Below are 57,481 nucleotides of genomic sequence, written 5' to 3'. Positions count from 1 at the left end.
CACCACCGCGAGTCCCCCGCTCACGCGTCCGAGTCCCACGTTCGGGAGCCCGAGTTCCGCTTTCGCGCGGACGAGTTCCACGGGTCCGGGTTCCCGGCCGGGCCCGGACCGCGGTGGGCCGGGGCCGGTTGCGACAAGGGCGTCCCTGGGTGCGTTGGATGCACCGGGTGCGTCCCTCGGTGCGGTGGATGCGCCTAGGGCGTCCCTCGGATTGTCTCCGGTTCCGGTGGAGTGAGGGCGAAATGCTGAAGGACGCCTTCAGTGCGTTCACCGCACCGAAGGCGTCCTTCATAGCGCCCAGTGCACCGAAGGCGTCCTTCAGCACTCGACGCACCGCAACGCGAACGTTGAACTCGGGCGCCTCAGTGGGGGACCCGCGGAGGTGTCAGGCTTCGGTTTCGGCCCAGGCGGCGAGCATGACGCGGGCGATCGAAGAGTTGCCCGGCAGGATCAGCTGCGCCTTGCCACCCGCGATCGGGGTGGGGACCGCCGCGGCGTTGCGGGTCTGGCTGTTCGCGAACGCGGCGCGGACCTCGGTGCGGGAGACCCACAGGGCCTCCTCGATCTCGCCGTCGGCAGGGGTCAGCGGGGCCGACCTGTCGGCGCGGGCGGTGAAGCCGAGCATGATCGAGCGCGGGAACGGCCACGGCTGGCTGCCGAGATAACGCACATCGGAGACCTCGACGCCGACCTCCTCGCGAATCTCCCGCACGACGCAGTTCTCCAGCGACTCCCCCGCCTCGACGAACCCGGCGAGGATCGAGTACCGGTTCGGCGGCCAGATCGGCTGCCGCGCCAGCAGGACGTGCTCGCCGTTCGTGCCCTCCTGGTCGTGCACCAGGCAGATCACCGCCGCGTCGGTGCGCGGGTACTCCTCGCGCCCGTCCCGCGTGCACCGGCTCGCCCAGCCGAACTGCACCAGATCCGTCGGCGCACCGCACTTCGTGCAGAACCTGGCTTGGCGCCGCCAGTTCCGCAGCGCCTGCGCGGTGGTGAACAGCCCGGCCGAGGTGTCGTCCAGCAGATCGCCGTAGCCCCGCAGATCGACCCAGAACTCGCCGTCGACGCGCAGCACCTCTTCGGTGATCCCCCAGCTGCCCTGCATCTGCACGGTCTCGCCGCCCTCGGCCGGGGCACCGGGCATCGACCAGTAGTCGACGCCCTCCCATTCGCCGAGGAACGCCGCTTCCGGCGGTGGTTCGGTGCCGAACTCCTGGGTCTTGCGGGTCGCGAGGGTCTTGCTGCCTTCGAGCACCGGTGTGCGGCCGGTGTCCTCCAGCAGCACCACCCGGGCGTCCGGCCACCGCTGGACCAGACGCTCCGGGTTGGTACGCAACGACTCCTGACGGTCCACAGTGGACCGGGACAAGGTCGGCAAGGAGCCGAGGCGGAACGGAGCGGTCATTACGCCGACTCGCCCACCGTGATGTCGCCGAGCGCGGTGAGCTTCGGCGCGAGCAGGTCGGCGTCCCCGACGACCACGCCGGTGAACCGCTTGGGCGCGAAGAACTCCAGCGCCGCGGCGGCCACGTCCTCGGCGGTCACGGCGGCCACCCGCGCGGGGTGCTCGGCCAGCCATTCGGCGCTGAGCCCGGTGGTGGCCAGCGCGAGCAGCTGCCCGGCCAGCCCGGTCTGCGAGGACGTCGAGGTCAGCAGCGAGCCGATCGCGTACTGCCGCACCGACTCGAACTCCTCGGCGGTCGGCGGCACCAGGCCGAGCCTGCCCAGTTCGTACCGGGTCTCCAGCAGGGCCGCGGCGGTGACGTCGCTCGCGGTGTCCGCGTCGACGTTGATCACCGCTGTCCCGTCGGTGAACTCGAAGCCGGAGTGCGCACTGTAGGTGTATCCCTTGTCCTCACGGATGTTCTCCACCAGCCGCGAGGAGAAGTAGCCGCCGAACGTGAGGTTCGCCAGCTGCAGCGCCGCGTAGCGCGGATCCGTGCGCGGCAGGCCCTGCGCGGACAGCCGGATCTGCGACTGGACCGCGCCGGGACGCGGCACCAGCAGCACGTCACCGCCGGTCAGGTCGGGCAGCGCCGGGAGCCGGACGGCGGAGCGGTCCGAAGCCCAGCCGCCGAAGGCCCGCTCCAGCTCGCCGATGACACCCTCGGGGTCGATGTCCCCGACGAGCACCAGCACCGAACCCCGCGGGAGCACCGACGCGGCGTGCAGCGCGCGCACCTGCTCGGGCACGACGACCGCGACGTCCTCGGCCTGCGGCACCTCGCGAGTGGCCGGGTGGTCGCCGTAACGATGCTTCTGCAACGCCTCGCGCGCGATCGTGCGCGGCTGGGTCCGCGACACCGCGATGCGCTCGATCAGCCGCTCGCGTTCCCGCTCGACCTGATTGTCCTGATAGGACGCTCCGGTCAGCACGTCGCCCAGCACGTCGAGCAGCGTCGGCAGCCCGGACGACAGCGCGGAACCGGACACCACCAGGCGTTCCGGGTCCACGCCCGCGGACAGGTCGCCGCCGATCAGCGCCAGCTCGGCGTCGATCTCGATGCGGTCGCGCCGCCCGGTGCCGGTCAGCAGGGTCTCGGCCAGCACCTCGGCCGTCGCCGGGTGCAGCCGGTCCTCACCGGCGAACGGGATCCACAGCCGGACCTCCACCAGCGGCACGGTCGCCTTGCGCACGGCCAGTACCCGCAGCCCGTTGGCCAGCGTGGTGTCCACATGGGACAGATCGGCGGCGGCGCGCTGCTCGCCGAGCGCGGGCAGCGGACGCGGCCCGAGCGGGGTGCGGCCGATCTCCTCGGCGCTGCGATGCGTAGCTGAACTCACTGCTGCTCCCCATTCCCGTTAGCCCCATTGCCGTTGGCAGGCTTGATGACCAGCACCGCACGCGCGTCCGGCCGCAGCGCCTTCGCCGCCGCCGACACCGCCTCGCCGGTGACCGCGGACATCTGGTCCGCGAGCCGGTACACCAATGAGGCGTCGCCGTAGAGCAGCTCGAACGCGCCCAGCGCGAGCGTGCGGGACACCAGCCTGTCGTGCTCGGAGTGCAGGCTCGCCGCCCAGCGCGCGGTGACCTTCTTCAGCTCCTGCTCGCCAGGCGGTGTCGCGGCCAGCTTCTCCAGTTCCTCGTCGAGCGCGGCGAGCACCCGCTCCCGGGAGACCTCGTGCGGGTGAATCACCGTGATGGTGAACGTGTCCGGGTCCCGCGCCTCGAACGGCCCGAACAGGCCGGCGCCCGCGCCGATGTCGACGACCAGCGGCTCCCGGTGTACCAGCCGCTGCTGCAGCCGCGATCCGTCGCCGTCGGTGAGCACCCCGGCGAGCACGAGGTGGGCCAGATAACCCTCGACGTCGTTGATCGGATCCGGCATCCGGTAGCCGACCGCGAGCGCGGGCAACGGCGCGTGCGGGTCGAGGTGCTCGCCGTGCAGTTCGCCGGTCGGCAGCGGTTCGGCGAACGAGGGCCGCACCGGTGCCGGCCGGTACGGGACGTCGCCGAAGTGCTTCTCGATCAGCTCGCGGGCGGTGTCGATCTCGAAGTCGCCCGCCACGGTGAGCACCGCGTTCGCCGGGGAGTAGTAGGTGTCGAAGAAGGCCGCGCAGTCCTCGATGGTGGCCTGCTCCAGGTCCTCGAAGCCACCGTATCCGTTGTGCGCGTTGGGGAACGTGGAGTACAGCACCGGCGGGAGGAGGATCCACGGGAACCCGCCGTACGGCCGGTTCAGCACGTTGAGGCGGATCTCCTCCTTCACCACGTCGATCTGGTTGGCCAGGTTCTCCTTGGTCAGCTTCGGCGCGCGCATCCGGTCGGCCTCGAGGAACAGCGCGCGCTCCAGCGCGGCCGAGGGCAGCACCTCGAAGTAGTCGGTGTAGTCCGGATGGGTGGACCCGTTGAAGGTGCCACCGCTGGACTGCACGTGCCGGAAGTGGGCGAGCTTCTCCAGGCTCTCGCTGCCCTGGAACATCAGATGTTCGAACAGGTGCGCGAAGCCGGTGCGCCCCTCCGGTTCGGAGCGGAAGCCCACGTCGTAGTGCACGCTGACGCCGACAACGGGCGCGGTCGCGTCGGGCGCGAGCACTACGCGCAAGCCGTTGTCGATGGTGAAGCGGACGAGCTCGGGATCGGCCATGGCCCCACCCTACGGCCAAGGACCGACAGAAGGCTCGCGGCTATCCCGTCGAACCGGCGTCGGTGAAGAGCCTGCCCCGCCGGGCCGCGGCGAACGCCCCGGCGAGCGCCGCGGCGAACTCCCCCGCTCGCCCGATCGGGACCTCGGCTTCGCACCAGTAGACCGGCGGCGGATGCTTGAGCTCGGCGAAGATCGACGTCCACGCCCCGAGTTCGCCGAGCGCGAGCGCGTACGGCAGGCCGCGCGAGAACACCAGCTCGCGCTCGGGCTTCGCGAGCGACTTCGCCTTCGTCAGCGCGAGCCGTTCGCCCAGCCCACGCAGCCTGCGGCGCAGCAGCCGCCCGCCCGACCGCCGGGCGGGGAGCAGCGCCGACGCCACGACCGCCGCCGCCCCGGCGAGCATGACGATCACGCCGAGCGGCGCGTAACCGACGGTGAACGCGAGCAGCACGGTCAGGAACAGGCCGTAGAAGACGACCCGGATCCCCGCCCGTCCGAGCCGTCCTAACCGCCGCGAAGGAGGCTGGGAGAACCAGCCGTTCCGGACGACGTCGGCGTGAAGCGCGTCCCGCACCTGGCCGATGTCGATGCGGCGGCGGCGCAACTCGGCCAGCGTCACCGAATCCTCGCCGTCCGGCAGCACCACGGCGAACACCGCACGTTCGAAGACGGTCAGATGCTCGTCGGCCGGATTGCGGCGGGTGAGCCGCCAGCCGGTGTCCTCGGCGCTCACCCACAGGTAGTTGCGCACGACGAGGTCGAGCACGGTGGCGGCCAGGTCGACGGGGCTCGCCCGGCCGGTGGTCACGGTGGCGACGTGCCCCGGCAGCACCCCGTCCGGCGAAGCGAACTCGCCGTCCGGGCTGAGCAGCTCGACCGGCAGCGGCTCGCCGGGCCGTGCGTCGCGACGGCGCGTCAGCCACACCAGTACGGCCGCCACGACAAGCACGGCGGCGAAACCCCACCACGCCGCGATCACCGGCGGCGTGCGGACGAACGCGCCGCCGATCGTCGCCGACGGCACGAGCTTCGCGTTCGCGGGCACCGTACCGGGCGGCAGCTCCACCGTCGCGGACATCCGTTGCCCGGCGGGGAGGTTCTGCTGACTGAACCGGGTCAGCCCGGCGTGGTCGATCTGCGCCGCGCCGCAATGCGTGCCGGAACCGTCCGGCCCGGCAACGCAGTCGACGGCGGTCGGGATCCTGGGCGCGGCAAAGGAAGCGCGCACAAGCTTCAGCTCGGTGTCCCACCCGCTGGCGAGAGGCCACGTGACGTGCTCGACGCCGCCCTTGTCCGCGGACACCGCACCGTCCACTGTGTACCGGAGGATCGAGGTGCCCTCGGTCAGGTGCGCGGTGAACACGCCGCCGTCGAGCTGCGCGGATCCGCTGCCCTCCAGGAAGACGTCGCGCAGGCCGTAGACCCGGTCGCGATGGTGCGCGGCGGGCGTTTTCAGGGGTACCCGGCGGTTCATCGTGGCGCCGTTCGGCACCGAGATGGCCTCGGCGACCGACAGCGAACCGTCCCGCTGGAGCTTGAGCTGGATCTCGGCGCTCTGCGGCAGTCCGGGCAGCGGCGGCTGGTCCGGCTGGTCCTGAGCGGACGCGGCGGGGGTGAACGCGAGCAGCAGCGCGGCGACCCCCGCGAGCACGCCGGGCCTGGCGGTCACGGGCTCAGCGCGTCCCCGCGGGGGCGCGGAACTGGCCCGATTCGGCGAGCAGCCCGTCCAGCGCGGTCAGGAACGACGGGAAGTGCGCGCCGAAGCGGCGCAGATCCTGTTCGGATTCCAGGCCACCGAACCAGTACAGCCCGGCCGCGCCGTCCGCGCCGGGGTTGAGCGAGGCGAACGTGCCCAGCCAACGCTCGGTGTCGCCGAGCACCACCGCGTACGGCAGCGAGCGGGAGAAGACCATCTCGCGGTCGGCGGCCGGGATGTCCTCGGCCTTCGCGGTGTGCAGGTAGTCGAGCAGGCCGCGAACCTGGCCCACCAGCGCCCGGCCGCGTGCGGTCCGCGAGGGCAGCAGCCCCGCGCCCGCGGCGATCGCGAGCCCGGCGAGCGCGACCGCGACACCGATCAGTGCCTGGCCGAGGGTGAAGGTGAGCACCGCGGTGGCGACGAGCCCGAGCGCGAAAACGCCCGCACCGAGCCAAGTCAGCCGCGTGCGGCTGAGATCGGGGCGCCGGGAGAACCAGCGCTTGGACACGACGTCGCTGTACATCGCGTCGCTGATCCGGCGCAGATCCAGCCCGCCACGCGAACGCAGCTGGGAGAGCAGCACCGCGTCGGTGCCCTCGGGCAGCAATGTCTCGTACACCGCGCGCTCGAAGTCGTGCAGGTGCTCATCCGGCGGATTGCGCCGGGACAGTTGCCAATCCGGGCCGTTCGGCCCGGGAACTTCGGCCAGCCACAGGTAGTTGCGCACGGCGAGGTCGACGACCGTGGCACTGATGTCGACAACGTCGACGGTCTCGTCCACGACCGTGCCGACCTGGCCGGGCAGCACGCCGTCGGGCGAAGCGAAGAAGACACGGTCGCCGTCGCGCAGCAGGACCTCGACCGGCCCGGTGCCCGCGGCGAGCGCCCCGGCGTCGCGCTTGCGCAGCCGCCAGACGTACAGCGCGCCCGCGATGAGCAGCAGGACGAGGATCGCGAAGACGATGCCGGTGAGCGGGGTCAGCGCGAAGGCGTTGGCGAGCAGGCCGACCTCGGCGAATTTCGCGTTGACCGGCACGGTGCCCGGCGGCAGCCCGACGAGCAGATCGACCCGGTCGCCCGCGCGGATGTCGTTCTGCTCGACCCGAACGACGCCGGTGTGGTCGAGTTCGGCCAGCGTGCAGCGCTGGCTGGAGCCGATCGGGCCGGCGAAGCAGTCGATCGGCGAGAGCCGGGGAACGGGCGCGATGAAGGAGGCGGTGATCCGCGCGACCGGCGCGTCCCAGCCGCTCGCGGCCTGCCAGCGGAACTGCTGCTGGCCGCCGACGTCGGCGATCGCACCGTCCACTGTGTAGCTCACGGTGGACTCGCCGCCGCGGAAGGTCAGCACGAGCTGGTCCCCCTCGACCGCACCGGTCGCGGCGCCCTCGGCCTTGACGTCGCGGACGGCGAACACGCGGTCCTGGTCGTCGCTCGCCGACACCCGCAGCGGCACCCGCGAGGTGACCTGCTGTCCACCTGGGACAGTCACCTTTTCGGTGACCGACACGGCGCCGTCGCGCAGCAGCTTGAGGGCGACCTCGGCGCTCGTGCCCTGGGGCGGTGGCTGCTCCAGACCGGGCACGACACCCCCGGCGAGCTGCGGTTTCTGCAGCTGTTCGGCAGGCAGGTTCGGCAGTGAGGGACCGGCGGACGGGCCGGCCGTGTCGACGTCCGAAAGTCCGTTGCCCGGCGGCTGCGCGGCGGCGGGCAGGGCGCCGAGCAGCGCCACTCCGGCGGCCAGGGCGATCGCCACACCCCAATTCCTCAACACAGCACCACACCCTAGAGCACTCGATCTATGCTGACGCCCGGATCGGCGAGATTTCAGCAGGTCCGCCGCTTTTGACGGAGCATGAGCACTGGGGGTTCCACACGATGACACAGCCACCCGGCCCGCAGGGACCCTGGCGCGGGCCGGTGCCCCCGCCGGGTGGCCGCCCGCCGCTCCCGCCGCCGGGTGCGCGCCCGTTGCCGCCGCCGGGGGCCCGTCCGCTGCCACCCGCCGGTCCTGGGTCCACTGGTCCTGGGTCTGGTGGTCCTGGGTCCGGTGGTCGTGGTCCTGGGTCTGGTGGTCCCGGGTTCGGCGGCGCACCTGGGCCGGGCAGTCCCGGGTCTCGCGGCGGTCCTGGGTCTGGCGGTCCCGGGTCCGGCGGTGGTCCTGGGTACGGCGGACCCGGCCCCGGCGGTGGTCCGGGGGCCCGTCCGGTCCCGCCCCCACCCGGACGTCCGATGCCGCCACCCGCGGCCGGTCCGCTGCCTCCCCCACCGCCTGCCGGTCCGGGTTTCGGACCGGGATACCCTGCGCCGCAACCATTCGGGCAGCGCTTCGCGCCCGCGTACGCGCCGTACCAGCCGAAGAAGTCGAACACCGGCGTGATCGTCGCGATCGCCCTCATCGGCGTCGTCGCCCTGGGCGGTGGGCTCGTCGCCGCGATCGCGCTGCTGGGTGGCAGCACCCGCCACGTCGCCGATGCGGGCTACTCCAGCACGTACCCGTCCTACAGCTACACGTCGACGTACTCCTCTTCGTCGTACTCGACGACGTCGTCGAGTACGACGAGCAGCAGCGGCCGCAGCACCGGGACGCGCAGCTCGCGCACCACCGAAACCCGCTCGACGGCACCGACCCAGACCGGACCGCGATCGGTGGCGAAGCTGGGCGACAACCCGCTTTTCGCACAGGCGAACTACGGGCTGCAGAACGTCCCGTGCTCGCTGAGCCGATGGGCCACCGACCAGGGCAGCGTCCAGAGGTTCTTCCAGTCCGGCATCGGCTGCCTCGACGCGATGTGGTCGAAGATGCTGTCCGCGGTCAACCTCCCGTTCTCGACACCGCACCTTTCGGTGCCCGCGTCGATCTCGGAATCCTCGACCCCGTGCGGGAGCGGCGGAACGTCCACGGGGGTCACCCCGTTCTACTGCCCGACGAACAACACGATCTACATGCCGATGAACCGCATCGAGATCGAGACCTGGGGCAACCATCCCGGGCCGTACCTGTCCATCCTGGCGCACGAATACGGCCACCACGTGCAGGCGCTGTCCGGGATTTCCGAGGCCTACGGCGACAAACGCTATGACGCGGGCGCGGACTCCGCCGCGGGACTGGAACTTTCGCGCCGGATGGAGCTGCAGGCGCAGTGCTTCTCGGGCATGTTCCTCGGCTCGGCCTCGGTATCCGGCGGCTCGGTCGACAAGAACGTCTACAACGAGGCGTGGAACGCGCAAAACCGCGGCGACGACTACTCGCGCAACGGAAAACGTGACCACGGCACCGCGAAACACAACATCGCGTGGTGGCAGCACGGCGCCACGACGAACCGGAACCAGCAGTGCAACACCTGGAACTCCGCCTCCGGCGACGTCTCGTGACCCCTCCGCCGCAGCAGGTCCGTGAATGCCACATTGAGTTCCCTCAACGTGGCATTCACGGTAAGGGGCGGGTCTGGCTTCGCTGGGGTGTTTCCTCGAGGTGGTCGGGTGACGTCGGTGACTGATGGGGCTCGTGGGGCGGGCTCGCGGCGGTGTCGGTGTCGCGAAAGCTCCGTTGGGGACGGTGAACGTCCCGAACGGCGCGTTCGGGACATGGGACCCGGCCCTGGAGTGTCGCGAAGGGGACATCGACGGCGCTGAACGTCCCCAATGGACCATTCACGACGTCGCCGACCAGCGCGAAAGCCGCACCAGCTGTCGCCCATGTCGACCGCAACCGACAAACCTCAATGTGGCATTCACGGACCGCTGAAGGAATGAACGGAAGATTCAGGACAGCCTGAGGCCCCCTACCAAACAGAGTACGGGCGGGGACCGACAGAAAAGCGTCAGCTGGGCGGGGTGAAGGGGTTCTCGACCGGCGGCGGGGCCGATTCGGGCTGGGCGGGCCGTGGCGCGGCGGGTGGTTCGGCACTCGACGCACCCGGCATCGGCGCGGGAGGCGGCGGAGCGGCCGGAGGCCATGAGCCCACCGGTGCGCCATAAGGTTGCGGCGCCGGATACGCCGCGCCATAGCCGGGCTGCGGTGCGAAAGGCTGCGGCGCCGGATACGGCTGCGGGTAGGCCGGACCGTAGCCGGAATGCGGCGCCACGGCCTGCGGCGCAGGCGCGGCGGCCATCGCGCGGACGTGGTCGCGATTCCGGCGTTCGGCGAGCACCGCCGACAGGTACGCCCAGAGCGGCATCCCCGGCGGAACCGGCGTCCCGATGCGTTCGGCGACCTGCTGCGCGAGGCCGTACCCCAGCGCCTCGGCCGCCTCGGGCCGCAGTTCGGTGTACCGGGCCAGATACTGGCGGACCGCCAGCGCGAGCTCGTCCGGCAGCCTGCTCAGGTCCAGCTGCGCCGCCCACGGTTCCAGGCCCGGCGGCATCATGATCCCCGCCTGGCCGCTGTCCGGGACGCGCTCGCGGATCACCACCGTCCCCGCGAGGAAGTCGCCGACCCGGCGCCCGTTGGACGACGTCAACGACACGATCACCGCCACAGCACCCAGGAAACCGAGCGCCCAGAAGTCGACGAAGAACCCGGCGAGCGCGCGGGTGAGCGCGTGCCGGAACCGGATCGGGCCGCCGTCGGTGCGCACCACCCGCAACCCCAGCGCGAGCTTCCCGAGCGACTTGCCCCTGGTCAGCGTCTCGAAGATCACCGGATAGCCGATCATCACGAGCACGAAGAGCACCAGGATCAGGGTGACCCCCAGCGACGCGTCGTCCACCGGCAGGGCGAACACGACCAGCATGATCGCGCCGAACAGCAGCGCGCCCTGCACCAGCACGTCGAGTAGCATGGCCACGCCGCGGCTGGCCAGCTTCGCCACCCGCAGGTCCAGCACCACCGCTTCCCCGGTGACCAGCTCGGACTCTTCTTCCACGACGCCCAGCCTAGTGCAGCCGCGCTCCCGCCCGGCAGATCGTCCGAAGTGGACAGTCACGCCACCTGTGCACACCTCGCGCCGGGCGGCCTAGGCTGGGGCCAGGATTGGGAGGTGCCCGTTGGATGTCGACGTGTTCGTCGCCGCGCACAGCGCCGAATGGACCCGGCTCGGCGAACTCACCCGCCGGCGCGGACGGCTCAGCGGCGCCGAGGCCGACGAGTTGGTGACGCTGTACCAGCGCACGGCCACCCACCTGTCCATCATCCGCTCGTCCGCACCGGACCCGGCGCTGCTCGCCCGGCTCTCCGGCCTCGTCGCCCGCGCCCGATCGGCTGTCGCCGGATCACACAACCCCGCCTGGCGCGAAGTCGCCCTCTTCTTCACCCAGCGGTTCCCCGCCGCCGTGTACCTCAGCCGACGCTGGTGGGTCCCCGCCGCGCTCGTCTGCACGGTGCTCGGCGCCGTGCTCGCCGTGTGGATCGCCGGGGACGCGCAGGTGCGCGCCACGCTGGTCACCCCGGAGGAACTCAAGGCGATGACCGCGCCCGGCGGCCAGTACGAGGCGTACTACTCCACCGGCCCCGCCGCCTCGTTCGCCGCGAAGGTGTGGACCAACAACGCGTGGGTCGCCGCGACCTGCCTCTTCCTCGGCGTCGTGCTCGGCCTGCCGGTCATCGGCGCGCTGTGGGTGAACACCCTCAACGTCGGCGTCGGCGGCGGGCTCATGGCCGCGGCCGGGCGCGGCGACATCTTCCTCGGCCTCATCCTCCCGCACGGCCTGCTCGAACTGACCGCCGTCTTCATCGCCGCCGGAACCGGCCTGAAACTCGGCTGGACCGTCATCGACCCCGGACGCCGCTCCCGTTCCGCCGCGCTCGCCCGGCAAGGACGTTCCGTCGTGGTCATCGCGCTCGGCCTGGCCTGCGTCCTGCTGGTGTCCGGGATCGTCGAGGCCTTCGTGACCCCGTCCGGCCTCCCGACCTGGGCACGTATCGGCATCGGCGCCGTCGTCGAACTCGCCTTCCTGACCTACGTCTTCGTCCTCGGCCGCCGCGCCGCCCGCGCGGGCGAAGCAGGCGACATCGACAGCCGCGACGCCGGAGACGCCCTCCCCGAATCCGCCTGACCCTGCCGCGGCCGGGAGCAGGGGACCTTTACTAACGTTGCTTAGCACGCTAACTGTTGGTGAGCCAACGGACGTTAGCAAAGGTCCCTTGCTGAGTTCCGGCGTGCTGACCTGGTATTTCTACGGAGGCACCTTCTCGCCTGCATGTTTTCGCTGTCAACTGCGCGCGTTGCCGCGCACCAACCTGCTCCCGGGTGCGTGAACGAGTGGCTTGTTCCCACGAGTTCCCCCACGTGGATCAGCCCCCCTGCTCGCAGTTGGCGGTGCATCCTGAATACGACCGCGCTACTGCTCAGCTTTGACCGGTCTCGTCAGGTGCTTCATCCGGCTCCAGCCCGGTCGGGGTCATCGGCTTCCGCCACATGTGCCCGCAGTGACTCAGGCATGCCCAACTCGAACACGGCGTCGCTGAGGTCCGGCTTCCGAACAAAAGTGACATCGGTGAACTGGGTGTCCTTGGTGAAGCTGGCCTTGCTGAACCTGGCGTCCATGGCGAAACTTGCTCTGGCGAAGCTGGTCCAGCTGGTGAAGCTGACCCCGATGAAGCTAGCGTCCGTGCTGAAGCCGGTCTCCCTGGCGGAGTTGTCCCCGTTGAAGCTGGCCCCCTTGAAGCTGGCCCCGCTGAAGGTGGCCCCGTTGAACTGGACGCCTGCGTTGAAGCTGGCCTCTATGAACTGGGCACGCCCCGCGAAGCTGGTCCCGAGGAAAGCGGCATGCTTGGTAAAGCTGGACTCGTTGAAATCGGCATGCTTGGTGAAGCTGGCGTCGCTGAATGTGGTATATCCGGCGAAGCTGGCCCCGTTGAACCGGGCGTCCCCGGTGAAGCGGGCCTTGCGAAACTGGGTGTCCTGGGTGAAGCGTGCGTTGCTGAACCAGGCTTCCTCGGCAAAGCTGGTTCCGTTGAACCAAGCATATCCGGCGAATCTGGCACCGATGAACTCGGCGTCTCCGACGAAGCTGGCGTCAGTAAAGTCGGCCTGTTCCTGGAAGTTCACCGCGAAGAACCAGGTCTCGCCGATAAAGACGGTGTTGGCGAAGGTCCCTGTTCGGAGGTGGGTGTCGTCAAGGTTGAAGTCGATGAGGGTGGCGCCGGTGAGGTCGAGGTCGAGGTTAGCCCAGAACGTGTCCACCGGATGATCACTATCTTTACCAGGCTTGAGATGGGCGGCGATAATGCGTTGGGCTGTAAGTCGGACCTCCCGCTCTTGCCGAGCCTCGTCGTCCAGTTCGGCGACGGTGGGGTTCTCGGTCTGGCCGGTTTGCGGCGTAGAGGAGACGCCGCCACGGGGCGCCGGGGCGAGGGGGCGGCGTATCCCGCGCCGCTGCCGCGGGCGCTGCTCGCCGGGCAGGGTAAACGGGCCGCGGAGGTAGGCGCACAACACGTTGACGACGGTTTGTCGGTGGTCGGGGTTGTCCTGAGCGACCCGTTCCAGTGCGTAGAGGCCGCCGTGCCGGACTGCGGCCTTGTCTGACCCGAGTTGCTCGACGGCCTTGACGTACAGCTCGGTCATCCGACGCTCGGCAGCGTCGTGCTCGGTGGACCACTGCCGCCGTCCGGCCAGCACCAGCGCCACCACGCCGCCGGTCCCGGCACCGACAGTCAGCCCGGTCTTGATCAATTCGATCCGGTTTTTCGGATCACCGGCGTCGACGAGGCTCAGCAACAGCGTCACTGCGGTCCCCGCGACGATCGCGACCGGGACGACGATCACGACGATCGCCCACCACCACGTTCCCCGACGCCCACGCCACCATCGCGCCAGCCTCGGCACACGCCGTTCGATCAGGCTCATGCGGACTACTCTTCCGAACAGTCCGGCACTCCTACTCTCCGACGCGCGGCATGTTCTCACGTAAAGCAGGGCCCAGCGCGCGATCGGCGGTCACATGCGCCCGCAGCGGCTCGGACACGCCTTGTCTCGCCCGCCCCCGTCGGCGGAGAGGCGCACTGATCAGCCGCGCGGCTGCCAGTCGATGGCGACCGGGCGTGCACCGGAGGCCATGAACTCGTGGGCAGCCCGCCGAACATCGGCGAGCGGGAGTTCCGCATTGGCCGGGAACTCGTTGGACGCGCCGCCCATGCTGAAGTAGATCGGTGCCTCCGATGCGGTTTCGGCACTGAGGCTGTAACAGCCCTTGCGGTGTTCACCTCCGGCGTAGTGGAGGACTCCGCGTTCGCGCTCCGCATCCAAACCAACGTCGAGCAGGCCCCGCCGGGGTTCGCCGTGGACATGAAACTGGACGATGCGCGGTCCGCCGATCTCCGCGACCTGGTCCAGCACGGCGTCCAGCTCCGCGGCAGTGTGCACGACTACCGGTCGTTGGGCTGGCGAGTCGAACCAGGCGTCTACTGCTTCCACCACGGGGTGGCTCCTCCTCGGTAGATGTCGGTGGTCTTGGTGCCGTCGGGCAGTGTGCCGTGCACGGTGAGCGTCGAGCCTTTCGGCAGGAGCGCAGGGACGAGGGTGTCACATCCGAACGGCCCTTCGCAGGAGGTGTAGTTGATGGCCACCGCGGCGTCGGGGATGCCGTTCTCCGCCATGTGTGCGGCGAGTTTCGTCTCCACGTGGGTGGTCGTGACGGGAGTGACCGGGATGTCGAGGGCATCGAGCTGGCGTTCGGCGGCCTCGGCCATCCCATCCCAACCGCTGGCGATTGGCTGGGCCTCCCCGCCGGCGGACCAGTTCCCATGTGTCTTCCGACCTCGGTCACCGGGCCGAATCGGTGGCGGCAGCCCGGCGCGGAGCCTGTCCTCGGCGGTGGGTGCCAGCGGGCGAGGCACCGTTTTGGGCGTGCTTGCCGGAGATGCTGGTTCCTTCGTGACGCCGAGGCTGTCTCGATAACTGCTGGCCATCCGGTCGATGCCTTAGACCACGCCGATGAACTGCTCGATCTCTGCGGCGGCCTCGGCGAACCCTCGGAGCGCGAGACCCGGTTCCTCGGCGTCGAAGCCTTGGACTGCCTGACTGAGGGTGGCTTGCGCGTCGGCAAGCTCCTGCGCAGCCTCAGTGAGGTGAGTGATCCCTTCCGTGAGCTTCGCGCGGATGCGATCAACCGCTTCCGCCAGCTCCCTCGGGTTCTCCATCCTGCTCCCCTGCCACGACGAGCATCCGATCGTGACATAAGGGCACCGACAAGCCCGTTACCGCGGAAAGGTGTCAGCAGAGACAGCTGCCGTCGAAGGTGATGGTGTTGCCGTCTTCCAGGCTCGCCGAGCCGGTGAAGCGGATTTCGAACTCGCCGGGCTCGGTCAGGAGCACTTTCGGGGAAGACGCCGAGCCGTCCGCGCCGGTCTTGGCCGAAGCCGTTTCCCCGCCACCCTCGAAGACGAGGACGTTTTTCGGCCGCGCCGCCCGCACGTAGAAGTTCACCGGCACCCCGGCCTCGGGCTGGCCGTTCTCCCCGATCACCCGCACCACGAACGGCTCACCCGGCGTCTTCGACGTCAGCCGCTGTCCGTTCCCCGAAAGGATTCCGAGCGTCCGGCCACCGGCCGCCCAGCGGTTCGCCAGTCCGCTCAGCGAACAGACCTCCTGGTACAGCCGCGCCCCCGCCGTCGCCGACTCCGCGGTCAGGCACCGCCCGGAAGCCACGTTCGCGATCTCCACCAGCCCCGGCGTCCCCGCGATCCGGCGCCACTGCTGCAGGCGATCCTTGTCATCGCACGCCGCGATCTTCACCGCGACCCCGTCCACCGGGCTCTGCGCCGCCAGGCACTGTCCACTCGCGACACTCTTGTAGTGCTGCGTTCCCTTGTCATAGGTCCATTTCGCGTTCGCGGCCTTCGCGTCGGCCAGCAGCGGCTTGCCATCCGTGACCGCCAGCGACAACGTCCCGCCGCCATCGGCCAGGTACACCGGCGCGCCGTCGTCAGCCGCCGAGACAGCCGGAAAAGCGAGAACCCACAAAGCGACCAGAGCCAGCACCCGCCGCACAGCACTCCCTCCGCAGAAACACCTCCTTACGAGGCATAACAGCGCCACGCACCCCAGCACCAGCGGATCCACCCCATCGAGGGGGCCTACAGCCGCCCGGCCGCCTTCAACGCCAGATACCGATCCGCCAGCGCGGGCGGCAACTCCTCCGGGACAGCGTCCACGACGTCGACACCGCGACGCCCCAGTCGCGCCGTGACCTGCTGACGTTCGGCCAGCACCCGCGAAGCCGCCGCAGCGTCGTACACCGCTTCGGCGTCCCCGCGGCCTCGGGCCATCTCGGCCACGCGCGGATCCGAGACCGACGCGATCAGCAGCTGATGCCGCGAAGTCAGCGAACTCAGCACCGGGAACAGGCCCTCCTCCAACGGCGCCGCGTCCAGCCCGGTCAGCAACACCACCAGCGCGCGCCGCCGCGTCCGCAGCAGCACCTCGGCCAGCATCCCCCGCGCGTCCGTCTCCACCAGCGACGGCTCCAGCGGCGCCATCGCGTTCACCAGCGAAGGCAGCAACGACGACGAACTCCGCACCTCGGCACGCACCCGCCGGTCGTAGGCCAGCAGATCGACCCGGTCCCCCGCCCGCGACGCGAGCGCCGCCAGCAGCAAGGCTGCGTCCATCGCGGCGTCCAGCCGCGGCGCGTCCCCGACCCGGCCCGCCGACACCCGCCCGGTGTCCAGCACCAGCACCACGTGCCGGTCCCGCTCCGGACGCCACGTCCGCACCATGACGTCCGCCGCACGCGCCGTCGCCCGCCAGTCGATCGAGCGGACGTCGTCACCGATCACGTACTCCCGCAGCGAATCGAACTCCGTGCCCTGCCCGCGCACCAGTACCGCGTTCCGCCCGTCCAACTGCTGCAACCGAGCCAGCCGCGACGGCAGGTGCTTCCGCGAACCGAACGGCGGCAGCACCCGCACCGTCCACGGCACCGCGTGCGAACCCTGCCGCGCCGCGAGCCCCAGCGGGCCATACGACCGCACGGTCACCCGGAACGCCTGCCGATCGCCTCGCCGAGTCGGCAGCAACGCCGTCGTCAGCCTGCGACGCTCCCCCGCCGGGACGGAAAGCCGATGCCGGTCCTCGGCGCCCGCGCTCGGCGGCCACGCGTCCCGCAGCAGCCCTCGCACCCGGCGACGTCCCGGATTCGCCACGACAAGCTCCACCGACGCCGGTTCCCCGAGCCGCACCGAAGTGTCCCCCGACCGCGTGAACGTCAGCCGCCGCACGCTCCCCGCGAACGCGAGATCGACGAGCACCAGTACGAGCAGCACCCCGCCCACCACGAGCAGCCCCGTGCCGGAGGGCAGCAGCAAGCCGACCACCAGCGCCCCGAACAACGCCAGCGCGCCGAGCCTTCCGGAAACCGCCATGGCCAGAGCCTATGCCCGGGCGGCAGGCCCGCCACCTGGGCCTGCCTGCGGGATACTCCCTGACGCTCCACGCACCGAACTACCGCAAGACATTCACCGGAGGCATGAACCCGTGGTCACGCTAGAGGTCTGGTACGACCAGGAGCCGGAGAACGACTTCGGCCCGGGTGACCCGGCGCTCGTCGTCAGCACCCCGGCCGAGCTGGACGAGTTGATCGACCGCATTCTCGCGGAGACGGCCGAGCACGTTGCTCCACCGATGATTCAGGTCGCCATCGCCGGGGTGAAGCGTTCGCCTGTCCTCGAAGTCGGCCTCGGCCAGGACAAGGGTTTTATCGGGTACATCTCCCGGACGGAAGGCGGCGCGACCCACGGCGACGGCGACCCGAACACCCTGGTCGACTACATCTACATGAGCAATCACAGCCAGGTTCCGGCCAGCACCGAGGTTCCGATGGACACTGTGCGCCGTGGGCTGCACGAGTTCTTGGCCACCGGGAAGCGGCCCAGCGTCGTGCATACCGACGGCGCTTCCTGACCGCAGCCTCGCTCGACCGGTCTGGAACGGCGAGTTCGCGTGCGTGAACGGCGAACTCGCGTGACCAGATGGAGAACTCGCGTGGACCAGACGGACGACTCGCGTGCTTGGAGGGTCGGTTACGTCAGGTCGTCGAATTCGCCGGATTTGACGCCGTTGAGATAGGCGGACATTTCGGCACGGGTGAAGAAGACCGCGCCAGCGTCCGGGTGGTTGCTGTTGCGCATGGCGATCCGGCCGTCGGGCAGGGGGGCGACCTCTACGCATTCACCGTTACCCGCGCTGAAGGTGGACTTGCGCCAGGTGACGTCGGTCAGGTCCACGTCGCTCCACGCAGGCTCGGTCATCACTACTCCTTCGCGATCGCGGCGATCCGCTTCCGTGAGGCAGCCGGGCTCAACGCCAGGCCGCGCAGGTGTTCCAAGTCTATCTGGTGTGCCTTGACCTCCCGAGGTTCCTCCAAATAGACGCTCCCGGTGTGGTACTCGATGTACACCAGGCCCGGATCACCTTCCGTAGGAAAGCCCATGACGGTGAACGGCCCACGGATGCCCGGATGTGCGTCGACATCCTGCGGCAGAACCTGCACGGTGATCCGCGGTCGTCCAGCCATCCGATGCAGGTGCTCCAGTTGCCCGCGCATGGTTTCCCTGCCGCCGAAGTTGGCGCGCAGCGCGGATTCGCCGACCACGAACCACAACCGTGGCGCGTCCTTGGCATCAAGGATTTTCTGACGTGCCAAGCGGACCTCGACGGCCTTGTCCACCTCAGCGTCGGCCAGGTCGGGGCTTCCGCCGCGAACAGCGGCTGCCGCGTAGTCCTCGGTCTGCAACAGGCCATGGACCAGCTGCGGATTCCAGACGTGCAGCTCCGACGCACCCTGTTCCAGCCCTACGAAGAGCGAGAACCAGCTCGGGAGCGCGTCGGCGTGGCTTTCCCACCAGCCCTTCTTGCGCGCGTCCTTCGCCGCCTGGAGGTAGAACGGCCAGCGTTCCTCCGGCACGTGGTACATCGGCAGGAGGATCTCTTCGAGATCGCGGACCTTCGGCGCCACCACGGCGGTTTCCAGATGCCCGATCTTCTGCGGCGAGCACCGGATGGCCTTCGCGACCTCCGCGCGTTCCAGCCCGGCTTCCTTGCGCAGCCTCGACATCTCGTGCGAAAGCCAGCGCAGCCACACCGTGGGACTCGACGTCATCGCGACGACCTCTCATTCACCCGAACTGACGATGGTCTCAGCCTAGCGACTAAGTTTAGTCTCTAGAACCACACACAGTACTCAATCGACCACGATCAGCAGGAGTCGCGATGCTATCCCAGAAGCTCAGCCACGCCGACGACGGACACGCCAACCCGCTGGACGCGCTGATCGAAGACCCCAGCGGCCGCACTCCGCTGTGTGAGGAGGAAACCTTCGCCAGGATCCTGGACTCGCTCGCCGCCAACGAGGCGCCACGGCTGTTCGCGATCGTGCAGGAGTACGGCGAGCGGGTCAACGCCCGCATCGCGGGGTGGGGCATGGCCTTCACCGAGCACGCCGAGGCCGTCAGCGTGGACCATTCGCTTCACCTGGTCCTGAAACAGCCCGAGGACGCCTTGCCCAGCTTCGGCTTTGGCAAACACATCCAGGCCCGGCTGGTGTGGGTCGACCAGACCGAGCCCGAACAGGACTGAACTCAGCGCGGCACGGCGACCGAGGCGAGCACCCGGTCCAGCACGCCGTCGGCGGTCACGCCTTCCAGCTCCGCCTCCGGCCGCACGTCGAGCCGATGCCGCAAAGCCGGGCGCGCCAAGGCTTTCACGTCATCCGGCGTCGCGTAGTCCCGGCCGGCCAGCCACGCCCACGCCCGCGACACCGCGAGCAACGCCGTCGCGCCACGCGGCGAAACCCCGAGCCGCACCGAAGGCAACTCCCGCGTCGCCCGGCACAGATCCACGACGTAACCGATCACCTCCGGCCCTACCGTCACGTTCGCCACCGCGCGCCGGGCGGCCTCCAGTTCCGAAGCGCCCGCCACCGGACGCACCCCGGCTGCCGCCAGATCCCGCGGATCGAACCCCTGCGCGTGCCGCAGCAGGATCCCGATCTCGTCGTCCCGCCCCGGCGCGGGCATCGTCAGCTTCAGCAGGAACCGGTCCAGCTGCGCCTCCGGCAGCGGATACGTCCCCTCGTACTCCACCGGGTTCTGCGTCGCGATCACGATGAACGGGTCCGGCAGCGGCCGCGACCGCCCGTCGATCGAGACCTGCCGCTCCTCCATCGCCTCCAGCAACGACGACTGCGTCTTCGGCGGCGTCCGGTTGATCTCGTCCGCCAGCAACAGGTTCGTGAACACCGGGCCCTCACGGAAGGAGAACTCGCCGCTGTGCGCGTCGTACACAATGGACCCGGTGACGTCGCCGGGCATCAGGTCCGGCGTGAACTGCACCCGCGTCGTCCCCAGGTCCAGCGCCGCCGCCAAAGCCCGCACCAGCAACGTCTTCGCCACCCCGGGAACGCCTTCGAGCAGCACGTGCCCCCGGCACAGCAGCGCGAGGATCAGCCCGGTGACCGCCGCGTCGTTGCCCACCACGGCCTTGCCGACCTCGGCGCGCAACGCGATCAGCGCGTTCCGCGCCTCGACCGGCCCGATCTGCGTTTCCGTACCGCTCACAACCGCTCCACTTCACTCTCGAGCTTGTCCAGTTCATCGGCCAGCCGCACCAGCGCGGGATCGTCCGCGGGCGGCGGCCCGTAGAGCATCGCGCCGACCTCGGCGCCGCTCCGCCCGCTGCGCGCACTCACCGATTCGACCACCGCCGCCGGACCGGCGTCCGGCGGCAACCCCAGTACGGAACGCAGCCGCGTCCGCGACGCCTCCCGCAACGTCTCCGCCGCGTGCCCGGTCGCCCGGCCCCGCCGGTACAGCCGCGCCCGGCCCTCCGCGGCCTCCGCCGCCCGCACGACCACGGGCAACGGCTCCGTGACCACCGGTCCCAGCCGCCGTGCCCGCCACAAAGCCAGCAGCACCACCGCGATCCCGGCCTGAAGCGCCCCGAACCGCCAGCCCACGGGGATCAGCTCGGTGATCGACTTCTTGCCGCCGGCCAGCGCCGGGTCGTCGGCCGAGGGCAGATACCAGACCAGCCGCGGATGCTGCCCCAGCAGCCGCGTCACCAGCGCCGCGTTGCCCTGCTCGGCGATCCGGTCGTTCGTCAACGGCGCCGGGGTGCCCAGTACCGTCACGGTCCCGTGCCCGTCGCCCACCTGCACCAACGTGCCCCCGGCACCGTCGCGATAACACGAGCGGGCGCCAGGATCCGTTGAGCGGTAACGGATTCCGCCCATCGTGGCGTCCCCGGCCGCGACCGCGGCGCCGACCGTGCAGGCCGGCGCGAGCGTGCGGACCTCGCCATCGCCGACAGCGTGGACGCCCGGCAACAGTCCTTTGAGGACTTCCGGGCCGGGCGCCACGAGCACCACGTGGGCGGACCGCTTCCGGAGTTCGGCGAGTTCCCCTGGCGGCACCAGATCCGGCTGGGTGACCAGCAAGGTCGCGTTTTCGAGCGCACCGGAGGCGTCGGCGAGCGTGTGCACCGCGCGGACGTCCACCCTCTCGGACCCGAGCAGCTTCGCCAGCGCGCGGCTGCCTTCCGGCTGGTACGAACCGGGCTCGAGCGCACCGGTCGTCTGATCGCCCCTGCTCAGCAGGAGCACCAGCCCGGTCACGAAAACCAGCAGCAGCAAGGCCAGCGGGACTCGCGCCCCACGCCAGATCCGGCGCAGATCCGGCGAAACCGAAGTACTCACGAAATCGCCACCGGACGGGCCTTCCGGCACCGATCGTCCAAATCGGACAGAAAGCGATAGGAGTCCTCGGTGCCGGGACGCCCGCCGTAGTGGACGTCGTCGAAGCGCCGCGCGCCGTCCCGTAACGCCCCGGCCAGCTCCCGCAGCACCGCGCCCGCCTCGGCGGCGGCTTCGTCCGCGGTCCGTCCCGACCGGACGTCGAGCACCGCGCGTTCCTCCAGATCCCGCACCACAGCACGGAATCGCTCCCGCACGGCGTCGGCGAAGTCCCCGCGCGCAGCGGCCTCGGCGGAGGCGCGCCGGTGGTCGGCGGCATTCCGCCGCGCGCCATGGAACACCGGCTGCGACGCCCGCGACGCGCGAGCCACCTTGCCCACCCGCAGCCGGATCACCACCGCGAGCACGATGAGCAGCACCACGATCAGCAGCAGCCCGAAGATCCCGCCGGGCACCACCTGGGACACCGTCTCCAGGAATTCCTCGATCCGCGCGCCGATCCAGTTCGCCGCCTGCTGCAACAACCCGGGCCGCGCCGCCGCGTACCCCGGATCACGCAGCTCCTCGATCGCGCGCAGCCGCGCGGTGTCCCGGTCGATGTCGACCGGGACGTCGGCGGCGAACGGGCCGATCACCGCGGCGGCGTCATCCCGGCCGCGCGGGCCAGCTCGATGTCCATCCCCTCCCGGCGCATCCGCTGGTCGATGTAGACGAGCACGGTGACCAGCGAGGTGAACGGCGCGACCACGGTCTGCACGATCACCGAACCGACCGAGGACAGCAGCAGATCGCCGGTGCTCGGCACCACGACCTTGCCCGGGTTCGTCAGCTGCGAGAACACCCCGGACCCGATGTTGAACGGCACCTGGATGATCGAGCTGATCATCCAGCCGATCAGCGCCGCGAGCAGCAGGATCCCGAGCACCCGCCAGAACGAGCCCGACACCAGCTTCACCGACCGCGAGAACGCCTGCCGCACGGTGCCGCGTTCCAGAATCAGCGCCGGGCTCGCCAGCGCCCAGAAGATGTACGGGATCACCGCGGGCAGCAGGCAGAACGCCGCGGCCACGATCGTCGCCAGCGTGTACAGCACTGTCAGGCCGAGCAGCGGCAGCAACCGCGGCGCGACCGCCCGCATCGACGTCTTGAAGTCGACCGGGCGGCCCAGCACCGCCTTGCCCGCCACCTCGGTGAGGAATCCACTGAGGAACGTGTGCCCGAGCAGGGTGATCACGAGCGTCGGCAACAGCGTGAGCAGCGCGTCGCCGAGCAGGCCGAACGCGGCGTTCCGCAGTTCCTGCTCGGTCGCGCCCGGCCCCAGCCTGGCGACCGTTTCGAGATCCGGCAGCACCAGCGACGACACCAGCAGCTGCAGCCCGGACGTGATCACCGCGACCACCGCCGAGATCCCCAGGATCATCAGCGGATAGCGGCGGATCGTCGTGATCGAGCCGTCGAGGATGTCGCCCAGGTTCAGCGGACGCAGCGCGATCACGCCCGGCTTGCCCAGCCCGTGCGGGTTCCACTGAGGCTGCTGCGGGTAGGCGGGGTAGCCCGGCGGCGGCTGCGTGCCCGGCGGCGGTCCGCCCGGCGCCTGCCACTGCGTCTGCGGCGGCCCCGGCGGAGGCCCGGCACCCGGCACCGGCGCGCCCTCCGGCGCGGACGTCGCGCCCGGCGCGGAAGACCCCGGCGATTCCGGTGTGGACGCGGCGGGCTGCCCCGGCGTCCCGCCCGGCGCCTGCCACTCCGTCTGCGGCGGCCCCGGCGGAGGCCCAGCGCCCGGCACCGGCGTCCCCTCCGGCGCGGAAGACTCCGGCTTCGCGGCCTCCGGCTGCGCGGGGATGCCCTGCTTGGGTGTTTCGGCCCCTTCCGGCTCTGGCGAGCCTCCGGTCTGCGTCATCGCGCCCCTCGTCTCCGACATCGGTTGACAACACTCTTCCAGAGCCCCGCAAACCGGGCCAGAGCTGGGGGGACGTCCGCGCCCGGCGTGCACCGGCACGGGCGGGAGGAGACGATTGCTGGGGACCGACCCCGTTCCCCCGATATGCTGAACCCGGGCCGGGCTCGTCCTGGCCCTTCTCGACCGCTGTGACCTCTAGAACCGGGACCGCATCGATGACGCAACCGCCCCACGGCAACCTGCCGCCGCGCGGACCCGTCCAGCCGCCGCCCGTACCGGGCCCGCCACCGGCCGCGCCCTGGCCGCCGGGGCAGCACCACCAGTTCCCCTCGCCCCCACCACGCCGCTCACCCGGCGCGATCATCGGCATCTGCCTCGGCGCGGTCGCCGTCCTCGTGCTCGGCCTGGTCGCCATCGTCGCGCTCAACAAGAACGACACCCCGGTCGCGTCCACCGGCTACCAGAACACGCCGTCCCCCTCGGCGCCCAGCGAACTTCCCCCGGCCGGCGCGTCGTCGCCGCAGTCGGCCACCGCCACCGCGCCACCCTCGATGTCGTCCTCCGCGCCCAGCAACGAGGGCCCGCAGAAGATCCTCAAGCTGGCCGATCACCCGATCCTGCTGGACAAGAACGCCGGACTGCAGAACCGCGTCTGCGACCTGCCGCCGTGGCAGAGCACCCAGAGCGGCGCGGAGGCCTTCTTCACCGCGGCCAGCAACTGCCTCAACGCGGCGTGGGGCCCGTTCCTGCAGGCCTACCACCTGCCGTTCACCCCGCCCTCGCTGCACTTCCCGACCGGCGCCAGCTTCGAGACCGAATGCGGCACCATCCAGGTCGGCATCGCGACCGCGGCCTACTACTGCGAGAACAACCTCTACGTGCCCTTCCGCGGGCTGCAGACCGACCAGTACGGCAACAACCCCGGCGTCTACCTCGCGCTGTTCGCCCACGAATACGGCCACCACGTCCAGGAGGTCGCCGGGCTGATGGACGCCGCGTGGCAGAAGATCTACGAGGCCGGCCAGAACAGCCCCGCCGGGCTGGAGATGTCACGGCGCAAGGAACTGCAGGCCCAGTGCTTCTCCGGGATGTTCCTCGGCGCCCACGTCGACCAGGGCGGCACGGTCACCCGCGACATGTACAACAAGGCGTGGAACGACCAGGAAACCCGCGGCGACAACACCTCGCACAGCCGCGACCACGGCACCAACGCGCACTACGCGGCATGGTGGCGGGCGGGCGCGACCAACAACCGGATCGCCGACTGCAACACCTTCGCCGCCCCGGCGTCCGAGGTCAGCTGACCGCTACGCGCGGGCCGCGCACGTAGAGGAAGACGTAGTACGCGCCGGCAAAACAGCTGAACACCAGCAGCGCGAGCCCGAGCGGCATCCGCAGATCGCTCGATCCCTGTGACGTCTTCGCCGTGCGCACCGCGAGAGTGCCTTCGGCGGCCGCGCCGCTGGGCACGCTGACCTCGACACGCTCGCCGGGACCGTGACCGCAGCCGCTCAGCGTTCCTTCACGGGTCTTGCCCTCGAAGGAGAACCGGACGGTCTCCATCGGATCGGGCGTCGAGCACGCGGTGGGCTTGACGATCTCCGCCTGCACCGAGGTCCCGGTGTCGGCCGTGTCGATCCCGAACAGCCCCGGCCCGCTGAACCAGGCGAGGAAAACGACCACGGCGCCGACGACGGCCGGGATCGCCACCGAGGTCCATCGCAGGGCGGGCTGTCTGACAGGGTCCGGGCGCACGTCGCCCATGGTTCCAGATCCCGGCGGCGAAACCCACCGCGGCGTCGGCGGCTCACCCGCCTCAGCGCTCGATCTTCTCCGCGGACGTCACCTTTTTCACATACAGCAGGCGGTCACCCGGCTCGATCGCGTCGGCCTGCGGCGCGTCGACCCGGTACAACGTGCCGTCGCGGACCACGCCCAGCACGATGTCCGGCAGATGCCGCGGCGAACCGCCCTCCTCCGACGGCTCGACCGCGCGTTCCGCGATCGCCAGCCCCGACTCCGGCGTCAGCAGGTCCTCGACCATGTCCACCACCTGCGGTGTCGAGGTCGCCATCCCGAGCAGCCTGCCCGCGGTCTCGCTCGACACCACGACCTGGTTGGCCCCGGACTGTTTGAGCAGGTGGACGTTCTCCGCCTCCCGCACCGACGCGACGATGTGGGCCTTCGGCGCCAGCTCGCGCGCGGTGAGCGTCACCAGCACGGCGGTGTCGTCCCGGTTCGGGGCCACCACGACGGCCCTCGCGTGCTGCACCCCGGCCACCCGCAGCACGTCCGAGCGGGTCGCCGAACCGTGCACGGTGACCAGGCCGAGCGCGCCGGCGGCGTCCAGCGCCTGCTGGTCGGTGTCGACCACGACGATCTGGTGGGCCGCGAGGTCCTCGTCCCCGAGCAGCGATTTGACCGCCGACCGGCCCTTCGTGCCGAACCCGACGACGACGGTGTGATCCCGCACCTTCGTCCTCCACTTCTGGATCTTGAAAGCCTGTCGGGAGCGTTCGGTGAGCACTTCCAGTGTCGTCCCGACCAGGACGATGAGGAAGAGCACCCGCAACGGCGTGATCACCAGGACGTTCACCAGCCGCGCCGACGACGTCGCGGGCGCGATGTCGCCGTAGCCGGTGGTCGAGAGCGAGACGGTGGCGTAGTACAGGCTGTCCAGGAGGGACAGTCCGTCGCCGTTCGCGTCCCGGTAGCCGTCGCGGTCGAGGTAGACGATCAGCACGGTCGCCAGCAGCGCGAGCAGCGCGCCGATGATGCGTTTCACGATCGAACGCATCGGGCTGACCGTCAGTTCCGGCATCCGGATCACGCCGACCAGCTCGTGGTCGGGACGGTCGCTGAGCAGGCCGCTCAGCGGCAAACGCTTCAGGCCCTTCATGCACCGGCTCCGCGCGGACGGTGTGCGGCGTCACTCACACCGGCGAGACTAACGGAGAGCCGCCGACCGCGCCGCATGTCAGAGTGTTCGGCATGCCAGCGAATTCTCAGCATTCCCAGCGACCGGCAAAGCTGCTCGCGGGCTTGCTCGTGACCGGCGGGATCCTGCACTTCGTCGTGCCCAAGCCGTACGACTCGCTGATCCCGAATCAACTGCCCGGCAGCGCCCGTGCCTGGACCTACGGCTCCGGCGTCGCCGAGATCGCGGTCGGCGCCGCCGTCGCGGCTCCGCGCACCCGCCGCCGCGGCGCCCTCGCCGCCGCCCTGCTCTTCCTCGGCGTCTTCCCCGGCAACGTCAAGATGGCCCTCGACGCCCAACGCCGCCGCGCGCCACTCCCCTTCCGCGTCGTAGCCTGGCTCCGCCTCCCCCTCCAACTCCCCCTGGTCACCTGGGCCCTGAAGGTCCGCGACCGCGCGTGACCCACCGGAGGTCTCACGTGCCCCACCGGAGATCTCGCGTGATCAGACGGAGATCTCGCGTGATCGGGCGGGGTCCTCGGTCAATCACGTGAGATCTCCGTTCAATCACATGAGACCTCCGCGCAAGCACGTGAGGTCGCCGGTGGATCACGACTCGGGGATGGCGCGGAGGAGGTCTCGGAGGCCGTCGGCGTCGAGGAGGTCGGCGGGGCGGACGGTCCGGTCGGAACGGACGTAGTGGAAGGCCGCGCGGACGCGGTCGACCGGGATCTTGTTCAGCGCGGCCCAGGCCAGCCGGTACGCGGCGAGCTGGACGGCCAGCGCGGGCATCCGGTCCTCGCCCGGCACGGCGCCGGTCTTCCAGTCGAGCACCGTCCAGCCGCCGTCGGGATCGGCGAACACGGCGTCCATCCGGCCGCGCACGGTGATGCCCTCGACCTCGGCGGAGAACGGGACCTCCACCGCGTGCGGCACACGGCGTGACCACTCGCTCTTCTCGAACGCCGCCTGCAACGCCTCCAGCTCCGTGTCCGGCGCCTCCCCGACGTCGGCCGCGCCGGGCAGATCGTCGATCTCCCACAGCTGTTCGCCGGAAAAGCGCTGCTCGAGCCAGCCGTGGAACGCGGTACCCCGGCGCGCGAAGGTGTTGGGACGCACCGGAAGCGGACGACGCAGCCGCTGCGCGAGCAGCTCGGCGTCGTCGGCGAGCGCGACCAGCTGGCTCACCGAAAGATGCGACGGCAGCGCGACGCGCTGGACCCGGTCCTTGGTCCGCGCGTACTCGGCGAGCAGGACGTCGGTGTCGGCGATCCAGCCGTCCGGATCGTCCACAGTGTCCCGATCGTCCTCGCTGTCCACAGCGTCCTCTATGGACTCTTCCGCCGCCGATTCGGGCGGTTTCAGCGGTTCGTCCACAACGGACTCCATGGCCGCGCGCACCAGGTCGACGCCGCTCGCCACGCCGGTCCGCCGATCGCCCAGCGGGTCCACCGGCCATCGCGCCGTCCGGGAATCGGACACCAGCGGGTTCTCGTCGTCCCCATCCGGCTGATCCGCCCAGACGCCGAGATGCCCGACTTCCTCCGAGCGCAGGACATCCGCGATCTCGGTCAGGAACTCCGAAGGCCCCTTCGGCCGCGTGCTGCTCTCGTTCCACCAGTGCCCGGAGACGATCAACGCGTGCTCGGACCGCGTGAGCGCGACGTAGCACAGGCGCCGCTCCTCGTCCGCCTCCTTCGCCGCGAAGCCTTCCTCATGTAGTTCGAGGCCTTCCTGAACTTCCTTGCGGTCATAGCCCTCGGCGACCCGCAGGTCCGGCAGGTCCGCCGAGTCGCCCCGCAACGCGGCGGGCAGCGCCGTCGACGTCCGCAGCCATGACGACGACCGCCGCTTGCCGGGGAACACCTCCTGCACCAGATGCGGGACCGCGACGACACGCCATTCCAGCCCCTTGGACGAATGCACGGTGAGCACCTGGACCCGATCCGGGACGACCTCGACCTCGCCGGGTGTCAGCCCGTCCTCGGCGTGCGCGGCCGTGTTCAGGTAGTCCACAAAGGACAGCAGGGTTGCCGTCGGCGCGGTTTCGGCGTAGTCGGTGACGACCTCGGCGAACGCGTCCAGATGCGCTCGCCCGGCGGATCCGGGACGTGCCAAGGATTCGACGTCGAGCAGCATCGTCCGCTCGACGTCGGCGACCAGTTCGGGCAGCGACTGGTCGAGCCTGCGCCGCAACGCCGTCAGCTCCCGGCCGACCCGCAGGATCCGCCGGTAGCCGTCGGGCGAATACCGTTCCTCCGCACCGGGATCGTCGATCGCGTCGATCAGCCCCGCCTGCTCCGCGCGCTCGGTGACCAGTTCGGGATTGTCCTTTCCCGCGGTGGGCACCGGCGAGGAAAGCTCCCCGGCCCGCCGCCACAACGCCGCGAGGTCCGCGGCCGCCAGCCGCCAACGCGCGCCGGTCAGCAGCCGCGCCGCCGCGCTCCCTGCCAGCGGATCGGCCAGCACCCGCAACGTGCTGACCAGGTCGGCGACCTCGGGCTCGTCGAGCAGGCCGCCGAGTCCGACGACCTCCACCGGCAACCCGCGAGCCCGCAGCTCGGCCGCGATCGGTGCCATGTCGGCCCGCCGCCGCACCAGCACGGCCGCGGTCGGCGGCTTCCCGGTCTCCTCCTTCTCCGCGAACCAGCGTCGCGCCAGCGCGTCGGCCACCCACTCCCGTTCGGCGCGGATGTCCGGCAGCAGCGCGCAGGCGATGTCCGCGGGCCCCGCGCCGTCCCGCGCGCGCAGCCGCTCGACGCCGAGACCGCGGGCGCGCAACGGTTCGGAAATCGCGTTGGCGAGGTCGAGGATCTCGGCCGGATTGCGGAAACTGGTCAACAGCCCGAAATCGTGCGCGGGCACGAGCCGTTCGCCGTCGTGCCGGGGGAAGTCCGTGGTGAAGCGCGGCAGGTTCGCCGCGCTCGCGCCGCGCCAGCCGTAGATCGCCTGCGCCGGGTCGCCGACCGCGGTCACCGGCATCGGCGGGTGCTCGACGCCGCCGAACAGCGCCCGCAGCAGCACGCGCTGGGCGTGCCCGGTGTCCTGGTATTCGTCGAGCAGCACGGCGCCGTAGCGTTCCCGCTCGCCCGCGACCACAGCCGGATAGCCGCTGGCGAGCTGCGCCGCCAGGGACATCTGATCGGCGAAGTCGAGCGCACCCTCGGCCCGTTTGCGCCGGTGGTACTCCTCGACCAGCGGCAGCAGCGCGAGCCGGAACCGTTGTGCCGCCATGATTTCGGTGAGCTTGACCGGCAGTGCGGCCCGCTGTCCCTTCGCTCGCGGGGCGTTTTCGATGACGTCGCACAACCACGACGTGTACTGCGCGAGCCGCTCGGTGGACACCATGTGCTCACCGAGTTCGCCCGCCAGCGCCAGCAGTTGCGCGGTCACCGTCGACGGCACGCGGTCGGTGTCGAGGTCATTGTCCCAAGTGGACACCACGCGGTGCGCGATCTGCCACGAGGACGTCTCCGACAACAGCCGTACGCCGGGCTGCACCGGCAGTCGCAGCCCGTGCTCGGACAGCAGACGGCCCGCGTAGGCGTGGTAGGTCAGGACGGTCGGTTCCCCGGCGAGCACGGTGGCGCGCAGGCTGCCGCTCGGGTCGAGCCGGTCCAGCAGACCGGACCCGGCCAGCCGCCGCAGCCGCGCGCGGACGCGCTCGCCGAGCTGCCGCGCGGCTTTGCGGGTGAACGTCAGGCCCAGAACCCGTTCCGGGGTCACGATTCCGTTGGCCACCAGCCAGACGACGCGCGCGGCCATGGTTTCAGTCTTCCCCGCCCCTGCCCCGGCGACGACGAGGGAAGGCTCGACCGGCGCGGCGATCACGGTGGCTTGTTCCGGGGTCGGGCGGTGCAGGCCGAGCGCGTCGGCGATGTCGGCCGGTTCGACCGGGTTCGCGATGAGCAACGGGCTCACGGGCCGGTCACCTGCCTGCCCTCCGGGCGCAGCGGGCAGCAGCCGCGGGCCGGGCACCGGTCGCAGTCGGGGTTCTCGTTCGCCTGGTAGTCCGGCCCGACCGCGGCGGCCGCCGCGTCACGCACCAGTTCCAGCCACTGCTTGCCGCCCTCTTCGTCGAGCGGCGCCTGGTCCCGTTGCGTGGCACCGGTTTTGTTGTTCGACTTCGCGACATACACCAGCCGCGCGCCGCCCGGGGTGTCCTTGCCCCCGATCGCGCCGAGCAGCACGGCCAGCTGGTACGCGGCCAGCTGGGGATGCGCCTCGGCGTCCGCGCCGGACACCGGGACCTTGCCGGTCTTGATGTCCACGATGACCGGGCGGCCGTCCTTGTCCAGCTCGACCCGGTCGACGCGGCCCCTGAGCATGACGCGGACTTCGTCGTCACCCATCGGCAGCTCGACCTCGATGTCCTGTTCGACGCCGGCTTCGATCAGCTCGCGACGGCTTTGTTCAAGCCAGGACACGAAGTTCCGCAGCATCTGCTCGACGCGGTTGCGCTCCCGGCGGGAGAACCACGGCGCGCCCGCGTCGACCCGCGCCCAGGCGTCGTCGAGTGCCGACTGCAGCTGTTCCTCCGTGCTGCCACCGGCGACCGCCTGCGCGAGGCCGTGCACCAGCGTCCCGGTGACCGCGGCGAGCTGCGCCGGATCGCTGCCGCCGTGGCGTTCGATGAGCCAGCGCAGCGGGCACTTGACCAGAATCTCCACTGTGGACGGAGAAACCCTGATCAGGTCACCGGGCTTGTGCACGGGGTCCTCTGTGGACGGTTCGAGCAGCCCGTACCAGGTGTCCGGATGCGCGCCGGGCACCCCGGCCTTCGCCAGCCGGGCCAGCTGGGTGGCCGCGCGCTGGCGGCGTTCGGGATCGCTCTTGTCGTCGCAGACCACCTCCCGCAGCTCACCGACGAGTTCGGCGAGCACGAGCGAACGTCCTGGCGGCTTCATCCGCGAGTCCAGCGCCCCGTCCTCGGCGCCGTTCTCCTCCAGATCGTCGAGGAAACGCGACGGCTGCTCGTCCTCGCCCGCGACCGCGGTGACGAGCAGTGTCTGCCGCGCGCGCCCGGCCGCGAGGTAGAACAGCCGTCGTTCCTCGGCGAGGATCGGCGCCGTCGCGGACACCTTGTCATCGTCCACTCCGGACAGGAGATCGACGAGTTTTTCCACGCCCAGCACCGAACCACGCAACCGCAGATCCGGCCACGCACCTTCCTGCACCCCGGCGACGGCGACGACCGTCCATTCGCGACCCGCGGCGGCGTGGGCCGTCATCAGCGAGACGCCCTCGGCCGGGATCGCGGCGGGGGCGAGGGTGTCGCCGCCGATGTTCTGCGCGGCGAGGTAGTCCGCGAAGGCGGCGACGCTCGCGCGGGGCAGCCTGTCGACATAACGACCGGCGGCGTCGAACAACGCGACCACCGCGTCGAGATCCCGATCGGCCTGCGAACCGAGCGAACCGCCGCGCTCGACCAACCGCAGCAGCCGGTCCTCCTGACCACTGGCCTGCCACAGCTCCCACAAGACGTTCTCGACGCCTTCACCTCGCCGCACAGCCTCGCGCGTGACGTGCAGCAGCTTGCCGACGCGCCGCACCGGCCCTGCTTCGGCGTCGGCCAGCCCGGCGAGAATGTCCCCGCCCTGCAAGGCTTCCACGAGCAGTTCGTCACTGGAACGCTGACCGCCGCCCGCGAGTTCCAGCCGCCGCAGACCGCGTCGAAGGCGTCGCAACGCGAGCGGGTCGGCACCACCGAGCGGGGAGGACAGCAGCATCTCGGCGAGGTCGACATCGAGCAGCTCGGGTTCCGCGCCGAGCCTGAGCACGGCCAGCAGCGGCCGGACCGCGGACTGTTTGGCCAGCGGCAGTTCCTCGGTCGCCGACCCGATCGGCACTCCCGCGGCCCGCAAGGCGCGTTGCAGCACAAGGAAAGTCCGGGCGGGCGAGCGGACGAGCACCGCGATCTCCGACCACGGGACGCCATCGATGAGGTGCGCGCGGCGTAGCTGGTCCGCGATCCAGCTCGCCTCCGCGGCCGGTGTCGGCATCAGCCGGACGCGGACCTTCCCGCCGCGCGCGTCGGGCGGGGAGACGATCTTGCGATGCGGCGAAGCGCCGGGCAGGGTGGCGGCGAGTTTCGTGACCGCGGTGCGGATCGCGGGCGCGAGCCGGTGTGATGTGGTGAGCGTGACCGTGCGATCGCCGTCGGGATCGGCGTCGGCGAACAGCCGAGGATCGGCACCACGGAAGGAGAACACGGACTGGTCGGGATCACCCGCGACGACGAATTCGTCGGCCGCGTGGCCGATCGCGCGGATCAGCTGGCTCTGCAACGGATCGAGGTGATGGGCGTCGTCGACGAACAGGTGCCGCACGCGGGATTGCTCTCGCGCGCGCAGTTCTTCGTCGTCCTCCAGCGCCAGCAGCGCGGACGTGACCAGCTCGGCGGCGTCCAGCGCGGGCGCGCTCGCCCGGCCGAGCGCGTTGCCTCCTGCGCCGGAGAGCATCGTGACTTCCTCGTACTGCGACCAGAACTTGCCCGCGGCGACCCACTCCTCGCGATCGCGGCGGCGACCCAGCTCGACGAGGTCCTCCGGCCCGAGCCCGCGTTCGGCGGCCCGTGAGAGCAGGTCACGCAGCTCCTCGGCGAAACCGGGGACGAGCAGCGCGGGCCGCAGCTGCTCGGGCCAGTCCTGCGCGCCCGCCTCAAGGTCACCGGCGAGCAGTTCGCGTACGACGACGTCCTGCTCGGCGCCGGCGAGCAGGCGAGGCGCGGGCAGTTCCTCGGCGGCGGCCTCCAGGCGCAGCAGCGCGTAGGCGTACGAATGGACCGTTCGCACCAGGGGTTCACGAACGGTGCGGGGCAGCGGTGAGGACTGCTCGGGATCCGACGTCAGGCGTCGCGTGATGTCGGCCCGCAGCGCCTCGGCGGCCTTGCGGGACGTCGTGAGCAGAAGGACGCTCTCCGGGTCGGCGCCGTCGGCGATGCGGCGGGCGGCGGCGGAGGCGAGCAGCGCGGTCTTCCCGGTGCCGGGACCGCCGAGCACGCGGAGGAAGCCCTGCGGCGCGGACAGCACCCGCCGGGCGCCGGAATCCCAGGTGAACGTGGGCGTGCCGGGGACCGGCGTGCGCACCAGCCGCGCGCTCGCCTGACCCGTTCTCCGCGCGTTCACGTCTCGCATCGAATCACGCCACGGCGACGGCGCCCCGCACCGGCTCGCCGAACTGTCGTACCCATGCGGCAAAGTGCGGGGTATGGACGACGAACTGCACGAACGGGTGCGGTCGGTAATCGCCGACGTGCCGTCGGGGACGGTCGCCACCTACGGCGACATCGCGGCGCTGGCGGGCGCGCCCTCGCCCAGGCTGGTCGGCCGGATCCTCGCCGAGGACGGGCACGACCTGCCGTGGCATCGCGTGCTGCGCGCGAACGGGACGCCAGCGCCGCATCTGCTGGACGAACAGTTGCAACGGTTGCGCGCGGAGGGTGTCTTCCCCGACGACCAGCGCGTTGACCTGCGAAAATACCGGTGGCGCCCGGAAGGCGCCGAAGATCACGAACCGGAGGGGCTTTTCTGACGAGGTTTTTAGGTTAGCCTGCCCTAATGAGCACGCAGGTTGACCGTCCGTCCGTGACCTATCACCACGCGCGGGCGACGGTGGTCCAGCGGATCACGCCGCACATGACCCGGGTGACGTTCTCGGCGTCGTCGTTCGGCGAGGTGCCCGCCGGTCCGCCGGATCAGTACGTGAAGGTGTTCTTCCCGCTCGAAGGCCAGGAGGAGCCCCAACTCCCACCGCCGGTGGCGGGCGACGAGGTGTTGTCGTGGTACCGCACGTACCTGGCGATGCCCGACGACACACGCCCGCCGATGCGGACCTACACCGTGCGCGCGCACCGGCCCGAGCAGTGCGAGATCGACGTGGACTTCGTGCTGCACGGCGACGACGGCCCGGCCTCGGCGTGGGCAGGCCGCGCGACCCCCGGTGACCGCGTCGCTTTCGTCGGTCCGCACGGCCTGTACAAGGTCCCGGACGACACCGACTGGCAGCTGCTCGTCGGCGACGAGACGGCGTTGCCCGCGATCGGCGCGATCCTGGAAGACCTTTCGCCGTCCACGCGCGCCTCGGTGTACGTCGAGATCGGCGACGCTTCGGAGCGGCAAACCTTCGACACCAGGGGCGTCGTCGAGTTGCACTGGATCCTGCGCGGCTCCCGCCCGCACGGCGACGCGCTGCTGGACGCCGTCCGCACCGCGGACCTGCCCGGCGGCGCGCCGTACGCGTGGGTGTCGGGCGAAGCGGGCGTGGTGAAACTCGTCCGCCGCCACCTCGTGCGAGAACGCGGTGTCGACAAGCGCGCGATCTGCTTCACCGGCTACTGGCGCCACGGCGTCAGCGAAGAAGCCGCGAGCCGCGAAAGCGTCCGCAAGATCGACGCGGGCGAGTTCCCCACCGACGACGACTGACATCCTTCGCCGTGCCGTCAAGGCCACCTTGCGGGCGTCTGATGCCGGTAAGGAGTCCTTACCGGCATCGGGAGACGCACGGGGGCTGGGGCTAGACGCCGTGATGGCCTCCTTACCGGCACTGAGCGCCGTGAAGGAGGCCATCACGGACCATCGGAGCCGCCCAGCGGGAGCGAGGGACCTTTGCTATCGCTGCTTAGTGCACTAACCGTTGGCTAGCTCACGGACGTTAGCAAAGGTCCCTTGCTCCTCTTCGCAGTCGAAACCCCAGGTCACGAGCGTGCTGCGTCCTTCAGCACTCGACCGGCGAGCCGGGAGCAAGGGACCTTTGCTATCGCCCGGCGCCAGAAAGCTCCGCGACCAGCAGTTTCACCAGGGCGCCGAGCCGCTGGCGCTCCGGCTGCCGGGTCACCACCCCCACCGCCTCCAGCGGCGCGGCGGTGACAGGCCCGACGCAAGCACACACCGGCAAGCCACTGCGCAGCGCGGCCACGAATTCGTCGTACCGCCCGTACTCCCGGGCGAGCGTCAGCAGGTTCCCGGCTGCGGGCGCGCTGGTGAACGCCAGCGCCCGCACCTCCCCGGCCAGCACCGCGTCGATCAGCTCCCGAACCGGTTCCGGCGGGGCCGAGTGCCACCGATACGGCTGCACCGCGACGACGTCCGCGCCCGACGAGGCCAGCGTGTCGGTGAACTCGGGCAATGGGGTTCCGTGCAGCTGGACGACGACCCGTTCGCCCGCCACTCCGGCCTCGGCCAACGCGCCGAAGAGTTCGGCGTTGCTTTCACTCGCCGCCGAGAACGTCTCACGCAAGCCCACGCCCCGCAGTGCGCCAACGGCTTTCGGCCCGCGCGCGTAGATCCGTGCCGCGCCGAGCGCGTCGAGCAGGGGTTGCCGCAGTCCCCAGCCGTCGGCCGCGGCGAGCCAGCCGCGGAATCCGGCGCCGGTGGTCACCGCGGTGAAGCCGACCGGCCGGGACAGCACCGCCTCGGTGTCCGCCCGCAGTTCGGGGTCGGCGTCCAGCGGGACGATGGTGATCGTCGGCGCGTGCCGGACCTCGGCGCCGTACCGGGCCAGCGCCGCGATGAGGTCGTCGGCACGGCGTTCGGCGGTGACACCGATGGTGACGCCGGTGAGTTCACCCATAGCTCGCGCTCATCTCCTCGATCGCCTCGGCCACCTGCGCACGCAGGTCCGCGGGTGCCAGCACCTCGAGGTGCGGGCCGAACCGCAGCAGCTCCCCGATCGCGGGCTCACCCGGTTCGACCGGCAGCTCCATCGTCAGCCAGCCGTGCTCGTCGGGCTCGGCACCGCCCTCGACAGCGGCCCGCAGCGCACGCGCGCCGACCGAACCCGCGTAGAACGGTACGAGAGCCTGCGCGCGCGGCGACAGGCGCACCACCGCAACGCGCGGATACATCCGCCGCTCGAACTGCTCGGACCATTCCCGCCAGTACCGGGCGAGATCGAAGTCCGCCGGCCGCTCGAACTCCTCACCCAGGTCGTCGAGCTCCAGCACGCGCGAAATCCGGTACGTCCGGTCCGTGCCCTCGCACCGCCCGGCGAGATACCAGTTGCCCGCCTTGAGGATCAGCCCCAGCGGCTCGACGACCCGCTCGACGACGCGCTGGCCCCAGCGTTCGTACCGGATCCGGATCCGTCGGCTGCCCCACACCGCGTCCGCGACCGCCGAAAGCACCGGCAGACTCTCGATGCCGCGATGCCAGCCGGGAACGTCGAGGTAGAAGCGCTCCGCGACGCGTCCGGCGCGGCTGCGCAACTCCTGCGGGAGCGCGGCGTACAGCTTGAGCTGCGCAGCCGCGAGAACCGTGCCCAGACCCAGTTCCGCGGCGGCGACCGGAAGCCCGGCCAGTGACAGCGACTGCGCCTCCTCCTCGGTCATCCCGGTCAGCCGCGTGCGGTAGCCGTCGACGAGCTGGTATCCGCCCGCGCGGCCGCGATCGGCGTACACCGGGACGCCGGACGCCGACAGCGCCTCGATGTCGCGGTACACCGTCCGGACGGAAACCTCCAGCTCGGCGGCCAGTTCGTCAGCCGTCATCCGGCCGCGGTTCTGCAGCAGGAGGAGGACCGACAGCAGTCTGCTCGCACGCATGATTTCAGTATCGCCGAAAAACCTGACACAAGTTGACAGGTATAGGCGTCAGGATACGGGCATGAACACATTCACCATGAACAACTGGGAAGAGCGGATCGTCAGCGGCAGCGAGGGCGAGCCGCGGGTGGCCTACGCGCACGCCTCGATGACGTTCTCCGGCGTCATCGAGGGCGAGGCGAGCTGCGACTACCTGCTGTTCTACCCGGGCGAGGGCTACGACGGCGGCGGGACGACGTCGCCGGGTTACGACCGGATCGAAGGCTCCGTCGACGGTCGCAAAGGGACGTTCGTGCTGCGGCACGAGTTCACCTTCGACCTCGACGGCCTGTCCTCGACCTTCACCGTCGTGCCGGGCTCGGGGACCGGCGAGTTGGCGGGCCTGGCCGGAAGCGGCACGATCAAGGGGACACCGGGTGTGCTGACGGTGGCCTACACGTTCGAGTACACAGTGGACTAGAAGGGCGGCTTTTCGGTGAATGTCGACCGGGTTCAGGTGCTGGCGCACCGGATCGCCGCGCATGGCCTGCACCGGACCGAGGCCGACGCCGCCGAGCTGGCGGTGTTCGACCTCGGCCTGCAGGACAGCATGCGGGACACCGCGCTGCTCGGGCTGGTCGCCCGGCTCGACGGCGTGGTGACCCCCGAGTCCCTTGTGGACGATCAGCGGCTCGCGCTGGCGTGGTCGCACCGGGGTGCGCCGCATTTCCACCGGCGCGCCGAGCTGGCCGAGGTCACCGCGTCGCTGGTGCCGCTCGGCGAAGCCGACGCGCTGGCGCGGATGTTGTGGCAGCGTAAGCAGTTGCGGGAAACCGGGCTGGACGCGCTGGACGTCCTGTTCACCACGGCACGCGCGATCCGCAAGGTCGTCAAGGGGCCGATGACCAAGGGCGCGGTGAGCACCGCGATCACCGAGATCCTGCCGCCCGCCTTCTCGCGCTGGTGCCGGGGCTGCAACGCGACGCACATCTACGAACAGCTGATGCGGATCGCGACGCCACACGCCGGTGTCCGGCTGGAAGCCGACCAGAGCCCGGCCACGCTCGCGCCGCTGGAGGGCCGTGGCCCGATCCGCACGAAACCGGACGTCGCCGCCGCCACCCGCGTCGTCGAACGCTACCTGCGGATCAACGGCCCGGCCACGCCCGGCGACGCGGCCGGCTACGTCGGCACGACCAGAACCGTGCTGGACCGGATGTGGCCTGACGACCTCGCGGAGGTCCGCGTCGACGGCAAACGGGCCTTCCTGCCCACCGACCTGCTCCCTGCGCTGGAAAACCCGCCGGAACCGGACCTCGTGCGGCTCCTGCCGCCGTGGGACCCGTTCATCCAGGCTCGCGACAAGGCGGTGCTGGTGCCGGATCCGGCGCGGCAGAAGGAAGTCTGGAAGATGCTGGGGAACCCCGGTGTGCTGCTGGCGGGCGGCGAGATCGCCGGAACCTGGCGCACCAAGTCGGCGGGAAAACGCCTCGCCTTCACGATCACGGCTTTCGACCCGCTCCACCCCGCCGCCCGCGACGCCGCCGAGGCCGAAGCCACCCGCATCACCACCGCCCGCGGCTTCGCCTCCCCCACCGTTACCTGGCTCCCCTGACCCGGTATCTCCCCTAGAGCACCCCCCACCCGCCCTGGGGGCCAGCCCTGCAACAGCATATCGCCGGGGTACGACAAACCCTCGTGATCGACGGGCGCGGCCCCGAGTTGTCCACATCGCGACGCGCCTGTGGACAAGTACCGTGGGCCGCTCGCGTGATCTGCCGTGAAGGACTCCTTCACGGCGCTCAGTGCCGGTAAGGAGTCCTTCACGGCATGGGAAGCGACGGCCGGAGTGAGCAAGGGACCTTTGCTAACGTCCTTCAGCTTGCCAACAGTTAGCGTGCTCACCAACGTTAGTAAAGGTCCCCTGCTCCTGTCCGGCGCGTCAAGGATGCTCGGCGATGTCCTGAACGACGCGTAAGGAACGTTCAGCGACCCCAACGACGCGTTCGAGACATGACCCACGTCCGCACGTCCCGAACGGAGCGCTCGCGACACCGCCGGGCGCGCAGAACCCGCCGGAGCCCCAAACCGAGGGACACCCTGGGTGCATCGAACGCACCGAGGGACGCCCTCGTCGCATCGAACGCACCAAGGGCGTCCCTCGGCACAACCGGCGCACCACAGAGCCACGGGCCACGGGCCACGGGCCACGGGCCACGGGCCACGGGCCACGGAACACGGAGCGGCCTCAGGCGTCCACCGCGAGCCGATAGCCGCGCTTGACCACCGTCTGGACCACCTTCCCGCCGCCCAGCGAACTCCGCAGCCGCCCGATCGCCGTCTCCACCGCGTGCTCCTCGCCCCCACCGGGCAACGCCGACGTCAGCTCCCGCCGCGAAACGACGCGGCCCGGCGAAGCGGCCAGCGCACGCAGCAACGCCATCGGCGCGGGGGCGACGTCGCACCATTCACCGTCCACAATGGCCGCCTGACCCCGGAGTTCGATGCTCCGGCCACCAGCGCGCAGCCGTGGCGAGCGCGCCACCAACGTCTCCGCCACGGTCCTGGCCAGCGCCCCGATCCTCGCCCGGTGCGGCTGAACGGTCGGAATCCCCAGCGCCGCCAACGGCCCCGCGGTGATGGGGCCGACACACGCGACGACGACGTGTTTCTCCAGCGCCTCCACGAGGCCGGGCAACCGCCCGGTCCGCCGCGCCACCGCCAGCATGCTCGCCACGGCCGGAGCGCTGGTGAACGGCAGCGCGTGCACCGAGCCGTCGAGCACGGCGTCGAGCAGCCGGTCGAGCGGGCCGTGGTCGGCAGGGCCGACCCAGCGGTACACCGGGACCTCGATCACCTCGGCTCCCGCGTCCCGCAGTGTGTCCACAAAGTACGGAAGCGGCTCGCCGTGCAGTTGCACCGCGATCCGCTGACCCTCCACTCCGGATTCCAGCAGGTGTTGCAACAACTCGGCATTGCTCTCCGACGCGGGTGAATAATCCTCCGAGAGCCCGGCCGCACGGATCGCGCCTTTCGCTTTCGGCCCACGCGCCAGCATCGACGCACCGGCGAGCCGCTCGATCAGGGCGTCGCCGAGACCCCAGCCCTCGGCAGCCTCGATCCAGCCCCGGAAACCGATTCCCGTGGTGGCCACGGCGACGTCGAGGTGTTCCTCCAGCAGCCGGGTGGTCGCCGTGTGCAGTTCGGTGTCGTCGGCGAGCGGAACGATCCGGATCGCCGGGCCGTACCGCACGCTCGCCCCCTTGCGTACCAACAGCGCGCCGAGCTCGTCAGCCCGGCGCGCCGCGGTGATTCCGATGACGAAACCCGCCAACGGGAGGACATCGGTCACGGCGACTCCACTTCGACAACACCCCCACGCACCCGGACGCCGTACACCGGCACCGAAACGCCTTCGGCGTCGAGACATTCGCCGGTCCGCAGGTCGAAACGTTCCTTGTAGACCGGCGACGCGACGACCGGAACACCGCCGGAGTCGCCGACGATCCCGCGCGCCAGTACCGCGGCACCACTGCACGGGTCCAGATTGGACAGTGCGTAGAAACGGTCGCCGGGCAACCGGAAGACCGCCACCTGCACGTCACCGTCGAACAGCGCCGCGACACCCGACCACTCCGGCACCGCACCGGCCGCGCACACCGCGGTCCAGGTCCGCCGATCCATCGACACCGTCATGACCGCACCTCCGGAACACCCAGCATGACCGGCACGTTCTGCCCGCGCTCGGCCCGGAACGAGATCGTCGGATCCGGTGTGCCCGGCGCGTTCACGAACGAGCTGAACCGCGCCAGCTTCTCCGGATCCTCCAGCACACCGCGCCATTCGTCGGCGTAGTTGTCCACGTGCTTGGCCATCGCCGCGTCCAGGTCCTCGCAGATCCCGAGGCTGTCGTCGACGATCACCGCGCGCAGATGGTCCAAACCGCCCTCCATCTCCTCGATCCACGGCGCCGTGCGCTGGAGCCGGTCGGCCGTGCGCACGTAGAACATCAGGAATCGGTCGATGGTCCTGATCAGTGTCTCGGTGTCCACATCGGACACGAGAAGATCCGCGTGGCGCGGGGTGAGCCCGCCGTTGCCGCCGACGTAGAGGTTCCAGCCGTTCTCCGTCGCGATCACGCCGAAGTCCTTGCTCCTCGCCTCGGCGCATTCCCTGGCACAGCCGGACACCGCGGACTTGATCTTGTGCGGCGATCGCAGGCCCCGGTAACGCAGCTCCAGCTCGATCGCCAGCCCGACGCTGTCCTGTACGCCATAACGGCACCACGTCGAGCCGACGCACGACTTCACCGTCCGCAACGCCTTCCCATAGGCGTGCCCGGATTCGAACCCGGCGTCGACGAGGCGGCGCCAGATGTCCGGCAGCTGGTCGACGGTCGCGCCGAAGAGGTCGATCCGCTGCCCGCCGGTGATCTTGGTGTACAGCCCGAAATCGCGGGCGACCTCGGCGATCACCATCAGCTTCTCCGGGGTGATCTCCCCGCCGGGGATCCGCGGCACCACCGAATAGGTCCCGTTGCGCTGCATGTTCGCCAGGAACTTGTCGTTGGTGTCCTGCAACGTCGCCTGCTCGCCGCCGAGGATGTGCCCGTTGCCGAGCGTGGCGAGGATCGAGGCGACCGCCGGCTTGCAGATCGCGCAGCCGGTGCCCTTGCCGTAGCGGTCGATCACCTCGCTGAACGTGCTGATGCGCGTCGCGCGGATGATCTGGAACAGCTCGGCCCGCGACTGTCCGAAGTGCTCACACAGCGCCTTCGACTGCTCCACCCCGCACGCGGTCAGCAGCTTGCCGAGCAGCGGAACGCAGGAACCACAAGAGGTTCCGGCCCGCGTGCACGCCTTGAGCTTCGGGACGGAGTCGCAACCTTCCTCGTGGATGGCGTTGACGAGGTCCGCTTTGGACACTCCGTTGCACGAACAGATCTGCGCCGCGTCCGGCAGCGCGTCGATCCCGACCGCGGCGCCGCCGCCGGCCGGGGCGAGCAGCGCGCCCGGTTCGGCGGGCAACGGGCGCCCGACCAGCGCGCGCAGCGTGTTGTACTCGGCGGCGTCGCCGACCAGGACCCCGCCGAGCAGGGTTTTCCCGTCGTCGGAGACCACGAGCTTCTTGTACGTCCCGGCAACCGCGTCGTTGACCGCGACCTCGAGCGCGCCTTCGGTCTTCGCGTGCGCGTCACCGAAGCTGGCGACGTCGACGCCCATGAGCTTGAGCTTCGTGGACGTGTCCGGCTCCGGAAAAGTGCCGTGCCCGCCGGTGAGCTGCGAGGCGACGATCTCCGCCATCGCGTACCCCGGCGCCACGATCCCGTACACCTTGCCTTCGACCGCCGCGCATTCACCGATCGCATACACCGCCGGATCACTCGTCCGGCAGCTCTCGTCGACCAGGATTCCACCGCGCTGGCCGAGTTCCAGCCCGCTCGAACGCGCGAGGTCGTCCCGCGGCCGGACACCGGCGGAGAACACGACCAGGTCGACGTCGAGTTCGGTGCCGTTGCCCAGCTTGGCCAGCAACCGCTCGCCGTCCGCCTCGATCGCGTCGGTCGACGTTCCCGTGTGGACGGTGACATCGAGGTCGGTGATCAGCTGGCGCAGCAGCGAGCCGCCGCCTTCGTCGACCTGCAGCGGCATCAGCCGCGGTGCCATCTCCACGACGTGCGGCGACATTCCCATGTCCCGCAATGCCTTCGCGGCTTCCAGACCGAGCAGGCCGCCGCCGATCACAACGGCCGCGCGACGTCCACGTCCTGGCTTCTCCGAGGCCGCACGGATCGCGTCGAGATCCTCGATGGTGCGGTAGACGAAGCAACCGGGCAGGTCGTGGCCGGGCACCGGCGGGACGAACGGTCGCGAACCGGTCGCGAGCACCAAGGCGTCGTAGGAGACCTCGAACCCGGACTCGGTCACGACGGTCCGTTGTGCACGGTCCACTGCGGACACCACATCACCGAGGCGAAGCTCGACGTTCGGGTCGTCCGCGTAGTCCGCACCCGGCAAGGCCAGTGCCGCCGGGTCCCAGCTCTCCACATAGGACGTCAACGCCACCCGGTCGTAGGCCGGCCGGTTCTCCTCGGCCAGCACCACGATCCGCCATGCGCCGTCCGGGTCCTCGGCGCGTACCGCTTCCACGAGACGGTGCGCGACCATCCCGTGCCCGGCGACCACCAGTGTCCGCATCAGACCTCCGCTCCGGCCAGTGCAAGGCCATTGCTCTTGACACTCTCGGGCTGCGTCGCGGGCTTGCGCAGATACACCGCCCACGTGACCGCGAAGCAGATCCCGTAGAAGACGAGGAAGCCGATGAAGGCGGGGACACCGCTCTTCGCGTCGGCGAAAGACTGACGGAACGCGAGGTTGATGAACAGCCCGCCCAGTGCGCCGATCGCCCCGGCCAAGCCGATCAGGGCTCCGGACAGGCGGCGCGAGCGACGCAGTTCGGTCGCCTTGTCGGCACCGGCCTCGATCGCCAGCCGGGCCTTGGCACGGAAGATCGCCGGGATCATCTTGTACGTCGAACCATTGCCGACCCCGGTCATGACGAACAGGACGATGAACGCGACGGTGAACAACGCCAGCGACTTCGCCGACGAGGCGAGGATCAGCACCACGGTCGCCAGCGCCATGCCGACGAAGGTGTAGAAGGTGATCTTGCCGCCACCGATGCGATCGGCGAGCCAGCCACCGACCGGCCGCGACAGCGAACCGAGCAGCGGGCCGAGGAACGTCACCGCGGCGGCCTGCAGCGGAGTCCGGCCGAACTGGTTCTGCAGCACCAGACCGAACGCGAAGCTGTAGCCGATGAACGAGCCGAAGGTGCCGATGTACAAAAAGGACATGACCCAGGTGTGCGCGTCCTTGACGACCTCACGCATCGCACCCTTGTCGCCGCGCACGTTCGCGATGTTGTCCATGAACAGCGCCGCGCACACGGCCGCGACGACGATCAGCGGGATGTAGACGTAGAGCACGATGCGTGGCGCGGTCGCACCCGCGGTGCCGATCACCAGCAGGCCGACGAGCTGGATCGCCGCCACCCCGAGGTTTCCGCCGCCCGCGTTGAGACCGAGCGCCCATCCCTTGCGCTTCTCCGGGAAGAACGTGTTGATGTTCGTCATCGAGGACGCGAAGTTCCCGCCGCCGACACCGCCGAGCGCGGCGACGAGCAGGAACGTCCCGAGCGAGGTGCCGGGGTGCAGCACGATCGCGGCGAGCACGGTCGGGATCAGCAGCAGCCCCGCACTGATGATCGTCCAATTGCGACCGCCGAAACGCGCCACGGCCCAGGTGTAGGGCAGCCGCATCAGGCCACCGACGAGCGTCGGTGTCGAGACGAGCAGGAACTTGTCGGCGGCGGAAAACCCGTAGTCCTTGCCCATGAACAAGACGATGACCGACCACAGTGTCCAGACCGAAAAGCCGATGTGCTCGGCGAGGATCGAGAACCACAGGTTCCGGTTGGCGATCTTCTTGCCGGTGCTTTCCCAGAACTGCTCGTCCTCGGGCTCCCAGTGCTCGATCCAGCGAGCCCCCCGATGTGTGACGGCTGCGGTCATGTCGTCCTCCTGGCGTTTGGTTACGGGGGTCACTGGGCGGCCAGCCAATCCGCGATACCGCCGACAGTGGCTTTGCAACTGCCGCAACCGGTCGTCGCTCTGGTCGCGCGGGCCAGCGCCGGGGTGTCGGCGGCCCCGGCCTTCCACGCCTCGACGAGCCGCCCCTTGGTGACGGCGTTGCAGCGGCAGATCACGGTGGACGCGGGCAGGTCCGCCGGGCTGGCGGCGGCCGTGCTGCCCGGGGGCAACGACCGCCCGAGCAGCACGGCCAACCGGTCTTCGGGAAGCGGGATCCCGCGGTCGTGGAGCTGGGTGATCTGCGCGGCCGCGTCGGGCAGCCCCAGCAGGATCGCCCCGGTGACGCGGTTGTCCCGGGAAACGAGCTTGGCGTACCGGCCGCCCGTGGCGTCGCTGAACGTCAGCACCTCGGCCTCGGCGTCGTCCGCGGTGATCTGGGTTTCGCCGAGCGCGGCGAGGTCGATGCCCTTGGCTTTGAGCCGGGTCACCGCCGAAGTCCCGCGGTACCGCGCCGAAGCGTCGGTCCCGGTGAGGACGTCGGCGAGGACCGCGGCCTGGTCCCACGCGGGCTGCACGAGCCCGGGCGGCGCGCCGGGATGCCGGGCACAGTCGCCGAGCGCGTGGATGCGGCCGTCGTTGGTACGCAACAGATCGTCGACGAGGACACCCATGTCGACGTCGAGACCGGCTTCCGCGGCCAGTGCGGTCTCGGCGCGGACACCGGCCGCGACCACGACGAGATCGGCGGGCACCAGGCTGCCGTCGTCGAGCTTCAGCCCGTCGCCGGGGAGGTATCGCGCGGCGGTCGCGCCGAAGCGGAACGTGACGCCGAGTTCGGTGAGCTGCCGGGCCAGGACGTGCCCGGCACCGCCGTCGAGCTGGCGCTCCATCACGTGCGGCATCGGATGCACGACGGTGACGACGTTGCCCCGTCCGGCCAGCCCGCGCGCGGCCTCCAAACCGAGCAAGCCGCCGCCGAGCACCGCTACCGGAGCGCCGAAGCGGGCCGCTTCGAGGATCCGCGAACAGTCGTCGAGGCTGCGGAACGCGACGACACCGTCGCCTTCCAGTCCTTCCACCGGTGGAATCCACGGCTTGGCACCGGTGGCCAGCACCAGCGCGTCGTAGTCCACAGTGGATCCATCGGTCAGCTCGACACATCGTGCGGCACGGTCGATCCGGCTCACCGCGGTGCCGAGCCTAAGGTCCACATTGGTCTTCTCGGCCCAGCCCGTGTCGTGCAGCTGTACGCTTTCCGCGGTCATCCCGCCCGCGACGACCGCGGAAAGCAGGACCCGGTTGTACGCCGGATGCGGTTCGGCGCCGAGCACGGTCAGCCGCACCCGGTCCGCACCGGGATCGCGGCGGCGGATCTCGTCGGCCAGCCGGGCGCCCGCCATGCCATAGCCGACGATCACGACATCCCTGGGGCTCATGTTGCACCTTCCAAAGTGGACAGAGCGACGGCACAGACCTTGAACTCCGGCATCCGGCTCACCGGATCGAGCGCCGGGTTGGTAAGCAGGTTCGCCCGCCCCTCGCCGGGGAAGTGGAAGGGCAGGAAGACCAGGTCCGGCCGCAGCGTGCCGACACAACGCACCCGCGCGGTGGTCTCGCCGCGCCGCGAACGCACCCGCGCCAGGTCGCCGTCCGCGAGCCCGTGCCGCGCCGCCGTGTCCGGGTGGACCTCGACGAACGCCTCCGGGACGACGTCGAGCAGTTCGGCGATCCGGCGCGTCTGCGCACCGGACTGATAGTGCTGGAGGACCCGGCCCGTGGTGGCCTGCAAGGGAAACTCGGCGTCCGGGGGCTCCGCCGGTCCACTGTGGTCGACCGCGACGAACCGCGCTCGGCCATCCGGGTGCGCGAACCGGTCGAGGAACATGCGCGGCGTCCCCGGATGGTCTTCGGCCGGCACCGGCCAGTGCAGCGCCTCACCGGAGCGCAACCGCTCGTAGCTGACGCCGGAATAGTCGGCGACGCCACCCTTCGACGCGACCCGCAGCTCGGCGAACACACTTTCCGCGTCGACGGGGAATCGCTCGACTGGCTGGCCAAGCCTGCTCGCCAGCCCGGAGATGACGTCGAGGTCGGTGCGGACTCCGGCGGGCGCGTCGATCGACTTGCGCCGCAACAGGATCCGGCCTTCCAGGTTGGTGAGCGTGCCGTCCTCCTCGGCCCACTGGGTGACCGGGAGCACGACGTCGGCGAGCGCCGCGGTCTCCGAGAGCACGAAGTCGGCGACCAGCAGGAAGTCCACTGCGGACAGTCGTTCTTGGACGCTCGAAGAACGCGGCGCGGAAACGACGACATTGCTGCCGAACACGAGCAGCCCCTTAGGACCGTCCTCGCGGCCCAGCGCGTCGAGCAGTTCGGTGGCCGAACGTCCCGGCCCCGGCAGGGATTCCGCCGGGACGCCCCAGACATCGGCGACGTATTCCCGCGCGGCGGGGTCGTCGATCTTGCGGTAACCGGGCAGCTGATCGGCTTTCTGGCCGTGTTCCCGCCCACCCTGGCCGTTGCCCTGACCGGTGAGGCAGCCGAATCCGGAGCCTTCGCGGCCGGGCAGGCCCAGCGCCAGCGCCAGATTGATCCAGGCGCCGACGTTCGCGGTCCCGGTGGCGTGCTGTTCGGTGCCGCGCGCGGTGAGGATGTAGGCATTGCGGGCAGTCGCCAGGATCGCGGCGGCCTTGCGCTGGTCGGCGGCGGCGACCCCGGTGACCCGCTCGACATGCTCGGGCCACCACGAGGCCACGATCCGCCACACCTCGGCGAATCCGGTGGTCCGTTCGTCCACATAGGACTGTTGAAGGTGCCCGTCGGCGACGACGGCGTGCAGGATGCCCAGCGCCAGCGCGAGGTCCGTGCCCGGCGCCGGGGCTAGGTGCAGCGCGGCCTGCTCGGCGGTCGCGGTGCGGCGGGGATCGACGACGATCAGCTCGGCGCCGCGCAGATGCTGGAGGAACGGCGGCATCGTCTCGGCCGGGTTGGCGCCGGCGAGGAGGATCGCGTCGGCCCCGGCGAGGTCGGTGACCGGGAACGGCATCCCGCGGTCGGCGCCGAACGCGCGGATCCCGGCGGCGGCCGCCGAGGACATGCAGAATCGCCCGTTGTAGTCGATTTGCGAAGTTCCGAGCGCGACGCGGGCAAATTTTCCGAGCAGGTATGCCTTCTCGTTCGTCAGCCCACCGCCCCCGAACACCGCGACCGAGTCCGCGCCGTGTTCGGCACGCAGGTCGGCGAGGCGCCGCGCGACGAGGTCGAGCGCGTCGGCCCAGCTCGCCGGGCGCAGTTCGCCGTCCACGCGCACCAGGGGCGTGGTCAGCCGCGACGGATTCCGCAGCAGTTCCCCCGAGGTCCAGCCCTTCTGACACAGGCCGCCGTCGTTGACCGGGAAGTCACGCGGGGACACCCGGGCACCGTCGAGCCGCATCCCGCACTGCAGGGCGCAGTACGGGCAGTGCGTGTCCACGGCGGTCGTGACCGCGGTCACCTGCGTCATGGGCGTCTCCTCAACTCCGGATCGACTCGAAGTTAAGGAGCCCGTGTTACCTAGAACGGCTCGAATGTTTCAGGCGTTTGACATTGCTCCCGCACCCGGATGTCCACGCGGTGAGGCAGCGCCCTGATCAACGGCTATAAACGGGGTGTATAGACGCGAGGTATACACCCCGTGTACTGTCCTCAGCATGTCGATCGCGAACACGTTGCTCGGACTGCTGGAGAGCGGGCCGAAATACGGCTACGACCTCAAGCGGCTCTACGACGAGCGCTTCCAGCAAGATCGTCCGCTGCACTACGGGCAGGTGTATTCGACGCTCTCGCGGCTGCTGCGCAACGGGCTCGTCGAGGAGAAGGGAATCGAGCCGGGCGACGGGCCCGATCGCAAGCGTTACGCGATCACCGACGCCGGCGTGACAAACGTCGCAGAGTGGCTCAGCACACCCGAGAACCCGTCGCTGTACCTCCAGAACACCTTGTACACCAAGGTCGTTCTCGCCCTGCTCTCCGAGCGCAGCGCCACCGACGTGCTCGACGCGCAGCGTGCCGAGCACCTGCGCGCGATGCGGAAGCTGACCACCCGCAAGACCGAGGGCGATCTGGCCGACCAGCTCATCTGCGACCACGCCCTGTTCCACCTCGAAGCGGATTTGCGGTGGCTCGAACTCACCGCGGCCCGGCTGGACGAACTGGCGGGGCAGCTGAAGCCGTGAACAACAAGGGGAATCACATGAACACGACCGGGGGCACGCCGCTGCTCAGCGGTGTCGAGCTGCGCAAGGCGTTCGGCCCCACCCAGGCGCTCGACGGCGCCGGGATGGACCTCTACCCGGGCGAGGTCGTCGCGGTGATGGGGCCGTCGGGCTCCGGGAAGTCGACACTGCTGCACTGCCTGGCCGGGATCATCCAGCCGGACAGCGGCGAGGTCCGCTACGCCGGGCGCGTGCTGTCCGCGATGCCGGACCGCGAACGCAGTGCGTTGCGGCGCACCGATTTCGGCTTCGTCTTCCAGTTCGGGCAACTCGTGCCGGAGCTGACCTGCCTGGAGAACGTCGCACTGCCGATGCGGCTCGACGGGCAGCGACGGCGTCCTGCGGAGAAGATCGCGCGTGAATGGCTGGACCGCCTCGAAGTCGGCGACATCGCCGACAAGCGCCCCGGCGAGGTGTCCGGTGGTCAGGGGCAGCGGGCCGCCGTCGCTCGGGCGCTGGTGACCGAGCCGAAGGTGGTGTTCGCGGACGAGCCGACCGGCGCGCTCGACTCGCTCAACGGCGAGCGTGTCATGCGATTGCTCACCAACGCGGCGAAGCAGACCGGGGCGGCCGTCCTGCTGGTGACACACGAGCCGAGGGTGGCCGCCTACTCCGACCGCGAAATCGTGGTGCGGGACGGGAAGTCGCGTCAGGTCGGGCTGCCCGCCGCCGAGCTGTCCCGGTCGGCGACATGAACCGGCGCGAGGGTCTCGCCGCCTGGATGGCCGATCTGGCTCTGGGGTTCCGGCTGGCCGTCGGGGGCGGCCGGACCTCCCGGACCGGGGTCGCGCGATTGCTGCTCGGCACGATCGGTGTCGGCGTCGCGGTCACCGTGCTGCTGTTCGCGGCTTCGGTCAACCACGCGGTCTCCGAGCGTGGGGCCCGCAGGCTCGCCGAGATCGCCGACACCGCCCCGATCGCCGGCGTGACACCGCTGTCGCTGCACGAAACCGGGACGTCGTTTCGCGGCCAGTACGTCTCGGTCCGTTATCTGCACGCGAACGGTCCGACATCGCCGGTGCCGCCCGGCCTGGATCGAGTGCCCGCCCCCGGGGAGATGGTCCTGTCCCCCGCGCTCTCCGAGCTGCTGCATTCCGACCGTGGCGCGCTGCTGCGCCCGCGTTTCGCCGGGCAGGAGATCGGCCGTATCGGCCAAAGTGGACTGTCCAATCCGGACGATATGCATGCCTACGTCGGCGCCGACGCCGCGTTGCAGGGCAAGCAGGTCTACTCCTTCGGTTCGCCAGGGAAATCGGAGGGCCTGGATCCCGGCCTGCTCGCGCTGCTGCTGATCGGCATCGTTTCGCTGCTGGCACCGGTATTCGTGTTCGTGGCGACGTCCGCCAGGATCGCGGGCGCGGAACGGGACCGGCGGCTCGCCGCGCTTCGGCTGGTCGGCTCCGACCTGCCGCAGGTGCGCCGGATCGCCGCGGCCGAATCGCTGGTGACCGCCGCGACCGGGCTCGTGCTCGGTACCGCCGCGTTCCTGCTGTTGCGCCAGCTGGCGCCGTACGTTCGGGTACGCGAGGGCGGCCTGTTCGTCAGCGACGTCACGCCGCCGTGGCCGCTGGTGGTCGTGATCGTGCTGGCCGTGCCCGCATTGTCCGTGTTGAGTGCGCTCGTCGCGTTGCGCGGCACGGCGATCGAACCGCTCGGCGTCGTCCGGCGTACGAAGCCGGTCCAGCGGCGATTGTGGTGGCGGCTGATTCCGGTCGTCGCAGGCGTCGCGCTGTTGTTCACCCTGTCGCTGCGCGATGACTCACGGCTGACCACGATGTCCGTCGTGGCCGGGGTGACCTGCCTGCTCGTCGGCGTCCCCGCGCTCCTGCCGTGGATGCTGGAACGCGCGGTGTCGCGGGTCCACGGCGGACGTCCGGCGTTCCAGCTCGCGGTGCGGCGTTTGCAGCTCGACAGCGGCACCCCTGCACGAGTGGTCGCCGGGCTCGCGGTGGTGCTGGCCGGGGCGATCGCGGTGCAGTCGCTGCTGGCCGGGCAGGCCAGGGACTTCGATCCCGGCCCGGCGCCGCGCAAGAACAACACCGTGTTGTCGGTGAACGTCGACCCTGCCACCGCCGACGCAGCGACGGCGGCTCTGGCGAAGGTGCCAGGAGCGAGTGCCCTGTATCCGACCCAGTACGTCCACCTGCGGGGCGCGGACCCGGCCAAGATGGCCAGTATCAGCGTCGCCGACTGCGCGACGTGGCAGGCGATCGCCGGGATCCAGGACTGTCGCGACGGCGCCGTCTACGTGGACCGGAACTCCCCCGCTTACGTCCAATCAGGACAGTCCTATGTGGTCAGCCACTACGACGAGGAGGAACGTTCGCTCGGCAGCTGGACGGCACCGGAGCTCGTCCCGGTCACGCCGCGGCAGTCAGCCGATTCGCCGCATGCCACCATCATGGCCACCCCGGGTGCGTTCGCCGGGCTCGATCTGGGCAGGGTGTGGGCGAGTGGCCACGTCCGGGTGACGTCGGCCGATCCGGACTTTCCCGAAATCGCCCGCAACGCGTTCGCGCCGTTCACCTGGCACGCGTCGCTGTCCGTGCCGGATCTGGTCCAGCTCTCCAGCAGCCAGCAGTCCTACCTGGCGATCCGGGCCGGGCTGCTCGCCGGGTCGGTGTTCACGCTGCTGCTGGCCGGGGTCAGCCTGCTCGTGCTCGGGCTGGAACAGCTGCGGGAACGGCGGCGCACCATCGCGATGCTCGCCGCGACGGGTGTCCCGGTGCGGGTGCTGGCCCGGTCGGTGGTGTGGCAGAACGCGATCCCGCTGCTGCTCGGGATCGTCACCGCCGTCGTGACCGGGATCGGGCTGTCCGCGCTGGGTGCCCGCCTCACCGGCGCGCACTTCACCGTCGACTGGCTCGCGGTCGGGGTGCTCAGCGCCGCCGCGGCCGCGTTGGTTCTGCTGGTGACGACGGTGACGCTCCCGTCGTTGCGCGGCGCGTCCCGGCTGGCCTCGATGCGCACGGAGTGATTCGCCTGCCGCCCGCGAGGTCAGAGGACTTCGCTGACCTCGCGGGCGGCGGCACGCAGGCCGTCGAGAGCGGCGCGGGTGGACCGCGGGTTCAGGGCGTTGGCGGCGAGGCGGAACAGCACCGCGCGCAACAGCAGCTGCGGCCACTCCGGCAGGTGGGCCCAGCGGTCGAGCAGGGCCATGGTCGCGCCGCCCCAGGCGAGCGCGTCGACGGCGGCGATCGCCGCACCCCATTCGCCGGGCCGGTAGTACGGCACGAAGTCGACGAGCCCGGGCGCGGCGTCGCCATCGAACAGCAGCCCGGCGAGAAGTTCGCCGTGGGCCACCTGGTCCGGCAGCGAGACCGGACGGCGGGCGGCGGCGAGCACCTCGAACCAGCGGCCGCCCTTGGTCTCGTCGAGGGGAAGGTCCAGCTCGCCCCAGGCGACGCGGTCGGCGACGGCGTCGACGTCCTTGCGCTGGGCGAGAAAATCCGGTCGGGGCAGATCGACGGTGGCTCTATGCAGTTTGACCGCGGCGAGCACGACGTCGTCGAAGCGGTGTTCGGGCGTCCCCGGCACGAACCGCGTCGCCGACCAGCCGCCGACGATGATGCGCCCGTCGGTGGACCGGACGGGCCTGGCCACCCGCAGCCCCGGCTCGTCGACGTGGTCGAGCGCGCGGGCGGTCCACAGCGTGGCGGCCTTGTCGGTCACCGGTTTGAGCACGATGTCGCCGCACCGCCACGCCGCCGAATCCGGCAGCGCTTCGAGTTCGCCCTCGGCCCGGCCGAACGCCGCGCAGACGAGGCCGGGGGGACATTCGATCGTGGACCGCACGGGCGGTGAGAGTACCCGCCCGCGCGGGCCACGATCGAGAAGACTCGCTGGTCATGGCGCGGAAACCCGGCGCGACGGGAGCAAGGGACCTTTACTCACGCTCCCCGCCGCGCCCGGATGCCGTCAAAGCCACCTTATGGGCGTCTGACGCCCGCAAGGTGGCCTTGACGGCACTCGTCGACCGGGGTGCGTGGCCCTACGAAACGTCTCGACCTGCGGAAAGGGAGCAAGGGACCTTTGCTGCTCTTTGCTGAGCAACGCTAACCAAACGAGAGCAAAGGTCCCTTGCTCCGCTCCCGTCCGGAGCGTGGCACATGCGCCCCAATGTGGCGTTCGGTGCGTCCAACGCACCCAATGCCACATTGGGGATCTCTCCGTAGTGGTCGGTTGCGTTCGATACGGGCGACAGCGGTTGCGGGCTTTCGCCCTGGTCAGCAGTGTCGCGAATGGTCCATTGGGGACGTTCAACGCCGTCAATGTCCCATCCGCGACACTCCACTGCCGAGGCCCCCTGTCCCGAACGCTCCGTTCGAGACGTTCATCGTCGGCAACGGAGCGTTCACGACGTCGGGCGAATGGTGTCGGCGAGCGCAGCAAGTCCGAGGGACGCCCTGGGTGCATCCACCGCACCCAGGGACGCCCTTGTCGCACCCCCGGCCAGCGCACCTAAGACGTCCTCCAGCACCCACGGCCCCAGAACCCTGAGCGAGAAAACCACATTGGGGCGTTCGAGCGCCGGGCCTCAGTACGTCGGCAGGCTCGGGTCGATCTGGCGGGCCCAGGCGAGCACGCCGCCACCGAGGTGGGTCGCGCTCTTGAACCCGGCGGCGTGCAGCGCCGCGAGGGCCTCCGCCGAACGGGCCCCGGACTTGCAGTGCAGCACGATCGGCTTGTCCTGCGGCAGGTCCGCGAGCGCCTCCCCGGAAAGGATCTTGTCCTTCGGGATCAGCGTCGCGCCCTTGATGTTCACGATCTCGTACTCGTGCGGCTCGCGGACGTCGATCAGCGCGAAGTCCTCGCCGCTGTCGAACTTCGCCTTCAGCTCGGCCGGGGTGATGGTGCTGCCCGACGCCGCCTCGGCCGCCTCGTCCGAGACCACGCCGCAGAACGCCTCGTAGTCGATCAGCTCGGTGATCTTCGGGGTCTCCGGGTCCTTGCGGATCTTGACCTCGCGGTACTTCATCTCCAGCGCGTCGTAGCTGATCAGCCGCCCGAGCAGCGGCTCGCCGATGCCGGTGATGAGCTTGATCGCCTCGGTCACCATGATCGAGCCGATGGACGCGCACAGCACGCCCAGCACGCCGCCCTCGGCGCACGAAGGCACCATGCCGGGAGGCGGCGGCTCGGGGTAGAGGTCGCGGTAGTTGAGGCCCTTGCCGTTCGGCGCGTCCTCCCAGAACACGCTGACCTGGCCCTCGAACCGGAAGATCGAGCCCCACACGTACGGCTTGCCCAGCAGCACCGCGGCGTCGTTCACCAGGTAGCGGGTGGCGAAGTTGTCGGTGCCGTCGACGATGAGGTCGTAGCGGCCGAAGATCTCCAGCGCGTTCGAGCTTTCCAGTCGCTCGGTGTGCAGGTGCACCTTGACCAGCGGGTTGATCTCGGCGATCGACTCCTGCGCCGAGGCGGCCTTGAGCTTGCCGACGTCGGACTGGCCGTGGATGACCTGACGCTGCAGGTTCGACTCGTCGACGACGTCGAAGTCGATGATGCCGAGCGTGCCGACCCCTGCCGCGGCGAGGTACAGCAGCGCCGGGCTGCCCAGGCCACCCGCGCCGATCACCAGGACCTTCGCGTTCTTGAGCCGCTTCTGGCCGTCCATCCCGACATCCGGGATGATCAGGTGGCGGCTGTAGCGGGCCACCTCTTCCTTGGTGAGCTCGGCAGCCGGCTCCACGAGCGGCGGCAGTGCTGACATCGGGTCCTCCATCTCACGCGGATCGCGTCGTCGCATCCCAGTATCCACAACGCGCGAGGGCAAGCCGGACTTCCCACAGTCCGGATCGTGAGACGGGAACGTACCGCTACGGGTTCGGGCTGGGCCAGGCGTTCGGCTTGCAGGTCTTGCCGTCGGCGGGCACCGCGTTGCGGTCACCACCGGGGAGGTCGTTGAGCTGCGCGACGTAGTTGTCGGCGACGCCGAGGGTCTGCTGCATCATCACCGGCGCCGGCCCGTCGTTGACCGGGCACGGGACGTGGACGCCGCCCAGCGCGTGCCCGACCTCGTGGTTGATCGCGTACTGCCGGTACCCCGTCATGTCGCCGTTGAAGGCGATCGCGCCGCGGACCCAGCGCGCCAGGTTGATCACCACGCGCTGCTGGAAGCTCTCCCGGTAGCAGGAGGTCTCGTAGGTGATCGAGTAACCGCAGACGTCGCCGCGGTGGTTGGTCTCCGGTGTGGTCAACGACACCCGGAAGGTCGGGTTCGGGTAGCTCGCGTCGACACGCTGCAGCGCCTTCTTGCCGTCGAAGGTCCAGCTGCGCGGATCGGACAGGATGCCCTGGACGGCGTTGGCGAAGCTGTCGTCACCGGCGTAGCTCGCCGGGTCGATCCCGTCCTCGACCTCGACGACGTAGGTGTACAGCTTGCCCTGGCCGATCTTCGGCCCCGACCCGTTCACGACGTGGAAGGTGCCTTTGCCCGCCTGAGTGAAGTCGCCGCCCTTGGGCAGTTCGGCGGTCGGGATGTTCAGGTTGACCGGTTTGGCCGGGTTCTCCGGGAGCACGGCGGTGCCGCTGTTCGGCCCGGCGCCGGTCCGGCCGTCCGCGGCGGCGCTGGTCTTGCCCTCCTGCGCGATCGGCTCGGCGGGCCCGGTCGCGGTGTTGAACACCACGAGCGCGGTGATCACCACCAGGATCGGCAGCGCGTAGACACGCCAGCCGTAGGTCTTCGCGAACGTGCCGAACTTGCCCCGCTTGACGGGTTTCCGGCGCGGCTCGTCCTCCGCCTCGGTTTCGGCCTGCGGCTTCCAAGACGCGCGCAACGGCTCGGCGGACGTGCGGCGGCCGCCCGGGCGGTAACGGTCCTCGCCGACTCGCTGCGGCGGGGTGGCCGTCGGGCGGTACTGGCCGGTGCGCGGCGGCACCGAGGAACCCCGGCCCGTGCCGTGCGAGGAACGACGCGACGACGCGACGTACTGCGTCCGCTGCTCATCGCCTCGAGCGTCGCTCTTCACCCGGTCCACCGTCCCAGGGTGCCATAACCAAATCGTGATGTGCCGCGCGACCGGCGGAAGACAGTGTGAATGACCGTCACCCGGATGGGTTACCAGGAACCGGCGTCGACCTGCTCCCACATGCCCAGCACGGCCCGCGCCACCACATTCGGGCGCTCCATCTGCGCGACATGGCCGGTCCGGGGCAGCACCAGTAGCCGAGCGTGCGGGATGGAGCGTGCGGTCCGTGGCGCGCGCCGCACGGAGATCACCCGGTCGTGGTTCCCCCAGACGACGAGCGTCGGCGTGGACACCGTCGGTGCCACCGCCCACAGCGACGCGGCACCCACGGCCGACCAGGCCCGGAAGATGCCGAAAGTGCTGCGCGCCAGCGCGGGCGCGGCCCAGGCGAGCCCGGCCCGCGCGCCGTGTTCGGCGGCCAGCTCGTCGAGCCTGCTTTCGGGGAACCGGGCCGGATCCGCGAAGCACAGCCGGATGACCTGCGCGGCACGTTCACGGGCGCTCAGCGCGGCCAGCCTGCGCCGCACCGGAGCGCCGACGAAGGGCAGGTAGGCGAACGCCATCCGCGGGTCCGACAGCCGTCGCGGGTCGAGCCGCCGGTCCGGCATGGCGGGCGAGATCAGCGTCAGCGTGCGAACCAGCTCCGGCCGGCGGGCCGCGACGAGCAGGGAGACCGCGCCACCCATCGAGTTGCCGAGCAGGTGCACGGGCCCGCCGAGCCCTTCCAGGTACCGCACGACGACGTCGGCGTGCGACAGCAGGCTGAAATCGAAGTCCGGCGCGGGTTCGGAGTAGCCGAATCCGGGCAGGTCCAGCGCGGTGCCCCCGGCGACCGGCGCGAGCAGCGCCGCCAGGTCGGTCCAGTTGGTGGACGACCCGCCGAGGCCGTGCACGTAGACGGCCGGGACGCCGTCCGCGCCCGGAGTCCGGCGCACGTGCAGCGACGTGCCGCCGACGTCCTCCTGCTCCCCCGGCCACGGCGAAGGCACCGGGTCGAGCGAGGGCAGCGGCCGGGTCGACAGTGGCACGTGGGTGATCGGCGCGCGGGTGTTCGGTGCCTGCCGGGCGCGAAATCGCGGGCGGGATACTGACGTGGTCACGAAACCAGGATGCCCGACCCTTGGCGTGTCGTACGTACCGGCGAGTAATCTCAGGAAGACTTCACGCGGTGGCAAACCCGCCCGTCGAAGAGCGTGGACGGGAGGAACCCCATGACGGACATGGCGCGACTGCAGCAACGAGGCGTTCGGCTCCCGCGGACCGAACGGCGGGCTCAGCTGCTGGCGGCCGCGCAGCGCGTCTTCGCCGCGAACGGCTATCACGCCGCGGCGATGGACGAGATCGCCGAGGAGGCCGGGGTCAGCAAACCGGTGCTCTACCAGCACTTCCCCGGCAAGCTCGATCTCTACATCGCGCTGCTGGAGAGCCACGTGGACGAGCTGGTCCGCCGGGTCAAGGACGCGCTGGACTCGACCACCGAGAACCGGCAGCGCGTCCCGGCGACGGTCGGTGCCTTCTTCGACTTCGTCAACGGCGACGCGGGCGCGTTCCGCATGGTGTTCGAATCGGACCTGCGCGGCGAGCCCGCGGTGCAGGAGGCGGTGGACAGGGCGACGTCGGCCAGCGTCGACGCGATCACCGAGACCATCACCGCCGACGCCGGGCTCGACGAGGACAAGGCGCGGCTGCTGGCCGTCGGCCTGGTCGGGATGAGCCAGGTCAGTGCCCGGTTCTGGCTCGCGCACCACCAGTCGATGAGCCGCGAGGAAGCGGTTGCCCTGACCGCGAACCTCGCCTGGCGCGGCATCGGCGGCGGCTTCCCGCTCAAGGACAGCTGAAGGGGACCTTCCTCTCGTAGGACGCGCTGAAGGGGACTTTACCAACCACGCCAGCCGTGCCAGTGCCCCGCCGCACGAGAAA

48 protein-coding genes are annotated in these 57,481 nt (G+C 70.4%); 14 read left to right on the top strand and 34 right to left on the bottom strand.

What is annotated here, in order from left to right; all coding sequences use genetic code 11:
* Nucleotides 1-385: 385 nt before the first annotated feature.
* From nudC to ACFW0G_RS35395, 5 genes are read right to left on the bottom strand one after another with little or no spacing between them, the layout of a single operon-like run.
* On the bottom strand, nt 386-1,405 hold the full coding sequence (gene nudC / locus ACFW0G_RS35415; RefSeq protein WP_378329843.1) for an NAD(+) diphosphatase: 1,020 nt from the start codon (nt 1,403-1,405) through the stop codon (nt 386-388).
* Entirely contained in the window at nt 1,405-2,784 is a 1,380-nt protein-coding gene (locus tag ACFW0G_RS35410; RefSeq protein ID WP_378329842.1) for a M16 family metallopeptidase, read from the bottom strand. Before ACFW0G_RS35410 ends, nudC begins: the two co-directional genes overlap by 1 nt.
* Entirely contained in the window at nt 2,781-4,088 is a 1,308-nt protein-coding gene (locus ACFW0G_RS35405; protein ID WP_378329841.1) for a M16 family metallopeptidase, read from the bottom strand. Before ACFW0G_RS35405 ends, ACFW0G_RS35410 begins: the two co-directional genes overlap by 4 nt.
* A 40-nt stretch (nt 4,089-4,128) precedes the next feature.
* Nucleotides 4,129-5,757, bottom strand: a complete 1,629-nt coding sequence (locus tag ACFW0G_RS35400) for a DUF2207 family protein (RefSeq protein ID WP_378329840.1) — start codon at nt 5,755-5,757, stop codon at nt 4,129-4,131.
* 4 nt (nt 5,758-5,761) lie between these two features.
* The gene (locus tag ACFW0G_RS35395) at nt 5,762-7,531 is read right to left on the bottom strand and encodes a DUF2207 domain-containing protein (RefSeq protein WP_378329851.1); all 1,770 of its coding nucleotides are present in this window, start codon (nt 7,529-7,531) and stop codon (nt 5,762-5,764) included.
* Nucleotides 7,532-8,013: 482 nt separating this feature from the next.
* On the opposite strand from ACFW0G_RS35395, the gene ACFW0G_RS35390 reads away from it, so the two are divergent.
* Nucleotides 8,014-9,156, top strand: a complete 1,143-nt coding sequence (locus tag ACFW0G_RS35390) for a neutral zinc metallopeptidase (RefSeq protein ID WP_378329839.1) — start codon at nt 8,014-8,016, stop codon at nt 9,154-9,156.
* A gap of 449 nt (nt 9,157-9,605) precedes the next feature.
* Here the strand turns inward: ACFW0G_RS35390 and ACFW0G_RS35385 are convergent, their stop codons facing one another.
* Nucleotides 9,606-10,649, bottom strand: a complete 1,044-nt coding sequence (locus tag ACFW0G_RS35385) for an RDD family protein (RefSeq protein ID WP_378329838.1) — start codon at nt 10,647-10,649, stop codon at nt 9,606-9,608.
* Between the two features lie 121 nt (nt 10,650-10,770).
* On the opposite strand from ACFW0G_RS35385, the gene ACFW0G_RS35380 reads away from it, so the two are divergent.
* Entirely contained in the window at nt 10,771-11,778 is a 1,008-nt protein-coding gene (locus tag ACFW0G_RS35380; protein ID WP_378329837.1) for a stage II sporulation protein M, read from the top strand.
* A gap of 320 nt (nt 11,779-12,098) precedes the next feature.
* Here ACFW0G_RS35380 and ACFW0G_RS35375 read toward each other — a convergent pair whose 3' ends face one another.
* From ACFW0G_RS35375 to ACFW0G_RS35350, 6 genes are all read right to left on the bottom strand, one after another.
* Nucleotides 12,099-13,571 carry a pentapeptide repeat-containing protein gene (locus ACFW0G_RS35375; RefSeq protein ID WP_378329836.1) on the bottom strand — a complete coding sequence of 491 codons (1,473 nt, stop codon included), beginning with the start codon at nt 13,569-13,571 and terminating at the stop codon, nt 12,099-12,101.
* Nucleotides 13,572-13,730: 159 nt separating this feature from the next.
* Nucleotides 13,731-14,141 (bottom strand): Imm1 family immunity protein, encoded by a 411-nt coding sequence (locus ACFW0G_RS35370; protein WP_378329835.1) that lies wholly within the window; start codon nt 14,139-14,141, stop codon nt 13,731-13,733.
* Complete coding sequence (locus ACFW0G_RS35365; RefSeq protein WP_378329834.1) at nt 14,126-14,632, bottom strand: DddA-like double-stranded DNA deaminase toxin; 507 nt, start codon at nt 14,630-14,632, stop codon at nt 14,126-14,128. Before ACFW0G_RS35365 ends, ACFW0G_RS35370 begins: the two co-directional genes overlap by 16 nt.
* Nucleotides 14,633-14,644: 12 nt before the next feature.
* Complete coding sequence (locus tag ACFW0G_RS35360) at nt 14,645-14,863, bottom strand: hypothetical protein (RefSeq protein WP_378329833.1); 219 nt, start codon at nt 14,861-14,863, stop codon at nt 14,645-14,647.
* A 73-nt stretch (nt 14,864-14,936) separates the two neighbouring features.
* Nucleotides 14,937-15,713 (bottom strand): RICIN domain-containing protein, encoded by a 777-nt coding sequence (locus ACFW0G_RS35355; RefSeq protein ID WP_378329832.1) that lies wholly within the window; start codon nt 15,711-15,713, stop codon nt 14,937-14,939.
* A gap of 86 nt (nt 15,714-15,799) precedes the next feature.
* Entirely contained in the window at nt 15,800-17,086 is a 1,287-nt protein-coding gene (locus tag ACFW0G_RS35350; RefSeq protein ID WP_378329831.1) for a DUF58 domain-containing protein, read from the bottom strand.
* Between the two features lie 112 nt (nt 17,087-17,198).
* Between ACFW0G_RS35350 and ACFW0G_RS35345 the strand changes: the two genes are divergently transcribed.
* Entirely contained in the window at nt 17,199-17,624 is a 426-nt protein-coding gene (locus ACFW0G_RS35345; protein WP_378329830.1) for an Imm1 family immunity protein, read from the top strand.
* 119 nt (nt 17,625-17,743) lie between these two features.
* Here the strand turns inward: ACFW0G_RS35345 and ACFW0G_RS35340 are convergent, their stop codons facing one another.
* Together ACFW0G_RS35340 and ACFW0G_RS35335 are read right to left on the bottom strand one after the other, a co-directional pair.
* A complete protein-coding gene (locus tag ACFW0G_RS35340; RefSeq protein ID WP_378329829.1) occupies nt 17,744-17,971 on the bottom strand; it encodes a DUF397 domain-containing protein in 228 nt (75 codons plus the stop codon).
* Nucleotides 17,972-17,973: 2 nt separating this feature from the next.
* Nucleotides 17,974-18,822, bottom strand: a complete 849-nt coding sequence (locus tag ACFW0G_RS35335) for a helix-turn-helix domain-containing protein (RefSeq protein ID WP_378329828.1) — start codon at nt 18,820-18,822, stop codon at nt 17,974-17,976.
* 110 nt (nt 18,823-18,932) lie between these two features.
* Here ACFW0G_RS35335 and ACFW0G_RS35330 point away from each other — a divergent pair, with 110 nt between their 5' ends.
* Nucleotides 18,933-19,298: a hypothetical protein gene (locus ACFW0G_RS35330; RefSeq protein WP_378329827.1), complete on the top strand. Its 366-nt coding sequence runs from the start codon at nt 18,933-18,935 to the stop codon at nt 19,296-19,298.
* Nucleotides 19,299-19,300: 2 nt separating this feature from the next.
* Here ACFW0G_RS35330 and ACFW0G_RS35325 read toward each other — a convergent pair whose 3' ends face one another.
* Genes ACFW0G_RS35325 through ACFW0G_RS35310 form a run of 4 tightly spaced genes read right to left on the bottom strand, consistent with a single transcriptional unit; the run spans nt 19,301 to nt 23,311 of the window.
* Entirely contained in the window at nt 19,301-20,278 is a 978-nt protein-coding gene (locus ACFW0G_RS35325) for an AAA family ATPase (protein ID WP_378329826.1), read from the bottom strand.
* Entirely contained in the window at nt 20,275-21,414 is a 1,140-nt protein-coding gene (locus ACFW0G_RS35320; RefSeq protein ID WP_378329825.1) for a DUF4350 domain-containing protein, read from the bottom strand. The genes ACFW0G_RS35325 and ACFW0G_RS35320 overlap by 4 nt, the downstream gene beginning before the upstream one ends.
* On the bottom strand, nt 21,411-22,046 hold the full coding sequence (locus ACFW0G_RS35315) for a DUF4129 domain-containing protein (protein WP_378329824.1): 636 nt from the start codon (nt 22,044-22,046) through the stop codon (nt 21,411-21,413). The genes ACFW0G_RS35320 and ACFW0G_RS35315 overlap by 4 nt, the downstream gene beginning before the upstream one ends.
* Entirely contained in the window at nt 22,043-23,311 is a 1,269-nt protein-coding gene (locus tag ACFW0G_RS35310) for a hypothetical protein (RefSeq protein ID WP_378329823.1), read from the bottom strand. Before ACFW0G_RS35310 ends, ACFW0G_RS35315 begins: the two co-directional genes overlap by 4 nt.
* Nucleotides 23,312-23,526: 215 nt before the next feature.
* Here ACFW0G_RS35310 and ACFW0G_RS35305 point away from each other — a divergent pair, with 215 nt between their 5' ends.
* Entirely contained in the window at nt 23,527-24,615 is a 1,089-nt protein-coding gene (locus ACFW0G_RS35305; RefSeq protein ID WP_378329822.1) for a neutral zinc metallopeptidase, read from the top strand.
* Here the strand turns inward: ACFW0G_RS35305 and ACFW0G_RS35300 are convergent.
* Both ACFW0G_RS35300 and ACFW0G_RS35295 read right to left on the bottom strand, forming a co-directional pair.
* Nucleotides 24,608-25,075 carry a hypothetical protein gene (locus ACFW0G_RS35300; RefSeq protein ID WP_378329821.1) on the bottom strand — a complete coding sequence of 156 codons (468 nt, stop codon included), beginning with the start codon at nt 25,073-25,075 and terminating at the stop codon, nt 24,608-24,610. The genes ACFW0G_RS35305 and ACFW0G_RS35300 overlap by 8 nt on opposite strands.
* A gap of 52 nt (nt 25,076-25,127) precedes the next feature.
* Entirely contained in the window at nt 25,128-26,210 is a 1,083-nt protein-coding gene (locus ACFW0G_RS35295; protein ID WP_378329820.1) for a potassium channel family protein, read from the bottom strand.
* A gap of 92 nt (nt 26,211-26,302) precedes the next feature.
* On the opposite strand from ACFW0G_RS35295, the gene ACFW0G_RS35290 reads away from it, so the two are divergent.
* On the top strand, nt 26,303-26,689 hold the full coding sequence (locus tag ACFW0G_RS35290) for a hypothetical protein (protein WP_378329819.1): 387 nt from the start codon (nt 26,303-26,305) through the stop codon (nt 26,687-26,689).
* A gap of 147 nt (nt 26,690-26,836) precedes the next feature.
* Here ACFW0G_RS35290 and ACFW0G_RS35285 read toward each other — a convergent pair whose 3' ends face one another.
* Nucleotides 26,837-30,148: an ATP-dependent helicase gene (locus ACFW0G_RS35285; protein ID WP_378329818.1), complete on the bottom strand. Its 3,312-nt coding sequence runs from the start codon at nt 30,146-30,148 to the stop codon at nt 26,837-26,839.
* Nucleotides 30,145-33,363, bottom strand: a complete 3,219-nt coding sequence (locus tag ACFW0G_RS35280) for an ATP-dependent helicase (RefSeq protein WP_378329817.1) — start codon at nt 33,361-33,363, stop codon at nt 30,145-30,147. Before ACFW0G_RS35280 ends, ACFW0G_RS35285 begins: the two co-directional genes overlap by 4 nt.
* A 73-nt stretch (nt 33,364-33,436) precedes the next feature.
* Between ACFW0G_RS35280 and ACFW0G_RS35275 the strand changes: the two genes are divergently transcribed.
* Together ACFW0G_RS35275 and ACFW0G_RS35270 are read left to right on the top strand one after the other, a co-directional pair.
* Entirely contained in the window at nt 33,437-33,760 is a 324-nt protein-coding gene (locus ACFW0G_RS35275; RefSeq protein WP_378329816.1) for an MGMT family protein, read from the top strand.
* A 26-nt stretch (nt 33,761-33,786) separates the two neighbouring features.
* Nucleotides 33,787-34,650 carry a siderophore-interacting protein gene (locus ACFW0G_RS35270; protein ID WP_378329815.1) on the top strand — a complete coding sequence of 288 codons (864 nt, stop codon included), beginning with the start codon at nt 33,787-33,789 and terminating at the stop codon, nt 34,648-34,650.
* A 331-nt stretch (nt 34,651-34,981) separates the two neighbouring features.
* On the opposite strand, the gene ACFW0G_RS35265 is transcribed toward ACFW0G_RS35270, so the two are convergent.
* Nucleotides 34,982-35,797, bottom strand: a complete 816-nt coding sequence (locus ACFW0G_RS35265; protein ID WP_378329814.1) for a uroporphyrinogen-III synthase — start codon at nt 35,795-35,797, stop codon at nt 34,982-34,984.
* Nucleotides 35,790-36,767, bottom strand: a complete 978-nt coding sequence (locus ACFW0G_RS35260; RefSeq protein ID WP_378329813.1) for a helix-turn-helix transcriptional regulator — start codon at nt 36,765-36,767, stop codon at nt 35,790-35,792. The genes ACFW0G_RS35265 and ACFW0G_RS35260 overlap by 8 nt, the downstream gene beginning before the upstream one ends.
* A 61-nt stretch (nt 36,768-36,828) precedes the next feature.
* On the opposite strand from ACFW0G_RS35260, the gene ACFW0G_RS35255 reads away from it, so the two are divergent.
* On the top strand, nt 36,829-37,227 hold the full coding sequence (locus ACFW0G_RS35255; protein ID WP_378329812.1) for a DUF3224 domain-containing protein: 399 nt from the start codon (nt 36,829-36,831) through the stop codon (nt 37,225-37,227).
* A gap of 15 nt (nt 37,228-37,242) precedes the next feature.
* A complete protein-coding gene (locus ACFW0G_RS35250) occupies nt 37,243-38,361 on the top strand; it encodes a winged helix DNA-binding domain-containing protein (protein ID WP_378329811.1) in 1,119 nt (372 codons plus the stop codon).
* Nucleotides 38,362-38,994: 633 nt separating this feature from the next.
* Here the strand turns inward: ACFW0G_RS35250 and ACFW0G_RS35245 are convergent.
* Genes ACFW0G_RS35245 through ACFW0G_RS35220 form a run of 6 tightly spaced genes read right to left on the bottom strand, consistent with a single transcriptional unit; the run spans nt 38,995 to nt 47,839 of the window.
* Nucleotides 38,995-40,098, bottom strand: a complete 1,104-nt coding sequence (locus tag ACFW0G_RS35245; RefSeq protein ID WP_378329810.1) for a uroporphyrinogen-III synthase — start codon at nt 40,096-40,098, stop codon at nt 38,995-38,997.
* Complete coding sequence (nirD, locus tag ACFW0G_RS35240; RefSeq protein WP_378329809.1) at nt 40,095-40,442, bottom strand: nitrite reductase small subunit NirD; 348 nt, start codon at nt 40,440-40,442, stop codon at nt 40,095-40,097. The genes ACFW0G_RS35245 and nirD overlap by 4 nt, the downstream gene beginning before the upstream one ends.
* The gene (nirB, locus tag ACFW0G_RS35235) at nt 40,439-42,943 is read right to left on the bottom strand and encodes a nitrite reductase large subunit NirB (protein ID WP_378329808.1); all 2,505 of its coding nucleotides are present in this window, start codon (nt 42,941-42,943) and stop codon (nt 40,439-40,441) included. Before nirB ends, nirD begins: the two co-directional genes overlap by 4 nt.
* Nucleotides 42,943-44,319 carry a nitrate/nitrite transporter gene (locus ACFW0G_RS35230; protein ID WP_378329807.1) on the bottom strand — a complete coding sequence of 459 codons (1,377 nt, stop codon included), beginning with the start codon at nt 44,317-44,319 and terminating at the stop codon, nt 42,943-42,945. Before ACFW0G_RS35230 ends, nirB begins: the two co-directional genes overlap by 1 nt.
* 29 nt (nt 44,320-44,348) lie before the next feature.
* A complete protein-coding gene (locus tag ACFW0G_RS35225; protein ID WP_378329806.1) occupies nt 44,349-45,773 on the bottom strand; it encodes an FAD-dependent oxidoreductase in 1,425 nt (474 codons plus the stop codon).
* On the bottom strand, nt 45,770-47,839 hold the full coding sequence (locus tag ACFW0G_RS35220; RefSeq protein ID WP_378329805.1) for a molybdopterin oxidoreductase family protein: 2,070 nt from the start codon (nt 47,837-47,839) through the stop codon (nt 45,770-45,772). Before ACFW0G_RS35220 ends, ACFW0G_RS35225 begins: the two co-directional genes overlap by 4 nt.
* A 187-nt stretch (nt 47,840-48,026) precedes the next feature.
* Between ACFW0G_RS35220 and ACFW0G_RS35215 the strand changes: the two genes are divergently transcribed.
* The 3 genes from ACFW0G_RS35215 to ACFW0G_RS35205 are packed head-to-tail and all read left to right on the top strand — an operon-like array spanning nt 48,027 to nt 51,567.
* Nucleotides 48,027-48,551 (top strand): PadR family transcriptional regulator, encoded by a 525-nt coding sequence (locus tag ACFW0G_RS35215; RefSeq protein WP_378329804.1) that lies wholly within the window; start codon nt 48,027-48,029, stop codon nt 48,549-48,551.
* 17 nt (nt 48,552-48,568) lie between these two features.
* Complete coding sequence (locus ACFW0G_RS35210; RefSeq protein ID WP_378329803.1) at nt 48,569-49,285, top strand: ABC transporter ATP-binding protein; 717 nt, start codon at nt 48,569-48,571, stop codon at nt 49,283-49,285.
* Nucleotides 49,282-51,567 (top strand): FtsX-like permease family protein, encoded by a 2,286-nt coding sequence (locus ACFW0G_RS35205; protein ID WP_378329802.1) that lies wholly within the window; start codon nt 49,282-49,284, stop codon nt 51,565-51,567. The genes ACFW0G_RS35210 and ACFW0G_RS35205 overlap by 4 nt, the downstream gene beginning before the upstream one ends.
* 20 nt (nt 51,568-51,587) lie before the next feature.
* On the opposite strand, the gene ACFW0G_RS35200 is transcribed toward ACFW0G_RS35205, so the two are convergent.
* The 4 genes from ACFW0G_RS35200 to ACFW0G_RS35185 form a co-directional block, all read right to left on the bottom strand.
* On the bottom strand, nt 51,588-52,385 hold the full coding sequence (locus tag ACFW0G_RS35200; RefSeq protein WP_378329801.1) for a TIGR02569 family protein: 798 nt from the start codon (nt 52,383-52,385) through the stop codon (nt 51,588-51,590).
* Between the two features lie 742 nt (nt 52,386-53,127).
* Complete coding sequence (gene moeZ, locus ACFW0G_RS35195) at nt 53,128-54,303, bottom strand: adenylyltransferase/sulfurtransferase MoeZ (protein WP_378329800.1); 1,176 nt, start codon at nt 54,301-54,303, stop codon at nt 53,128-53,130.
* 106 nt (nt 54,304-54,409) lie between these two features.
* Nucleotides 54,410-55,570 carry a DUF3152 domain-containing protein gene (locus tag ACFW0G_RS35190; RefSeq protein WP_378329799.1) on the bottom strand — a complete coding sequence of 387 codons (1,161 nt, stop codon included), beginning with the start codon at nt 55,568-55,570 and terminating at the stop codon, nt 54,410-54,412.
* A gap of 80 nt (nt 55,571-55,650) precedes the next feature.
* Nucleotides 55,651-56,661 carry an alpha/beta fold hydrolase gene (locus ACFW0G_RS35185; protein ID WP_378329798.1) on the bottom strand — a complete coding sequence of 337 codons (1,011 nt, stop codon included), beginning with the start codon at nt 56,659-56,661 and terminating at the stop codon, nt 55,651-55,653.
* A 111-nt stretch (nt 56,662-56,772) separates the two neighbouring features.
* On the opposite strand from ACFW0G_RS35185, the gene ACFW0G_RS35180 reads away from it, so the two are divergent.
* Entirely contained in the window at nt 56,773-57,399 is a 627-nt protein-coding gene (locus ACFW0G_RS35180; protein ID WP_378329797.1) for a TetR/AcrR family transcriptional regulator, read from the top strand.
* Nucleotides 57,400-57,481 lie beyond the last annotated feature (82 nt).

Origin of the sequence: Amycolatopsis sp. NPDC058986 (genome assembly GCF_042741125.1) — a bacterium.
GTDB lineage: Bacteria > Actinomycetota > Actinomycetes > Mycobacteriales > Pseudonocardiaceae > Amycolatopsis.
This window is presented reverse-complemented; position numbering and strand designations above follow the sequence as displayed.

What these genes read in the sequence shown, in the direction of transcription:
- ACFW0G_RS35205 (WP_378329802.1), top strand. Translation starts at nt 49,282, where the DNA reads ATGAACCGGCGCGAGGGTCTCGCCGCCTGGATGGCCGATCTGGCTCTG.
- ACFW0G_RS35275 (WP_378329816.1), top strand. Translation starts at nt 33,437, where the DNA reads ATGGACGACGAACTGCACGAACGGGTGCGGTCGGTAATCGCCGACGTG.
- nudC (WP_378329843.1), bottom strand. Translation starts at nt 1,405, where the DNA reads ATGACCGCTCCGTTCCGCCTCGGCTCCTTGCCGACCTTGTCCCGGTCC.
- ACFW0G_RS35295 (WP_378329820.1), bottom strand. Translation starts at nt 26,210, where the DNA reads ATGAAGGGCCTGAAGCGTTTGCCGCTGAGCGGCCTGCTCAGCGACCGT.
- ACFW0G_RS35260 (WP_378329813.1), bottom strand. Translation starts at nt 36,767, where the DNA reads ATGCGTGCGAGCAGACTGCTGTCGGTCCTCCTCCTGCTGCAGAACCGC.
- nirB (WP_378329808.1), bottom strand. Translation starts at nt 42,943, where the DNA reads ATGCGGACACTGGTGGTCGCCGGGCACGGGATGGTCGCGCACCGTCTC.
- ACFW0G_RS35335 (WP_378329828.1), bottom strand. Translation starts at nt 18,822, where the DNA reads ATGACGTCGAGTCCCACGGTGTGGCTGCGCTGGCTTTCGCACGAGATG.
- ACFW0G_RS35405 (WP_378329841.1), bottom strand. Translation starts at nt 4,088, where the DNA reads ATGGCCGATCCCGAGCTCGTCCGCTTCACCATCGACAACGGCTTGCGC.
- ACFW0G_RS35350 (WP_378329831.1), bottom strand. Translation starts at nt 17,086, where the DNA reads ATGGCGGTTTCCGGAAGGCTCGGCGCGCTGGCGTTGTTCGGGGCGCTG.
- moeZ (WP_378329800.1), bottom strand. Translation starts at nt 54,303, where the DNA reads ATGTCAGCACTGCCGCCGCTCGTGGAGCCGGCTGCCGAGCTCACCAAG.
- ACFW0G_RS35375 (WP_378329836.1), bottom strand. Translation starts at nt 13,571, where the DNA reads ATGAGCCTGATCGAACGGCGTGTGCCGAGGCTGGCGCGATGGTGGCGT.
- nirD (WP_378329809.1), bottom strand. Translation starts at nt 40,442, where the DNA reads ATGACGGTGTCGATGGATCGGCGGACCTGGACCGCGGTGTGCGCGGCC.
- ACFW0G_RS35180 (WP_378329797.1), top strand. Translation starts at nt 56,773, where the DNA reads ATGACGGACATGGCGCGACTGCAGCAACGAGGCGTTCGGCTCCCGCGG.
- ACFW0G_RS35220 (WP_378329805.1), bottom strand. Translation starts at nt 47,839, where the DNA reads ATGACGCAGGTGACCGCGGTCACGACCGCCGTGGACACGCACTGCCCG.
- ACFW0G_RS35305 (WP_378329822.1), top strand. Translation starts at nt 23,527, where the DNA reads ATGACGCAACCGCCCCACGGCAACCTGCCGCCGCGCGGACCCGTCCAG.
- ACFW0G_RS35340 (WP_378329829.1), bottom strand. Translation starts at nt 17,971, where the DNA reads ATGACCGAGCCTGCGTGGAGCGACGTGGACCTGACCGACGTCACCTGG.
- ACFW0G_RS35365 (WP_378329834.1), bottom strand. Translation starts at nt 14,632, where the DNA reads ATGGCCAGCAGTTATCGAGACAGCCTCGGCGTCACGAAGGAACCAGCA.
- ACFW0G_RS35310 (WP_378329823.1), bottom strand. Translation starts at nt 23,311, where the DNA reads ATGACGCAGACCGGAGGCTCGCCAGAGCCGGAAGGGGCCGAAACACCC.
- ACFW0G_RS35270 (WP_378329815.1), top strand. Translation starts at nt 33,787, where the DNA reads ATGAGCACGCAGGTTGACCGTCCGTCCGTGACCTATCACCACGCGCGG.
- ACFW0G_RS35360 (WP_378329833.1), bottom strand. Translation starts at nt 14,863, where the DNA reads ATGGAGAACCCGAGGGAGCTGGCGGAAGCGGTTGATCGCATCCGCGCG.
- ACFW0G_RS35290 (WP_378329819.1), top strand. Translation starts at nt 26,303, where the DNA reads ATGCCAGCGAATTCTCAGCATTCCCAGCGACCGGCAAAGCTGCTCGCG.
- ACFW0G_RS35215 (WP_378329804.1), top strand. Translation starts at nt 48,027, where the DNA reads ATGTCGATCGCGAACACGTTGCTCGGACTGCTGGAGAGCGGGCCGAAA.
- ACFW0G_RS35265 (WP_378329814.1), bottom strand. Translation starts at nt 35,797, where the DNA reads ATGGGTGAACTCACCGGCGTCACCATCGGTGTCACCGCCGAACGCCGT.
- ACFW0G_RS35225 (WP_378329806.1), bottom strand. Translation starts at nt 45,773, where the DNA reads ATGAGCCCCAGGGATGTCGTGATCGTCGGCTATGGCATGGCGGGCGCC.
- ACFW0G_RS35300 (WP_378329821.1), bottom strand. Translation starts at nt 25,075, where the DNA reads ATGGGCGACGTGCGCCCGGACCCTGTCAGACAGCCCGCCCTGCGATGG.
- ACFW0G_RS35230 (WP_378329807.1), bottom strand. Translation starts at nt 44,319, where the DNA reads ATGACCGCAGCCGTCACACATCGGGGGGCTCGCTGGATCGAGCACTGG.
- ACFW0G_RS35330 (WP_378329827.1), top strand. Translation starts at nt 18,933, where the DNA reads ATGCTATCCCAGAAGCTCAGCCACGCCGACGACGGACACGCCAACCCG.
- ACFW0G_RS35255 (WP_378329812.1), top strand. Translation starts at nt 36,829, where the DNA reads ATGAACACATTCACCATGAACAACTGGGAAGAGCGGATCGTCAGCGGC.
- ACFW0G_RS35390 (WP_378329839.1), top strand. Translation starts at nt 8,014, where the DNA reads ATGCCGCCACCCGCGGCCGGTCCGCTGCCTCCCCCACCGCCTGCCGGT.
- ACFW0G_RS35280 (WP_378329817.1), bottom strand. Translation starts at nt 33,363, where the DNA reads ATGCGAGACGTGAACGCGCGGAGAACGGGTCAGGCGAGCGCGCGGCTG.
- ACFW0G_RS35210 (WP_378329803.1), top strand. Translation starts at nt 48,569, where the DNA reads ATGAACACGACCGGGGGCACGCCGCTGCTCAGCGGTGTCGAGCTGCGC.